The sequence below is a fragment of the Lysinibacillus sp. NPDC058147 genome (assembly GCF_042884205.1).
GTDB lineage: Bacteria > Bacillota > Bacilli > Bacillales_A > Planococcaceae > Lysinibacillus.
Genome location: NZ_JBHVUJ010000001.1, coordinates 605758 through 663428, shown reverse-complemented (window position 1 = coordinate 663428; position 57671 = coordinate 605758). Strand labels below are relative to the sequence as shown.

The window sequence follows — 57671 nt, the reverse complement described above, 5'->3', positions numbered from 1 at the left end:
CATACATAGAAGAGTTTGCAAGATCCATACCTGTAAGCTCAGCAATCATCGTTTGGAATTCAAAAATTGCTTGTAATTCCCCTTGTGAAATTTCTGGTTGATATGGAGTATACGCTGTATAAAACTCTGAACGAGAAATAACATGGTCCACGATAATTGGTTTATAGTGGTTATATACGCCCGCACCTAAAAACGATACGTTAGCATTTGTATCTTTATTTTTCGCAGCAAGTGCCGTTAATTCTTTTAATAAAGCTGATTCAGATTTTGCTTCTTTAATATCATATAGGCCTTTAAAACGTACTTTTTCTGGAATATCCCCAAATAACTCATCAACTGAGGATACGCCAATTACGTCTAACATTTCTTGTTTATCTTGCTCCGTCATTGGTAAATAACGATGTTTCATAAATGTAGGTCCCTCTTTTCAACTTTTATTTTGAACGCTTGTAAAACGGTGTTTCAACTGTTACTACCTTCAAGTGCTTACCACGAATTTCGATTTCCAATTCAGTTCCGATAGTTGCGAATTGACTGTCAATTAATGCGTGACCAACATTACGTTTAGAGGAAGGAAGCTGTGTACCTGTTGTCACTTCACCGATTTCCTTACCATCCTTAAACACTTTGTAGCCATGACGAGGAATTCCTTTATCGATCATTTCAATGCCTACAATTTTACGTGACAGTCCATTTTCTTTTTGTGCCACTAATGCATCATGACCATTAAAATCCTCTTTATTTAATTTCACAGCAAAACCAATACCTGCCTCAAGAGGTGAGATTGTTGCTGATAGCTCTTGCCCGTATAATGGAAGACCTGCTTCAAAACGAAGTGTATCACGGCAGCCTAAGCCTGCAGGAACAACGCCTTTGTCTTTTCCAGCCTCTAAGATTTTACTCCAAAGAGCTTTAATATCTTCTGGAGAACCGTAAAGTTCAAAACCGTCTTCTCCTGTGTAACCGCTTCGAGATACTAATGCCTTATGACCAGCAACTTCAACATCTGCTTGGAAACGGAAGTATTTAATCGTTTTTAAATCAGTATCTGTTAATGTTTGAAGAACTTCTTCTGCTAATGGACCTTGAAGGGCAATTTGTGCATAAGCATTTGATTGATTGTCGATCGTCACATCATATTGATGTTGATTTTCCATCATCCAATCATAATCTTTTTCAATATTCGCCGCATTGACGCACAATAAATAATGATTGTCGGCTAATTTATACGTTAATAAATCATCGACAACTCCACCATCTTCATAGCACATTGCATTATATTGCGCTTGCCCTACTGCAATTTTCGAAATATCATTTGTCAAAAGATTTTGTAAAAAATCTAGAGAATTAGGTCCAGTTACTAAAATTTCACCCATATGTGATACATCAAATAAGCCAGCACGATTACGTACTGCATCATGCTCTTCTTTTATAGAAGAAAATTGCACTGGTAATTCCCATCCACCGAAGTCGATTGTTTTACCACCATACTTTGCATATTCTTCAAATAGAGGTGTACGTTGTAATTCATTCGTCATTATTTTTGCCCCCTTATTGTTAGTTACATTTTTTACTGGTAGTAGTTCGTCTGCTTTTTTTAGTACAATCATGCTTCCCCTGTTGTTCATTCAAATAAGGAATAAGAACTAACAACATTAAGACATAAAAAAAGACAGACGAACCCCTTTTCGGGATTCTCTGTCCTTAAACCTGAAAGTTACACCAGACTGGCTCGCATTATTACAATGCCAATCAGCCGGCTTTCCCCTTTGGTGGCTGTTGTACTACAGCTCTCTCCAGAGTTGCGTCTTGTACGAGTCCTTTTACCTGAGAGATTCATAACATTTTGCTACTTGCTCCTTCGGTGACGTCTATACGTGCTCTCCCCGTACAATCATCCGCCCAAGATATATCTTGGTACTATTTAGTATTCAATGAACATTTAGTTACTTATTTGTCTATATCCTAACATTAATTGCATTGAAAAGGCAAACATTTTTTAAATTATGTTAAAACACGAACATTATTTTTGTTTCAGCTAACTATAGTTCGCCTTTAAGCCTTTTAACTTGGAATACTAAATACTCAAGAATATGACGGATCGTCCGCCCCTCCGTTAACACTTGTATATGTCCTGCTTCACGATAGAACTTTCTTCTGTAATGATACAGCTTCTCTAGTTCCTCTTTCGTTGAACTCTGTACAATCGGTCTGTTCGGATCATGCTGTATTCGTATATATATATCTTCAAATGTCGCATCTAAAAAAAATACGAGCCCACTGCGTCTCATTATTTTTCTATTTTCAGCATTGACTGCAACTCCACCACCAGTTGAAATAATACACGCTTCGTCTCGGAAATTTTTCAAAAATTCTGTTTCTATTTCTCGAAAACGTGCTTCTCCGTATTTTTCAAATATCTGTGGAATTGTCATACCCTGCTGTCTAACAATCTCATGATCCATATCGTAATAAGGCATCTTTAACAAATAGCTTAAACGCCTTCCTAACGCACTTTTCCCGCAGCCCATAAAGCCCACTAAATATATTTTTCGCAATCGAATCACCTTCTTATAACTACGATTCTACACTGTTTGACAAAATTTGTCCTAATAAATTTATCGTAGCTCGAACATTCAGCTTTTCTAAACCATCATATGTTCGAAACTGAATCTCATAAGACGTACAATACGTTAGAACAAAAGTAGTTACAAAAAATAATAATGCAATTGCGATTAAAAAAATAGCCCCTCTGTCATTTTTCAATAACTGGAACATAGAAAATTCGCTCCTTTTTGATACCACTCGGAAGTTCAACAGCAACTGTTAGCATATCTTTTTCATATTGGAACTGGCATTTATTAATACCAATTAGCATTGGTACATGACCACCACTTACTTGATCACGAATAATATTGCTGTAACAATCAATTTGATGAATGGTATCTGCTGCTTGGAAGGTAATTCTCTTTTGATCTTGTCGAATCGTAAATGATGAAATATCATGCAAATACATATTCAAATCATAAACAAAAAGCTCCCACTTTGATTGTTCATTAGAAAGTACCGTTGTTTTCATTTCTACAAACCAAAGCATAATGAACACAACAAGATGCGCAATAAGCACAAAAACAACTAATTGAAACAACGCTTCTAATAATGTATAGCCTCGTTCATTCATCGACTTCACCTGTCAGTTGTATACATTTTTTACGTAATTCTCGCGTATTTTGAAAGCTTACACATATCCCTTGTCCACTCATAGTCCACTGAAAATCTACATTTTCAATTGTTTTATTGCCTTCCGATTGTTGTAAATAACGAAAATGCTTTAAGCCTTCATAGGCAGTTTCCGCTGCGATAACTTCTAACTTCTTGTTATAAAGAGACGTTTTCATCGTGTAGCTAATTGGGATTAATGTCGCGCATAATAACATGACAATGACTATTGATAAAATCGTTTCTACAAATGAATATCCAGATTCATTCAACTCTCGATCTCCCTCGTCCTAACGTAATAACAACCTTTTTAATGCCTTGAGACGTCTTAAAAGAAACAGTTCCTGGGGTTATAACGTTTCCATTGAAGTTGTACATAATCGTGTAAATCGAACTCATCGTAGGCATGAACTCAACCCCTTTCGGAAAAGGTCGTTCATATAATACTGTAAAAATATCTTTTTTAATGATGTATCTCTTTGATGAACTATCAAACTTCATCGAGATATATTCCCTTTGGTGCATACTATTCGTTTGAATATATTGGATATCTAATTGAATTTGTGTAAAAAATCGCTCAAGCTCCCTTGTTTCTTCTGCTTTTAATGAATACTTTACGACAATCGTTGATAAACTCATAACGATAAACAGTACAATTAGCATTTCAACAAACGTATATCCACGCTCGCTTTTTATAACATCCATCAGCTACCCGAACCTGTATCGGAAGAGGTCTTCGCCAATCGTACCTCACCGTCATTAGTTATCACAATCTCTTCTTTATTAGGACAGGTCGTTTCATTCTTCTTCAAATAGCCTTTTGCTACCAAATCTTCGATTGTTGGATAAGCCATAAAATCTACTCGATATGCCTCTACCTGCCCCTGCACCATACTAATATACGCTTTACAGCCCTTCTCATCGACAGTAGCAAAATGTTTCGTAACATTTGGGATTGTTATTAAAATCAATACGGAAATAATTAGTAAAACTACCAACATTTCGATCAAAGTAAAACCATATTGCTGCTTTAGACGTTTCATTATTATCCTCCTATACTAGTTCGATCATTTGATATATTGGTAATAATAAACTTACATATGCGGCAACGATGCACATTGCAATAATAATAAAGAAGGTTGGTTGCACAAAAGCAAGAATCTTATGCAATAGTTGCTCTTGCCTTTCTGTCAATAATTCGCTGTATAGTACCAGCTCTTTTCCCAAATAGCCGCTTTGCTCTCCATGCTCAACAAATATCGAGAAATCCTTTTGCCAAACTGTCATCATATTAACAGCTTGTGTCAGTGTATCACCAAAAACAACACGCTCCTTTATGCATCGTGCCAGATACTGTAGAAACGGTTGAAGACGCTGCTCCTCTAAGATTTGTAGACTCGCCTGTAAAGAAAATCCGCTTTGCAGTAGACTTCCTAAATAAGCAGCGAATTGTCTCGTCAAAGACATTCGTACATAAATCCGAATCAATGGCGTGTTTAAGATAATGTTTAACTGGTGAGCAATTGAACGCCGCTTGAGAAAAAAGCGAAAAATCAAAATACAACATATCCCTGCTATGCCCGCGACAATTAAAGCATCGGGAAAATGCAATAATACTTTTGATAAAGCAATACCTGTCTCCTCTGTGCCGGCAGTTCGACTTGCCACCATCTTTTCTATATTAGGAAAGAATATGGTGCGAAACACTAAAAACAACAGCAACAAAAATATAATGAGTACTATTGGATATAAAAGTAGCTTCATTAATTTTTTCTTCGACGTTTCATTTAAAGCCATTTGCTTCGCCACACCTTTTAACGTCTCAATCATATCCCCATTGTTTTCTGCAACGATAATGGCGACTAAATGTTGCTTTGGAAGTTGCAATGCTTCAAAAATCCCTGAAACACCAACTCCTTGCCTCAACTTTTCATTGATTAGCTTTTGTATTTCTTCATGCGCTTCAATATGATGAGGTAATAGAATAGAAATAGCTTGTGGGAATAAATAACCTTCATGCATTAACACACTTAATCGACTTAAAAAATGAGCTTGTTCTCTTACTCGCCATTTTGTTGCCTTCTTGTAATTTAATCGAATTCTTTCAATAAACTTTTGTATTCGCATAGTTCTGACTCTCTATCAATTCTTTTTGACCTGTAAGTGTTAAATCATGTGGTAGTTCATAGCGAGTTTTTTGCATAATTGCTTTGATGGCCATTTGAAGATGAACATCGCTTAATATTTCAAACAATGCACGGCGTTCCTCCTGGACTATTGGTGATTGGAAAAGTGTTTGAGCAACAATTCCAACCATAGTTTGACGAAGTTCTTCTATTGAAACACCTAAGTCTAAAAATCGATAAAGGCAGTTTACCGAATCCTTGGCGTGAATGGTCGTTACTACTAAATGACCTGTTAAAGAAGCTTCGATTGCGATTTTTGCAGTCTCTTTATCACGTATTTCACCAATCATAATGACGTCTGGTGAGTGGCGTAAAATAGCCTTTAAGCCTGTAGCATATGTAACGCCAGCTCGTTCGTTTACTTGAATCTGTAAAAGGTTTGCTTGGTTATTTTCTACAGGATCTTCCAATGAAATGACATGTCGATTTAGCACTGTCGAGCAGTAATTGATTAGGGAATATAAGGATGTTGACTTACCAGAGCCTGTTGCACCTGTGAAACATAAAAGTCCTTGTTGATGTTTAACTAGTTCCATTAACAAGTCTGCTGCATACTTGGAATAAGATAAGGAAGTAAGTGGGAATGCATGATTTTGTAGAAGCAATCGGATAATTAGACTTTCTTTTAAAAATACCGAGGGAAGTGTAGAAACACGAAAGGCATATTGATCTTTTTCCATAGTTTTTTGGAAGGAGCCGCTTTGGGGTTTGCGACGCTCACTAATATCTAATGCCGATAAAAATTTAAAAAAGGAAATCATTCGTTCCGCAAGATCGTTTGGTAATTCACCGGCTTGGAGTAACTTATCATATTTTCGAAAATAAATACGATATCGTATGCTCTCTGGGACTAACAATAAATCAGAAGCACCGAAATGATAGGCTTTTAGTAAAAGTTGCTCACATTTTTGTTCAACAACTGTTTCAAAATTCTGCATATTCGCACCCCTCTTCTGGTTCATTCGAATATGACCGCTCTATTCGTTATTTCCTAGTATAGATAGAAACATGTCACGAGAAAAGCCCTTTTCTTAAAATAAAAATTTGCTACAAAATTTCCTATCAAACATGTTTTTTGCTATAAAATTGTGGATAACATGCAAATTTCCACTAAATTTGAACATAATCCTATGAAAAAGTTAATATTTATGACTAAAGGAACTGTATCTTTTTCAATAATGCAATATAATAGAAACAACATGATTTTTTTCCTACACTTGGTAGAAGAACTAATATTCAAAAAAAATTACATAGAGGTGAAGTAAATGATCCATCCATTAAAAATTACTAGTACATTAGCCGATGAAACTAGATACTCTATTTATGAGTACATACTTCAAGAGAAGAAAACTGTAACGGTCCAAAATATCGCTGATAAATTCGGCATCCATCCAAACGTTGCACGTTTACACTTAACAAAGCTCTCAGAAATCAATATAATTACAGCTGATTTTGCTAAAACTGGAAAAGGTGGTAGACCCGGTCGTGTTTATAAGGCCTCCGATAAAGGTGTATCATTAACGTTCCCTAGACGTGATGAAGATCGACTATTAAAATGGACAATCCAATTAATTGAAGAATTTGGACCATCTGCATTAGAAAGATGTCAGGAGATTAGCTACCAAGACGGTTATCAGCAAATGAAAAATTATGTAAATGCAGAGTTACAATTAAATAATACCCTTTCCTTCGAACAGAAGCTTCAGCTTTTAACTGACAATGCAGCATTAATTGGCTATATTCCACAAGTCCAACAAACAGAGCATGGTAAAAGTGTGACTTTCTCCATTTTCAATTGTCCATTCCAGGAGCAGCTTACTACGCATTCAGAAATTGTTTGTTCTTTACATGAATCCTATTTAAAGGGACAGGTAGATGCATTATATTCGAGCAATGAGTTAATACAAATCGATAGCATGGTACATAATTGCGATTTATGTAAATATGAAATAAACGTGACAGAAATCGATAGCTAATTTTTAAAAATCAATTGTTTGTCACAAAGAAGAAGAAGTTCCAGTTTACAGATACCTTTCATATCATTTATAATGATTAAGAGATTAATGTGTCGTGGGCAAAAGGAGGGGAAATCTTCATGGATAATATGTATAAAGTTATGGCATTCTGGACAGGTATTTTTGCAGTCATGTTCTACCTTGGTGGTATGAACGAAGTATCGCTATTATTCGTAGGTAATACAGGTTTATTCTTATTATTAGGCTTCTTAAACCTTTCAGAACGCATGTACATGTACATTTTCGGAGCATATTTAACTGTATTCTTTGCTGGCTTCACGTACTATACAACATTCATTCACGTACCTGGTGGCGGTCATTAATACAGAGAAAAATGCGTGTCTCACCAAGTGAGACATGCTTTTTTTATGTAAATTTATTCATCAGATGCATGATCATATATCAAAACATAGTAAAATCCCCTTTGCAATTACATGGTTAGATTTTGGTTTATTTTATCTATCCAACGAATTGTAAGGGGGATTTTTGTATTTTATGAAGTTAATTTAGGCTTTATTAAACACAAATCTCTGTAATATCACCCACAAAGAAGAAATTGTCCAATATAATATTTCCAATGACTGATATCTAACTATTACCTTTATAAGCTAATTTTAAAAACCATTCAAGAAAGGATTTGTCTCCATTTCTGCACCGACCGTTGTATAATTACCATGACCAGGGTAGATAATAGTATCTTCAGGTAAAGTCAATAACTTATCATGAATGGATGCAAGTAATATTTTTGTTGAACCTCCAATTAAATCTGTACGACCAACACCTTGCTCAAAAAGTGTATCTCCAACAACAGCGAAGCCATCATTTTCAAATACATATGATATACTACCCGGTGAATGCCCTGGTGTAAAAATAGCTTTAAAGCAAAAATCGCTTATTTCAAATAGCTGTTCAACTTTAATAATATTTTCTTCAGCTGGGGCACCAACAATATAATCTGGTAATGCTGCGTATTTACTAGAGCCATTTTTTGTTGGATCTCCTAACCAACTCACTTCTTTTTCATGAATCCACACTGGAACATTAAAAGCCTCGCGAACAGCATCCACTGCGCCGATATGGTCGAAATGTGCATGTGTTAAAAAAATACCTAGTGGTTTTAGGTTGTTACTGCGGATAGCCTTGATGATTCGATCTGCTTCTTCTCCAGGATCAAATATTAAGCATTCCTTATTTTTATTCGATACGATATAACAATTCGTTTGGACAGGTCCAAGTGAATAACTTCGTACGTTCATCATTGTTATCACCTCATTTTCAATTATACAACCTTTGCCACAATTTGACGATAAATGTTCATAGTTTAAGCTATTTTAGTTCTCGACAAAAACAGGAAGAACGATTACAATTAAGGAGGAATATTGTTTACGACATTCATTTTCTGATGTCGAAAGGAGTGTCAATTTTCTAATGAACTTATTAATGGTTATTTTTGGTCTAGTTGCAATTTTAGCTGTAGTTGGTACATTCCAAGCATTGAAAGAAAAGAACCTTTTAAGCATCGGTTTCAACTTATTAACTGCTGTAGTATTCGGTTGGTTCGTAATCATGACTGTAATCAATAGCGGATACCCACCAAAATTACACTAAAATTCAGACAGAAAAAAGAGCGGTCTCTATTTCGAGATCGCTCTTTTTCTGTCGTTTTTTTATATTTTTACCGTTCCAAAATGATAATAACGACTTCAATTTAAGCTGTTTATTTGGCTTCCTGAGCGTCTAAAATTTCAGTTTGATATTATACCTAAAAATTTTTCCATACGCCCCTATTGAAATGTAAACACACTATTTGTTTATATATCCATAATATGGATGTGATAAGCTCGTCACTCCTGCTAACGGAAAATGAAGATTGAACATCATGCCTCACCCCTAACAGTGCAAAAAGAGATCTCACGTTAGTGAGATCTCTTTTTTGTTACTTGGCTTCCCCTTGCTTCAAGTTACCTGTCTTTGAATCATAGAAGCGGAGTAAATCACCGTTTATGATGGCATCCGAATTTTCAAGCTCTTTCGTAGCTCGATCAGCGTATGGCTGACATGGCTCACCATCAATTTCTTCGCCAGTTGCTTTGTCATAGCAAGCTTCACCAGCATATACATATTTATCTGTTACAAAACGACCATCGCGGAATACAACGAAGTCTTCATGCTCTGGTGAGAATAGGTCTGCACCAAGTTGCATGTCTTTTGAAGTTTCAACGCCAAGAAGGTGTAAAATTGTTGGACGTAAATCCATTTGTCCAGAAATCTCTGTCATTTCTTTACCATCACCTGATCCTGGAATATGGACGAATAAAGGTACTTCTTGTAGCATTGCATTATCAAATGGTGTAATGCTATCTTTTCCTAAATATTGAGCCATCGCTTTGTTGTGGTTTTCTGAAATACCGTAATGGTCACCATACATTACAATAATAGAGTTATCATATACACCTTGATCTTTTAAACTTTGGAAGAAGTCTTTAAGTGCTTCATCCATATAACGAACTGTTTGGAAATAACGATTTAAAGTACCTGAGTTTGAAGTATATTCAGGAATCATTACATCTTCCGGATCCAAAGTGAATGGATAGTGGTTCGTTAAAGTAATTAATCGAGAATAGAATGGCTGTGGCATATCTTTCATTAATGCTGCAGATTGCTCTACGAACGGGATATCTTTCATTCCCCAGTTAACCGCTTCCCCTTCGCCAATCTTATATGAATCTATGTCATAGTATTTATTAATGTGTAATGATTGATACATCATGTCACGGTTCCAGAATGATTTATTATTCGGATGCATGACATTTGTAAAGTAGCCATTATCACCAAGACGCTCAGCCATTGAGTTATACGTATTTCCACCGTGTGTGAAGAATACTGCACCACGACCTAAGCCGAACAATGAGTTTTCTAAAATAAACTCTGAGTCAGAAGTTTTACCTAATCCAGTTTGGTGATAGAAGTTACTGAAATAATAAGTATCTTTATCTTTTGTTAAAGAGTTTAAGAATGGTGTAATTTCATGACCATCCATTTGGTTATTAATCACAAAGTTTTGTAAAGATTCCATTGAAACAACAATTAAATTACGCCCCTTATATTTACCAAACATTTCAGGGTTGATCGCTGCTTGATTAGAGCGAATATAGTTGTTCACTTCTACTAATTCACTACCATCCGCTAATGCACGTTGGGCAGAAGATTTTGATTGTATATAAATGTCATATAAATGGTAGTTATAAGTACCGATGTTTTTTACAAGTAATTCACGGTCAAAGCTACGTGTTAACAATTGTGGACGCTCTGTTTCAGCTAATCCTAAGTTTAAGAACGACACAGCAATCGCTAATACGAAGTACGCGCGACGGAATTCCACGTTTACTTTTACTGCATCTTTCATCATAGGCAAATATTTATTAGCTAAAATTAGAATAAGTACGTCAACGAAATATAATAAATCCCAAGGGCTAACAATCGCTGCTACTGAAGTTCCTAAATCACCAAAGTTACTTGTTTGGAATAATACCGGTAACGTAATAAAGTCGTTGTAGAAACGATAGAACGCGACATTCCCATATAAGACAATAGACAAAATAACACTGATAGTGATTATATAACGACTTTTAACTTTTGGCGATTTAAAGAATAACGATATACCATAAGCAAATAGCACGAAGCTTAATGGATTAATAAACAAAATAAATTGTTGCATCGCATTTTCGATTTTCATCTCAAAGCTTGTGTTATAAACAATGACCGTTTTTATCCAAGTTGCTACAATTGCTAGTATCATAAATGAATGTTTAGGCCACTTTATTGTTTTCATCCTTAACATCCTCCCTACTTTCTTACAAAAAAAATAATAATTTTTTACAATTTGTTACTGAAACAAAATATATCTTAATCCATTTTTTACAGATAATCAATAGATATATTTTTGGTAAAACTGTGCTTTTCGCTCGTATATGCGCCAGATATTAATATATACGCTTTAGTTTGTAAAAAGTTTCGTAAATCATAAAAACAGTGGAAAACCACTGTTTTTTAAGAATATTACATACATGTTACATTATTTTTACAATACCACAAATAAATTATATTTAAAACATTACTGATTATTTTCTTTCATGCGAAGTTTTGTTGTTTCTTGTCGAATTAGTAATAATGCCATTTGGTAATCTTTAATATCTAGTACATTCGCTTTATACAACTCACGAATTTCATCCTCCATTAACATCAAATCACCAATGGGATCACGTGTGTAAATATAAGTGCCATATGTTTTTAATAATTGGTAAATATCTAACATTTTGTCCATTTTAGTTCGCTCCTCGTTGTGTTACACAGTCAATACGTTTTGTCGGTGTCACAATGATATCTACTGGGCAATCGTGTGCTTCTTTTGGTACGTGTTCATATAGCTGCTCATTAAATAGCAGAGACATGAGCTTACCTTTCTTATAATTTAATATATAGCGATCATAATAACCACCGCCATAGCCTATTCGATAGCCCAACTTATCAAACACAACTCCGGGAACAAGTATGACATCCATTTCATTTGCGTCAACAAACTCACATTTCTCCGGAATTGGCTCACGCAAATGCATATAAACAGTTTCAAGCTGGGTAAACGATCCGATGGCATAAAATGACATTTCTCTTGTTTTCGGATTACATTTAGGTACAGCGACTTTTTTACCAAGTTGCCATAGTTCTTCTATTAAATGAATTGTGTCGACTTCTGGCTTATTGGAAATGGTAATGCCGATTGTAGTTGCTTCTATTATATATGGTTCTTGTAGCACTTTTTTTGCTACAGCAAATGATTGGTCATCGTAAGCTATTTGGCTCATTTTTGCAAGAGCTTCCTTTACCTCGTTCCGTAAAGTTGTTTTATCCATGCTAAGCTACCTCCTAAAATGTAAGAAAGCCAAAACCACTTGTGGTTTTGGCTTAATGAGCGATTACTTAGTTTCACGGTGAAGAGTGTATTTCTTCTCGCGAGAGCAATATTTTTTAAGTTCAAGACGCTCTGGATTGTTACGCTTGTTCTTTTTAGAAATGTAGTTACGTTCGCCGCAATCTGTGCAAGCTAAAGTAATGTTTACGCGCATTATTAACCCTCCCACTCTATATCAAGAATTTAAATTTTGAGCATGATTTATACGACTAACCTATTATAACATAAACTGAAAAAAAATCTACCTTCATTTCATATTAAGTTCGCATATGGTAAAATACCTTATAATTACATACTTAATGAGGTGAAACTATTGGATTTATCCATCATACTTATGATTTTGGGGATTCTCCTAATTATTGTGTCGTTCTTTTTCAAAAATAGTGCGAAAAAAGTCGAACAAGATGTAGAGGAGCTATCCATCTCAATTTTTCAAGAAACAAATAATTTAAAACGTCGTCTAAAAATTGTTGAGGAGGAACTGTTATTAGAGCCAGAGTTTCAGGTTAAATCACAGTCAGCGCAAACAAACACTATTCTAGATCCGAAGGTCCAACAAGTCATGCAAGCGGTTCAACAGGCTGCTCAGTCATCGAAAACAGGACAAGCTACTCCAACAACGAAACCTATACATCAAATTATTATTAGTCAGGTGCTTGAACTGAATAAGCAGGGTCTTTCTGTAGCAGATATAAGTATTCGTTCAAATTTAACTGAAGAGCAAGTCCGCCAAGTGATTGCAAACGGAGGTCGGTAATTCATGAATAAGTCCGCTATCCGTGCATTTGGCGTTGCACTTTTTCTTGTCGGAGCAATGTTAGCTTTAGCTGCTCGTTTTGATTTCAATATCGGTCTTCCAACTAAAGCTTCCACAAATACAGAACATGTAGAGGAGCTACAAAAAAAGCTTGAACAAGCAAATAAAGAAATTGTATCGTTAAAGGAACAAACTAAGCAAGCTCCAAAAGAAAGTAATCAGAAGACAGATGCACCTGAAACAAAAGCTAAAGACAATCATAAACCGGCAGATACACCGACAAATGCTACAACAATGACACTCCAAATTTACAGCGGTATTACACCATATATTGTAGCGCAAAAGCTTGAAGATGGTGGCATCATTGAAAATAGTGTTGAAATGGAACTTTTACTTGCTAACCCTAAATACTCTCGAAGCTTACAAATTGGCTCCTACGATGTCAATTCTTCGATGTCTTTAGAAGAAATTGCAAAATTGATTACAGGAAAAAAACAATAACATTACGATTCCATTGGTAAAGATGGCTGTCATCACAAATCACAACTACTGATTTTCGATGACAGCCTCTTTTGTTTCGTTTATGAAATCTGTTCGATGAAAGCTCTCATCATAATATTGCCCTCTTGTGTCCCAATGGATTCCGGATGAAATTGCAGCCCAAAAAGTGGGTACTCTTTATGTTGAATCGCCATAATTTCATCATCATCACTGGACTTTGCTAAAATATTAAAATCCTCATGTAAGGTGTTTTGCTCAATGACGAGGGAATGATAGCGCATTACTTCTATTTTACCTTCTAACTGAGCAAATAAGCCGGTTTTTTCGTATTGAATCGTAGATAATTTTCCGTGCATTATATTTTTAGCTTGAACGATGCTACCTCCAAATGCTTGCCCTATCGATTGGTGTCCAAGACAAATGCCCAAAATCGGAAATTTCGTATAAAGCTCTTTAACAACATTCACTGTTATCCCTGCATCAATTGGCGTACCTGGGCCAGGAGATAAAATAATGGCTTCTGGTTGCATTTTCTTAATTTCTTCTACTGTGATTTCGTCATTACGTACTACTTTTACATCTTTCCCTAGCATACATATTTGTTGAAACAAATTATAGGTGAATGAATCATAGTTATCGATCAGTAAAATCATTTTTTTACCTCCAATAGCGCGCGAGCTTTATTCAATGTTTCCTCGTATTCAGACAATGGCACTGAATCGTAAACAATTCCAGCCCCTGCCTGAACATGAGCACGATGATCCTTAATGATCATTGTCCGAATAGCTAGAGCTAAATCCATATCTCCCGTTGTAGAAATATAGCCTACTGCACCTGCATAAACACCGCGCTTCACAGGCTCAAGCTCATTGATAAGTTGCATAGCGCGAATTTTCGGCGCACCTGATACTGTACCAGCAGGTAAGCAAGCTCGGAGAACCTCCAAAACATGGACATCATCACGTAAATCGCCGATAACCTCTGATACAATATGCATAACATATTTATAACGCTCAATATTCATATATTTCATTAGCTTCACTGAACCCACTTTGGCAATACGACCAAGATCATTACGACCTAAATCCACTAGCATACGATGTTCCGCGATTTCTTTTTCATCATTTAGTAGCCCTTCCGCAATCGCGTTATCCTGCTCCAGTTTTTTACCTCTAGGCTTCGTTCCTGCAATTGGATTTGTCGTTACCTTTCGATTTTTCACCTTGACTAGACTTTCAGGGGATGTACCTAAAATGATATACGAACCAAAATCCATATAGAACATATATGGTGATGGATTAGAAGTACGCAACTGACGATATACAGCAAAAGGATTACCTGAATATGGTGAAGTGAAACGTTGTGATAAGACCATTTGGAAGATGTCACCCTTACGAATATGCTGCTTAGCTTGATCAACCATTGCTACAAAATTTTCTTGGGCAATCATTGGTCTGAAATCTAACTCTCCAACCGTCATGACGTCAAATTTTGTTCCAGCATAAAGCTGTTCCTCCATCTTAGAGATAGCCAGCTCCATCGCTTCAGGGGAACGCCCTTCACCAAATAAATCAATCGCTGCTAATGTTACCTCTTGCTTTAAATGATCAAAAACAATGAATGTATCATAGAAAAAGATATGAACATCCGGCATTTCTAAATCATCCTGCAAGTATTCACCTATTTTCTCAGTATAAAATGCTGTTTCGTAACCAAAAAAACCGATTGCTCCCCCAAAAAAAGCAAAAGGGTACTGTTCCTTATGAAATGGCATAACTTGCTGTAATTTTACTAATACATTGTCACTCGATGTTTCTGTTTTACCATCTTTGGTAAAAGAATAGCCCTTCTTATCTCCAATCAATTCTGCAATTGGGTTGACGGCAATAAACGAGTAACGCCCACTCTCTTCATGCTTAGCAGACGATTCGAAAAGCATCTTATGTTTTCCTTCAAGTGATTGATAAACGGAAATTGGCGTCATCATATCACCCTGCAATGCCTTCATGGCAAACTTTCTAAGCTCAACTGTCATACTCTTTTCTCTCCTTTTCTCTGCTCTGCTCTTCTACACCAAAATTGATCAATTATGCATCGGGGTAATTGACGCTACTACTCGCTTATAAAACATTGCGCCCGAATTTTGAACTGTGTATACACTGTTCATTCCCGCCAAAACATATAAAAAGGCCTTTCCATCACAAAAGGACGGAAAAGCCGTGGTGCCACCTTCATTGGTCTTTATCAATTATGCTCCTGCATAATGGCATTCAGCTGATGTTTAGACATCCGCTAAAAGAATTAAAAGACCCACTCTATACCCTGTAACGTAGGCAGACGCTAATCCATACTTTATTCTGGATTAGAGCTCCGAAGTCCATTCACTATACATTTGTACTAGTTTCCACCAACCACTAGCTCTCTATAACAAATTATAATAGCTACTACTCTTCATCAAAGCTGATTACATGTATTCATTGTAAAACAAGAATACTAACAATTCAAATTATTTTTTATTACGAAACCATTCATCTTCTGCTGGATTTGCTAGTATAATATTTAGTTCTTCAAAGATTTGACGAATAGCAAACAAAATATCCTGTCGCACATTTAGCATCTCTGCCGTATCGTTGGTTGCCACATAGAAACGCACAAGAACGCGATAAGAGTTTGGATAAAACTCATCTATAAATACATGAATCAATTCTTTTTCTATTTTAGCATGTAAATAAATTTGCTTTTGAATAGCACTTAAAGCACTGCGTAATTTTTCTTCTTCATTTTCAGCAGCTACAAATAAAAATTGCTCACATTTCCGTTTTTCTCGTTTCGATAAGTTATAAATTGGTCGATTTACCAAATATGAGTTCGGCACATAAACAAGCCCTTTATCACCTGTTTGAATTAAAGTACTTCGAAGATTTATATCCTCAATGGTTCCTTCAATTTTTTGGTCCTCTGTTGCGATCCAATCGCCAATTTGAAACGGGTTGTCTAATGCGACTGACATCCCGCCAAAAACATGCGCTAGTGTATCTCGAATACCGAAGGCAATCGCTACACCCGTTAAGCCAATCCCGGTTAAAAAGCCATTCAAGTTAAAATTCCAGAAAGAAGCAATCGTAAACATCGCCAATATCATGATAAGAACTTTTCCTATGCGAAGAAAAAAAGGTAACAGAACATTTTGTTCCTCATCATTATTCAACTGTAGTGGCTGCTTTGTATAAAAATTCAAAACATCGTATACGCCTTTGAAGGCAAAAAAGACCATAATAGACAATACAAAATTTTTAGTTGCGACATGTGTAAATAAGAAGATTTCTAATAATATTGATAAGCTGAGTACAACCACTGCAGACATAAATGCATAGCGAATCGCTTTATTAAATTGTGCGAGTACTGTTGCCTGAAAGTTACGCTGACGATTTTTCAAAAATGTGACTGTACGATTAATAATTTTCTTTATAATAAAATGCTGAAAAAGCCAACCAATTACACATAGTGCAACGGCAATAATAACTTCCATCCACGTTGGGGTTGAAATATTAGGTAATAACCACTTCAATGAATTCAAATTTCATTCTCCTCTAGCTACTATGTATATTCACAGAAAAGGAGCCGATCAACAATGGTGATTAGCTCCTTTTTTATTGAATTGCGTCATCCGCAAAAAAAGCCTTGTTTGCAAACCAAAATTGTTGCTCATTAAAATTATGTTCGTGCATAGCGATCACTGAAAATTCTGCATGATACTTACGCATCATTTCCTCAAGTACAGCCTTCGCTTGCTTTCCAACGAGGTGCTGCCCATCGATTGGAGTTCCTTCTGTAAAAATAATAATATCCGCTTCTGTACAATGTTGATTTTCTTGGAGCAAGCCCTTTACAAAATGGAGGACAGGCAGAACGGCAGCTTCTCCCTTTTCCTTATATTCAATAAAATCCTTAAAATCGGATAAATTTAAATGCCCGTTTTCAAAGCGATAATGTACATGAATTTGACAGTCATATGGAACGATATATAAATCTCGATGGTCACGATGCGCTGTCATAAATAAAGGTAAAATTATGCTTTTACAAAGCTCAGAATATGCCGCCATACCCACTGTTTGCTCAAGACAGATAATAATTGGACCTGTTTCTTTTTTGTATTCATCGAACGGAACATAAAGGATGTTTCCCTTTTTTATTGTTTGACGATTAAGCTTTTGACGCCTAGCTACCCGCGACTTTCGCTCATCATATAAGAGCTGTTCTTTTCCATTGGACAATCGATCTGCTTGTTCAATAGCTGGTATATTTTCGCGAATTTCATGCATGATATCAGCCAATTCAAGTGCAAATGCTGCCATGTTCCGTAATGTTTCACTCTTGTAAAAAAAATCAATAAAAAAATGTTGTTCCTTGTTACTTAATTCCTCAAGATGTAAGTTTTCATATAGAAAACGTAAAAAATCACGTTGTTCTGACGTAAACTCCAGATCAAATTTCTTTATGAGTGATTCTATAGCATCTTCCACAAAGCAGCACCTCCTCAGCACATTTTTTTGGATAATGTCTATAGTATAACCAAAATAAATTTTTGACAATACACAAACACTTGCAGTATTTTGACGCTATTTTGATTAACAATGTTGCTGCCATTTAATTATGTCATGGACACTATATACCTACAAAATTAAGTATTCTATAAACTAAAGTATGGCACTTCGGTAAAACACTCTGCGTAGTATATATATCCTGGAATTTTATTCTAATTTATAGTGTTAAAACACAACTTCAGCAATGTTTTTATGTGTGAAAGCGGAGCGGTGGCAACAGAAGTACTTTTCTACGAAAGTGGAACGATAGCAATAACGCAAGCGAAGGAAGCGGCTGGTTACTCGCCATAGGAAAGCGAGTAGCATGGAACAATCCTCATTTAAAGCAACACCATATTTACAACAATCTCCTTAACCGTTTGTTTTTTTAACACTATGAAAAAAAGAGCCTATTATTGGCTCTTCATTAACTAATTATTTAATTCATAATGCTTACCTTTGACTAAGTAAAATAAGTGTTCAGCAATATTTGTTGCATGGTCAGCTGAGCGCTCTAAATATCGGCAAACAAATGTTAAGTGTGTGATTTGAGAAATATGTGCTGGATTTTCAGCCCCTGCACGTAGCAATAGTGTTATTGTCGCTCCATATAAATCATCAACGTAATCATCTAGTTCAGCAATTTCCTTGGCATGGACGGTATCTTCCTCTGTAAAAGCTTTGATAATACTCTCTAGCATTTCTACAGTCTTATTACACATTGTTTGCAAATTTGTTGTAGGAAAGACCAGTGACTCTTTTCCAATACGAATCGTCTCTTTTGCAATATTTACTGCATAGTCCCCTACTCTTTCCATATCAGATGCGGCTTTGACTAGCACCATAAGACGACGTAGATCAGTAGCTACAGGCTGCTGCTTAGCAATCATTAAAATAACATGATCGTTAATTTCTTCTTCGAGACGATTGATGATTAAATCGTCCTCAAGAATCTTTAAGGATGTCTCTAAATCTTGATTTAATAATGCTTCAAATGATATTTTAAGGGCGTTGATACTACTATTGGCTATCTCAATAAATTGTTCTTGGACTTCTTTTAATTCCTGTTCAAAACGCTCACGTACTACCATCTAATCTCCTCCTTAACCGAAACGACCTGAAATATAATCTTCAGTACGTTGATCTGCTGGTGTTTGGAAGATAACGTCTGTTTTATCGTACTCAATGACCTCTCCACTTAGGAAAAATGCTGTACGATCAGAAATTCGCGCCGCTTGTTGCATATTGTGTGTCACAATAATAATTGAATAATCTTTTTTCAATTCTTGTACAAGTTCCTCTACTTTTAATGTGGAAATCGGATCAAGTGCAGATGTTGGTTCATCCATTAAAATAACATCTGGTTCAATTGCTAAACAGCGAGCAATACAGATTCGTTGTTGCTGACCACCTGATAAACCATATGCATTTTGATTTAAGCGATCCTTTACTTCATCCCAAATTGCAGCACCGCGTAATGATTTTTCAACGATTTCATCAAGAATCTTCTTATTTTTTATACCGTGGATACGTGGACCATATGCAATATTATCGTAAATAGACTTCGGGAATGGGTTTGGCTTTTGGAATACCATCCCTACACGAGTGCGTAATTCCTCAACCGTATAGCTTTTATCTAAAATATTGCGCTCACGATAGACAATTTCCCCTGATGTTCGAACACTAGGCACAAGTTCTACCATTCTATTTAAAGTTTTTAAATAAGTAGATTTCCCACAGCCTGAAGGGCCAATTATAGCTGTTACTTCATTTTCGTAGATGCTTAAATTAATGTCTTTTAAGCCATGATGATCACCGTACCATAAATTTAAATTACGTGTATCATATACTACTTTTTTAGCAACATCAGTCGATAGCGTTGTAGCCGGATGAATCGATTTGACAATTGAATTTTCCTCTTTTATACCCAGTACCATAAGGTCACCTCATTAATAACGTTTTTGGAATTTATTTCGAATAAAGATGGCAATAGAGTTCATCAGTAAAAGCACTGTCATAAGAACTAAAATACCTGCCGCCGCTACATATTGAAATGCCTCTTGCGGACGTTTTGCCCAATCATAAATTTGCATTGGTAAAGCTGTGAATTGGCTCAATAAACCATTAGGTAAAAACTGTAAAATTACTGGAATACCAATAACAACAAGTGGTGCTGTTTCACCTATCGCACGAGACATCGCTAATATACTTCCTGTTAAAATTCCAGGAATGGCTGCAGGTAACACAACATGCAATATCGTTTGCCATTTTGTCGCGCCCATACCGTAAGAAGCTTCGCGTTGTTCATTCGGGACAGCACGAATAGCCTCCTGCGCAGCAACAATGATCACTGGTAAAATTAATAAACTCATTGTTAAACCAGCTGCTAAAACACTTTTCCCTAGTCCTAACATTCGAACAAAAATTGTTAACCCAAGTAAACCAAAAACAATGGAAGGTACACCTGCTAAGTTAGAAATATTCATACGAATAAAGTCGTTTAGTCTATTTTTCTTTGCATATTCCTCTAAATAGATAGCAGTCCCCACACCTATAATAATTGACACTGGAGCAACAACTGCCATTAGCCAAAGTGAACCTATTAAAGCTGCCTTAATACCAGCTTTATCTGCAAAACGCGAAGCAAAATTTGTTAAAAAATCGATTGTTAAATAGTCGACACCTTGTGTAATTATTCGGTAAAGCAAAATAGCTAGTGACACTAATGCAAAGGTCGTTGCTAAGAAGAATAATGACTTCCAAACTTTATTAAACGTAATACGCTTCGTCATTCGTTTCATGACGACCGTGTCATCAATATAGCGCATGCTAGTAAACCTCCCTGAAGCGTTTAGAAATATATTGAGCAAGTAAATTCATCACTAAAGTAAAGATAAATAATGTGAATCCCACTGAATAAATCGAATAATAAATTGTCGTACCATAACCAGCATCGCCAGTTGCAACTTGTACAATATACGCAGTCATCGTTTGAATCGAGTCTGTTACATCTAAATCGAATTTAGGTGTAGATCCGCCTGCAAGTGATACGATCATCGTTTCACCAATTGCCCGGGAAATAGCGAGGACAACCGAAGCGATAATGCCCGATAACGCAGCTGGTAATACTACTTTTATAGCTACTTCAAATTTTGTTGCTCCAAGAGCTAAAGCTCCTTCACGCATACTATTTGGGACAGATGACATCGCATCCTCAGAGAGTGACGTTATCATTGGTAGAATCATAATACCTACAACAATCCCCGGACTAAGTGCATTAAAAAGTTTCAACCCTGGAATAATTTGCTGTAACATTGGTGTTACAAATGTTAATGCGAAGAAGCCATAAACGATTGTTGGTACACCTGCTAACACCTCTAAAATAGGCTTAACCGTACGTCTTATTTTTTCGCTTGCATATTCACTTAAATAGATTGCAGAAGCAATGCCAAATGGTACTGCTACGACAACTGCAATAAGTGTAACTTTCAATGTTCCAGCGATTAAAGGTAATATCCCAAATAACGGTTCCTTTCCTGAAAACGGTAACCACTGTGTACCAAATAGGAAATCCGTAATCGAAACACGTTTAAAGAACTCAAACGTTTCAAAAATAAGGGTGAAAACAATGCCAAATGTCGTCAATATAGAAATAAGTGCCGCTGAAAATAATAGAGTTGGCATTGCTTTTTCCACTATTTTCTTTGTTTTTTTATTGCGCGAATTTGCAATTAATTGCTGCACAGATGATGTCTTGTTTTCTTTTTGAGAAACCATTGGGTGCTCCTTTCAAATAAGAGAGGGAAAGAGCATACATCTCTTTCCCTCTATGCATGTCTACTTATTTTAAGCCTTCTAATGTTTTTAAAGCTTCACTATATTTATCTTCTGGTAGACTGACATAACCTACTGCTTCTGCCATATCTCCTGCGTGCTCAATTGTATATTTGACAAAATCATATGCCGCTTCATTTTCTTTCATAGCACTATTTTTCACATATACAAATAATGGTCGTGAAAGCGGTGCGTATTCACCAGATTCAATTGTTTTATTTGTAGGCTCAATGCCGTTTACTTTGACGATACTTAATTTATCTTTATTTTCTAGGTAGTAAGCGTAGCCAAAGAAGCCGATTGCGTTTTTGTCACCCGCTACACCTTGAACTAGCATGTTATCATCCTCTGATAATGTTGCTGATTTTGCTAGATCAGCGCCGTCTAAAATGACTTCATCAAAATAATCGTACGTCCCTGAGTCAGTACCTGGTGAGTAGTAGACGATTTTTTCATCTGGCCAAGAAGGATCAATATCAGACCATTTTTTAGGTTTACCATCTTCAACCCAAATTTTCTTTAATTGCTCTACCGTTAAATCTTTTGCCCAATCATTTTCAGGATTCACGACAACCGAGAGGCCATCATATGCTACAGGAAGCTCTGTAAAAGCAATTCCTGCTTTCTCTAGTTTTGCTTTCTCTTCATCTTTTACCGGACGAGATGCATTTGAAAAGTCTGTCTCACCTGCGATGAATTTTTCAAAGCCACCACCAGTACCAGAAACACCTACCGATACTTTGACATTCGGTTGAGTACCTGCATACTCTTCAACAACTGCCTCAATAATTGGTGCGACAGTTGATGAACCATCTCCAGAAACAGCTCCTTGAAGTTTTTTGTCAGCAGCATCTTGTCCTGAACTCGCCGGTGCGTTTGTTTCTGTATTGTTACCTTTTTGTGCAGAGTCGCTACCACATGCACCAAGCATTAATGCTGAACCCATTACCGCTGTCATCGTTAAGTACTTCCACTTTTTCATCTCATTTGCCTCCGTCACTAACATTTTTATAGTTGTTTGTCTTACAATCTTTACTATAATGACTAAATGTTGAAGTCGTATAAACAGTTCGTAAAAGAGACGTAAAGGAATGTAATGCTTTGTAAACGATTGTAAAGATGAATTTACAATTGCAATCAATTTCATCAGGCGTAATTGTGCTGTCGATTCGCTTTCGCTACAAATAAATTGCCACAGGACGTGGCGATTCTTAGACTGAGTTCCTCTATTTCAGTAGGTGTATTTCATCGAAAAAACCACATCCGCATTCATCTCACCATCTTAAGAGGTGAATGAAGATAAAACTTGCTTCCTATTGGAAAGATGCTATAATAATCAATTGTGTCAGGAAATAATTTAAGAGGAGTTTGACTTTGTGGTTAAGCATGCAAAAGTACCAAATGCCGATTACTTTAAAACATATTTAACACTCGTTATGGAACATCGGGAATTTACTCTACAGGAAGCCGTTGATTTTATGGTAGAGTCTTATTTCTGTAATAATATAGAGCTTTATGGAATAAAATCGAAACAACAATTTGAAATAGCTATCCAACAATTATCTGTATAGTTAGTCTTGTATATAAAAATTAATAAAACACGGTATGAAATTGTGATCTTTCATACCGTGTTTTTTTCTTGGGTATTCAATAATACTCTGAAACTATAAAAAAACCGCTAGGCATTGAAATGCACTAGCGGTTTCTCCTATTTTTGCTCGTCTTCACCAATTTTGTCATTAGTAACAGCTGGTAAAATTGGTTGTTTTACATCACTATCTGTTACTTTTTCAGCTTTATATTTTGCTTTTAACTCAAAATATTTATCTACAGCTTCTCTAGCAATAACATTATTATTTGATAAATGTGCACCTGTATAAGTCGTTGCCCACGGAATGACAACAGCATAGGCAATTTCAGGATTTTCATAAGGAGCAAAGCCAACATGAGTAACGGTAAGTGTGTCCGTACCATAATACTCTTTTAAAGGTCCATAATATACTACCTGAGCTGTTCCTGTTTTTCCTGCTGCTGTATACGGTGCATTTGCAAATTGACCTCGCGCAGTACCTTGCGAACCCGTATAAACACGACGTAACCCTTGTTTGACATAGTTAATTTCATCTGCTGAATTATCAATCTGATTTAAAATTGTTGGTCCTATTTCCGTCACTAATTGTCCTAGCGATTGCCCATCTTTTGATGGCTCACGTACCTCTTTCACAACATGTGGTTGAATGCGATAGCCGCCATTTGCGATTGTCGAGATATATTGTGTCAATTGTAACGGTGTATACGTATCATACTGCCCAATCGCTAAGTCGAGTGCTTTACCCCCATAGGTTGGACCAGTTGGACCTTGTACGCCACTAAATTCATTTGGTAAATCAATCCCTGTATTTACACCTAACCCGAATTGTGCATAAGAATTACGCATTTTAGGGAATGTATCGTCTTTTAAGCGAAGTGGCATGCCATAGCTATATGGAGTTCCATTAATAAGCAAAGCTGTCTTAAACATATAAACGTTAGAAGATTGCTCCAAGGCTCTTAAACCATCCATTGAAATATAGCCACCATGATTAAAAATAGATTTTTTTACTGGTGTATTTAATAAATGAATCGGTTCATCCCCTAATACAGTACTTGGCTTAATAGCTCCTAATTTATACCCAGTTAGTAATGTTGCTCCCTTAACCGCAGAGCCAGACTCATAAGCTGTTGTAAAGGTACCATATGAATAATCGACGACTTCATTTTTCCCTGTTTCAGGATTTTTCTCAATCTTCTTACCAACCATTGATAAAATATCGCCTGTATTCGGGTCCATCATTACTAAAAAGGCACGATCAAGTAGTCGCGAACCCCCTTGTGATTTTAATTTAAGCAATTCACGCTCGACAATTTTTTCTGTTTCTAATTGTAGCTCACTATCAATTGTAAGTTTTAAATCCTTACCAGGCTCACCCTCATAGGTTGTAACGGTATCGATTACCTGTCCTTTTTTATTCGTAATATTTTTAACAACTGATTTTTGTCCTTGCAGTAAATCTTCATATTGCGCTTCAATATAACTTTCACCAACACGGTCATTTCGTGAATAATCACGAGCTAAATAATAATTCAGCTTTTCTTTTGGAATCCCTTTTGCTGGTACTGTTGTGCGTCCTAAGATAGCCAGTGATGACAATTTCAAACGCTTCCAGTCAGTTGTTGTGTTAACGCCTGGTAACTGAGTTAAACGCTCAGAGACACGTGCAAATTCATCGGCAGATACATTTTCACTCTTAATAATTTGCGGTGATAAATTGTAGCCTGATACCATCTCTCGATAGATTGCTAGTACTTCTAAGTCCTTTTCTTTCAATTGCAATAATTCTTCGTTTGTGATTCGTTCACGAACAAGTTTATCTATCTGTGCATTGATTTGACTTTCCGTTACATTTTCTTGTGCCCTAATTTTCTTTTTTTCTTTCTCTGTTACTTTTGCATAGGCTTCGTCATGATTTTTTATAATCCAAAAATCTTGTTTGTCACGTAATGTAACACGCTTCGTTGGCTGTTCAATCAATTGTGCCAGCTTTTCGGCTATTTCTAACATTTCCTTTGTTGTTGTCGTCGACATTTTCGTATACGTAATAGCATTTTCTGGTTGGTTATCCACTAAAATACGCCCGTATCGATCATACATACGTCCCCTTGGCACACTTGTATTAACAGCTACTTCCTCTTTTTGCTCTAAATCGCGTACATATTCTTCCCCTTTTACGATTTGCATATAGCCAAGTCTAAAAATTAGCATCGAAAATACGATAAATATAGCAAAGAAAAGGACATTCATACGAAATGTTAAATTAGAGTGATGTTTTGCTTTAACACTCGTCGCGCGATTTTTTCCCGGTGCTTTGCGCATATGTATTCCCCTCCTCATCTAATTACAATTTAAATACACACGATATTTAGTATACCATTCGAAGGTACGTCAGGAAAGCATGCACTTGCGAATTTATGCTTGAAAACATCATTTATTTGACGGCACTTTAAGTTGAAAAGTTTCTGTTTTTTGGCGATTGCTAGAAAAATAATTTTCACATTAAATATTAGGAGAGTAAGATACAATGTGAAGCTTCAAAAAGTTTCGGCGATCCCCCTCCCTTTCAGTTGATTTACTGCCAATTTTAGGAGCGTTGGAAAATTTACCTCCACCTTATATTCATAAGATTTTAGAACCTAATAAAAAAACAGCAAAAAAGGCTATGCCTCGGTGACTCATCACCATTGACATAGCCTTCAAATCAATTATGCCTCAGCATAATTGCGTCCGGAATCGGAAAAGTTAAATAATAATTATTATTTTGCAGCTTGGAATTTAGCTTCTACTACATCCCAGTTTACTACGTTCCAGAATGCGCCGATGTAATCTGGACGACGGTTTTGGTAGTTTAAGTAGTAAGCGTGCTCCCAAACGTCTAAACCTAGGACTGGAGTTTTACCTTCCATAACTGGAGAGTCTTGATTTGGAGTAGATGTAACAGCAACTGAGTCACCATCAACGATTAACCAAGCCCAACCTGAACCGAAGCGAGTTGTAGCAGCTTTTGCAAATTCTTCTTTGAATGCATCGAAAGAACCGAATTTAGCATCGATTGCTTTTGCAACTTCGCCAACTGGAGTTTTTGAACCGCCTGGAGCGATTACTTCCCAGAATAATGTATGGTTAGCATGTCCGCCACCGTTGTTACGTACAGCAGTTTGTTTGTCAGCTGGAAGAGCATCAATGTTTGCGATAAGATCGTTAAGATCTTTTCCAGCAAATTCAGTGCCTTCTACTGCTGCGTTTAAGTTTGTTACATAAGTATTGTGGTGTTTAGAATGGTGAATTTCCATTGTTTTTGCATCGATATGTGGTTCTAATGCGTCATAAGCGTAAGTTAATTGTGGTAATTCGTAAGCCATTGTTAAGTTCCTCCCTAAAGTAAAGAAATAATTAATACATTCTTAGATTATCAAAATTGGTCAAACCATTCAACGAAAAATACTTCAAATTGAAGATTTCAGCCTTTTGACTGAAAAGCCAATACGATTACTATACTTCCCTGTTATTTTATTAATTATGCCTCGGCATAATTGCGTCCGGAGGCTTTTAAATTCTTTCAACGGATGTTTGGACACCTGCTGAAGGAATTTAAATAGTTAAACTATAGAAGGAAATTATATCGCTATAAAGAACACGACAATCATAACGATTTGAATAACTGCTTTTGCAAGTGTTGATGTTAAGAAGCCAACAAGTGAGCCAACACCGCTTTTCACAGCCTCTCCAAATGTACGACGCTCTACGATTAATTCTCCAATCACAGCTCCTAAAAATGGACCAACTAATATACCTACAACCGGAATTACGAAGGGACCAATTAATAAACCAATGGTGCTCCCCCACATACCAGCATTTGAACCACCGAATTTTTTAATACCAAAGGCGTTGGCTACAGAATCAGCAACAAATAAAATGACAACAAATATAATCTCACTCGCCCAAAACAACCAGCTTAGCTCTGCAAATGAAAAAAATAATCCATATACTAAAAAACCACCGATTAAAAAAATCACACCTGGAATTATCGGGTACACTAATCCAACAAATGAAATAATAAAGCAGGCAATCACTAAGATCCAGCCAACAACTTCCATAAAAATTCTCTCCTTTATCGTGCATTGCCTTTCATACGGATTCACAAAGCTAAAAGTTTCGTTTATCTTCATTCAACGGATGTATTTGTATCGTAAGTGCAACGTCAGTTACACATGTTTCCTGTAGCGAAAGTGAAGCGACAGCTACAAATGTTTTCCGCGCGAAAAAGCGTAGCGACAGCAGCAATTACGCCAAGGCGAAATTGATTTAATGTCGAATTCCTAAAATAGAGTCAGCTATATTTACAGCATGATCTCCTATACGTTCTAAATTGCTAATGATATCCGTATAGACGATTCCCGCCGCTCCATTACATTCATTTGTATTTAAGCGCGCAATATGCTTTTGTCTTAGCTTATCTTCCATATCATCTATCAAACTTTCGAGCTCAGTTACTTCCTGTGCCAAGCTCAAACTTGCTGTATCCAGAGCCGCTATACTCTTTCGTACAGCTTCAACCGCTAAGCTAAACATACCTATTAAATCTTGTCGTGCTGACTTACTTAAAGTTACCTCGTGATGATCTTTATATTGTAAAAGCTCTAAAATATTTTCAAAATGATCGCCAATCCGTTCAATGTCTCGTACATTTGTTAGAAGTGTATGGTGTCTTACTGAGTCTGCACGAGAAAGTGGTTGCTTAGACACCATCACTAAGTAATTCGTGATTTCCTTGTCTAAATGATTGAGAGCTACTTCTAATTGTAAAACTGTGGGAATATGAGTAGCTTCACCTGTTTTCATATATAAAAATGTTTCTTCTAAACCACGAAGGGCATGCTCCCCCATACGTAACACTTCCTCTTTCGCTTGTCCAAGTGCAATCGCTGGAGAAGAATCAATGAATGAAGGATCTAAATGCTTCGTTGTTACATTAATATTTCCATCGTGCCCAGGAACTAACTTCGTGACAAGTACAGCCAACCCTCCGATAAATGGCAGCTGAATCATCATATTAATAATGTTAAATGAGCCATGCGCTATCGCTATTTGCATTTTTGCTTCTAGATGGAATAACCCGCTTACCCACTGAACGTAATGCATATATGGTGTAAAGAACACCATGAAAATAATCGTACCTATAATATTAAATAGCACATGTGCCGCTGCCGCACGTTTAGCATATATTGAAGCACCAAGTGAAGCCAATACTGCCGTAATAGTCGTGCCTATATTTTCACCAAATAATATAGGTAAAGCACTATCTAAGCCAATTAAATGCTCAGCATACAAGCCCTGTAGCACACCAACAGTCGCTGTTGAGCTTTGGACAAGCAATGTAAAAACTGTCCCAAGAAAAATCCCTACAATGGGCTGGTTGCTTAGATGAATCGTTAATGATTCAAAGTCCGCTAATTGATGAAGTGACTGCATACTCGCACTCATTAACTCTAATCCTAAAAATAATCCCCCAAAGCCAAATAATATTTGTCCAATATACTGATATGTCGATTTCTTAAAGAAAAATAACAGCCCTGCACCAATCGCCAATAACGGATAAAAATAAATGCCGATATTAATACCAATAATAAATGCGGTTATTGTCGTTCCAATATTGGCCCCCATGATGACACCGATTGCTTGACGCAATGTTAAAAACCCTGCACTCACTAGCCCAACCGTAATCACTGTCGTTGCAGAGCTCGACTGGATACAAATCGTCACAATTATGCCTACTAACACTCCCATTAAAGGGTTTGTTGTAAAACGATTCAACCATTCACGCAGTCGATCATCTGCCGATTTTTGGAGCCCATCCCCCATGAATTTAATGGAAAATAAAAAGACTCCTAAACCGCCTAAAAATTGAAACAGTATGTTTTGCCAATCTATTGTCAATTGTATTCGCTCCAATTCCTACGTCTCTACTACTCTATTCCTAATCTTTAAATGATAGTATAAAAAAAGTAAAGAAAACCTTTAACTTCTTTACACAATATTAACATTTCATCATCGTATTCTCAGTTATTATTACTAATTTCATATCTTGTCAAAGTTGAACATGATAGAATAGCGATTGGAGGAGATATGTTTATGAAACACTCACAACTATTTATGGATAGCTTAGTTCATCCCAAAAAACTTGCTGCCTATCGATTATTACCTATTGGAAAAGTCATCCAATATACCTTTCTTCTAATTACTGTTGTTACAGTTTTCTCATTTGGTCGTTTTACGGCTGGTATGTCTGTTGATACATTTGATATGAATAGTTTAACTGGTATAACTGAATACATAGAAGGCGTTAAATGGGTATTGTATCCCGTGACATTCATTATGCTTTTTGTTTTTACAACGATGCTTATTTTTGCACAGATTGCTCTCTATGCCTTGGCAGGTCTACTGATCTTAAAAGTCATGAAACGTCGTGGAGAATACCGTCATATTTGGCGTACTACAACATTTGCTATGACTTGGGCAATTCTAATAAGTATGCTATCAGATTATCTACCAATTAACAGCACAATTATTTCTGTTTTCTCTTTATTTTTAACAGTGACTCTACTAATCGTTGCAATGACAAAGTATCCAAAACAACCAAACACAAAATAATGTGCATGATTCCCCTCTCTTCTAAATATAGTGTAGAAAAGGAGGGGATTTTTTGCGTGCTTTAGTATTAACAGCTTTTATCATTATTTTTGCTTTTGTCGTGAAAGTAGATTTAACAGAAGGTTCATTACATTTTGCTGCCATTTCTCCGAAAAATACAGAAAACGCCCTTTGTGAAAAACAGCAAGAGCCAGATTATATCACTGTACAGACTATTCAAGGCGATACCATTCACAGTTTATTTGCACTTCATCCTGCCAAAGTACCCATGACCTTTCCTGAACGTTTACAACTATTTTATAAATTAAACCCACACTTACAATTACAGGCTCTTGTTCCTGGTGAAAATATTAAGCTTCCACTGTCATTTGAATTTGAAAACAAATGCGGAAAATGAAAAGTTAGCGTTTCTTCCTTGTCCTTATTTTCTTACACTGCTAAAATAAATGTCAGTGACGGTCGAAAGTATGGCCCGAAAAGGAGAGAAAGTTAATGAGTGAAATTTGTCACCGTACGAATACACGTCCCGTGCGTGTCGGTAACTTAACAATTGGTGGTAGTAATGAATTATTCATTCAAAGTATGTGTACAACAAAAACACATGATGTCGAAGCAACAGTAGCAGAAATTCTTCGTCTAGAGGAAGCAGGCTGTCAAATTGTTCGCGTCGCAGTTCCAGATGAACGTGCAGCTGATGCGATTGCAGAAATAAAAAAACGTATCCACATTCCATTAGTAGCTGATATTCACTTTGATTATAAATTAGCATTAAAAGCAATTGAAAATGGTATCGATAAAGTTCGTATTAACCCAGGTAATATTGGGCGTAAAGAAAAAGTAGAGGCTGTTGTTAACGCAGCTAAGGCTAAAGGTATTCCAATCCGTATCGGTGTAAACGCTGGTTCATTAGAACGTCATATTTTAGAAAAATATGGTTACCCTACTGCAGACGGAATGGTAGAATCTGCCCTTCACCATATTAAAATTTTGGAAGACTTGGACTTCCACGATATTATCGTATCCATGAAGGCATCAGACGTAAATCTAGCGATTGAAGCTTATGAAAAAGCGTCTAAAGCCTTTGATTACCCTCTACATTTAGGAATTACTGAATCAGGTACATTATTTGCTGGTACGGTAAAATCAGCTGCTGGCCTTGGTGCAATCCTTTCAAAAGGAATTGGTAATACGTTGCGTATTTCACTATCTGCAGACCCTGTGGAAGAGATAAAAGTAGCACGTGAGCTATTAAAATCATTCGGTCTTGCTTCAAATATGGCAACCCTAATTTCATGCCCAACATGTGGTCGTATCGAAATTGATTTAATTTCAATTGCCAATGAAGTAGAAGAATATATTTCTAAACTTAATGTACCTTTAAAAGTAGCTGTTCTTGGTTGTGCTGTTAACGGTCCTGGTGAAGCACGCGAAGCCGACATCGGTATTGCTGGTGCTCGTGGTGAAGGTTTACTATTTATGAAGGGCAAAACAGTTCGTAAAGTGCCTGAAGAAACAATGGTAGAAGAGCTGAAAAAAGAAATCGATAAATTAGCTGCTGAAATGGCAGAAAAACGCGCGGCTGAAGAAGCAGAAAAAGCGAACGCCTAAGGAGGTGCTAGCATGAAAAAGCCCCGTTTCGGAATTGATATCGATGGAACAGTGACATGTCCTAGTACACTCATTCCACATATCAATAAACAATACAATGTAAATATTACACTTGACGATGTGTGCGAATATGATTTTTTATCAGCATTTCCCCACCCCGTTGATCCTATAGCATTTAATATATGGTTTAAAGAAAATGAACCGTTTATGTACGAAGTATCTGAAGCGGCGAAAGATGCGAAAGATATTTTAAATACGTGGAAAGAAAACTACGAACTTTATTACATCTCTGCTCGTGGTGAGAATGTATCAGATGTTACGGTAAATTGGTTTAAATCACAATCTATTCCGTACGATCATATTGAGCTCATCGGTAGTCACGATAAGATTTCCGTTGCGAAAAAGTATGATGTTGAGGCATTTTTTGAGGATAAGCATGATAATGCGGTTATGCTTGCGGAGGAATTAAAAATACCAGTCGTATTATTTGACACTCCGTATAATCGTCTTGCTATCCCAGACAATGTCGTACGCGTTTATAACTGGCAAGAAGCCAATCAATTTATCACAAACTATTTTAAATAAACAATTAAAGTCGTGTTCAATAAATGAACACGACTCTTCTTTTATACATCAAGTATTCCTCGTAACCATCGCTCCACAAAATTTTCAAAGGTAATGCCATAATTTTCATAAACAGCATGGTACACGAAATAAGTTCCTAATCGCTCAAGTAATTCATCATTAATCTTCATCACAAACCACTCCCTTTTTAAATTTACTAAATTTTCAGATACTTAAACTTCCAATTTCTCGAACATTCTAGTGGAGGTCGCATCGTTGAAAAACCGTCACAATCTGCCGCCTTCATGCCCTTTCTTCACAGTTTTCTTTTCGTTAATATAGTAGTAACAACTTGCAATACTGGAGGGACTACATGTGAGATGGATGACAAAGGTAGCTTGTATAACATGTCTTTGCGCGCCGCTAGCTGGCTGTGGTGATCGATTATCTGAAATTAAAGAAGCGGTTTCAGGTATAAATTCAGCAGCAGAAACTGCAGCCAGTGCAGTTGGTCGTGATGTACATGCTATACGAGCAATTGCCATTAACTATAAAGATACATCTTTTACGGTTAATGACCTGTTTAAAACTATTTTACGTGACGTACGCTGGGATTATGACGCTGAAAAAAGAGAGCTTCATGTGAGAGGCACATGGCAAGCACCACTATTTTCTGAACAGCCATGGGATGATACAATGAAAAAACAACTTGCAGAAACAGGTGTAGTAAAGATTACGTGCACTTTTGAGAATAATAAAATTGATAGCGCTCTCACAAATATAACACTTATTTTTAATGACGAAACGATTCTAGAAATGACTGGTGAGGATGCACTTCATCACCTATATGATACATATTTACAAGAAGAAGCTTCGTAAGCTTTTACAAGGCTGTTTTCTCAAAGATTGTTACTGTTATAAAAAAAAGGCAGATTTAATCTACACGTGTAGATTAAATTCTGTCTTTTTGTTCTTTATTTCGTAATCGAAAAATTAACTAGAGCTCCCCGTTTGTTTAAGTTTATTAATTCACAAATTGCCAAAAAATAATTTCTTAGTATTTTCGGTAAATCACAATTTAACTAGTGTCATTGTCTAGTTGCATCTTATTCTAGGCTGTTATTCTGTGATGCTAGGTGAGGATATGTATTTTTTCTAAATAATACTTCACGATAGCTAAATATTCTCTAGAGTAGTACTTAATACGAAATTCAGATGGTGTTGCAGCTGGTAAGCCGGTAACGTTAAGTCCTAAATCTTCAGCAATGGATTCGGCTCGATAAAGATGGAATCGGTTTGTTACAACTACAACTGTGGAATCTTTGCCTATGTAATCCATCGAATACTGAAAGTTTTCAAGAGTGCGAGTAGAATTGGATTCGGTGATGATTCGTTTTTCATCAATACCTAATTTCATTAATGATTCTTTAATTACAGAAGCTTCCGACACAATTTCGTCCTGCCCCTGACCACCAGAAGCGATTGCAATTGTATTTTGATTTTCTTTTAAGTAAGCAGCTGCGGTCTTGATGCGCTCGAACAGTAGACTAGACGGTTGATCTCCCGATAAACGTGTACCTAAAATAATGAGGTAGTCTGCATTTTCTTTCGCAGTATCTTTGCCTTGAGACACGATAAGTAAGTGTAGGCAGAGGAAAAAAACAAGTACTGCTGCGAGCAATATAGTGATAAGCTTAAATACCTTCTTCATAATAACCTCCATATACACTGTAACGATTTACATTATATAAATTATAGGTAGCAAATTTCAATCGTTGCTATTACTACCCTTTATTTTATTCTTAAATCGTCTGTAGAATAAATAAAAACGACCGTTGATAAGCTCAGAATAGAAAACTGTATTATGTTTATGTCCAAAATATAAATATAACATCTTCGCCTAAAATAATCTCGCCCAGTGGCAGTTCTTTAGAGGGCGAAAGGAGTTTATATTATTTATTTCATCCTCACGATTAATTTCATACAGCACACTGTCCTCACCTTTTAATCTTAATAATCCAATTTGCTTTATAGTAAGACGAACGGAATGGTGTGATGTTCCAATTTTTCTCCACCTAACTTGCACTATTAAGTGAAGAAACAACATCTTTGAGAAAACATCCTAAAGAAATAATTATGCCCTACTAAATGATGTAGGATTCTTCGGCCAATAAGCCTTTTCACAAAAAGAAATCTTACAATTTAGAAATATTGGACTCTCTTATTTGAAACTGACCAAACCAGCAAGTTATAATCAAAGTATCACGTGATGGTTTGGAGGTGTTTTCATTGGGACAGAGAAATTAAAAATTGGCGAGCTTGCAGAAAAAACAGGTATTACCAAAAGAACAATCGATTATTATACAAATATTGGCTTATTAGAAGCCGAACGTTCTGCATCCAATTATCGCTACTATGCCCCTACAATGATTGAACGACTTCATATTATTGAGCAACGCAAACAACAAGGTCTTTCACTCATAGAAATACAACATGAACTAAACACTTCGCATGAAGAAATCGATGTGCAAATGCTACGTGTAAAAATGCAGGATGTAACTTCTCTACTTGAACAAATAAACAAACAAGACAATAAATATATTGAAAAGATTAAAAAAAATGTTTCACCCGAAAGTATTGCACTTATGCAATCTTTATTTTTACTTATTCATAATTAGGAGGTGACGTTCTGTTCATACAGAACGACTATTTGGAGACCATACTCAACTTATCGATTTTTATCATTTTATTAGCTTTAACTGGCTTTTTCGTGGCAACGGAATTTGCTATTGTAAAAGTACGTTCCTCAAGGCTTGACCAATTAATTGCGGAGGGCAATAAGAAAGCCATTTCTGCAAAGTATGTTGTCAATCATTTAGACGAGTACTTATCTGCCTGTCAGCTTGGTATTACTGTAACAGCGCTTGGTATCGGGATGGTCGGTGAAAAAACCTTTGAATTTATGCTACACCCTCTTTTTAACCTTATTGGTATTTCAGATAAATATATGACGATCTTTACAATTGGTAGTGCCTTTGCCATTGCAACATTTTTACATGTTGTTGTCGGAGAGTTGGCACCAAAAACCGCTGCGATTCAAAAGGCTGAAATGATTACACTCCGTTTTGCCAAACCTATTATGTTGTTCTATAAAGTGATGTATCCATTTATCTGGTTCTTGAATGGCTCAGCTCGAGTATTAATTGGTATATTTGGTATGAAGCCAGCTTCAGAGCATGAGTTATCACATACAGAGGAAGAATTACGATTACTGCTATCTGAAAGCTTTGAAAGTGGTGAAATTAATAAAACAGAGCTAAAGTTTGTAAATAATGTCTTTGAATTTGATGAACGTATTGCTCGTGAAATTATGGTTCCTCGAACAGAGATTATTGGAATTGAAAAAAATGAATCTTTTACAAATATGATTCATTTTATCGCCGCAGAAAAATATACTCGTTATCCCGTTTATGATGGTGATCGTGATAATATTTTAGGCTTTATCAACGTTAAGGAATTATTTACACAAAGTTTGCTGGAGCAACTTACAGACGACTCATTAATCCTTGAAGATTTCATTAATCCTGTTATAAGAGTAATTGAAACAATTCCTATTCAAGAATTACTTGTGCGTATGCAAAAAGAGCGAATTCATATGGCCATTTTAATGGATGAATACGGCGGGACATCGGGCCTTGTAACAGTCGAGGATATTTTAGAAGAAATTGTAGGTGAGATTCGCGATGAGTTCGATGATGATGAAATTGCAGAAATCCGAAAAGTAAATGACAATCACTATATATTAAATGCAAAGATGCTCATTGAAGATGTTGAAAAACTATTAAATGTGACACTTGAAGCAGAAGAAGTCGAAACATTGGGCGGTTGGTTTTTAACTGTAAATAATGGCATTAAAGCAACTAAAAATATTGAGCTAGCCCCATATTTATTTAGTATTTATGAGCAGCAAGGACATCGAATTCATTATATCGAAGTCCGTCCCCTTCGCAATATTTTACCTACTGTTTTAGAAGCATAATCTGATTGATACAGTTTTCTTAATAGTTTATAACAATTATAGCTTCACTAGCATCATTCAAATAGGACCATTCTAATTATTCCAAATACTTTAGTCTTATTCCATTATTAGGCATATCCATATATAATAGATATATGGATATGATTCTATTTTCAGGGGGCATTACATATGAAATTGTTTAAACTATATCATTCGGGCGGTATCCATATTATTACCGACGTCAAAAAACACAAAACTAACATTGAATTAAAAACAATTACAGGTGAAGTATTATATATTATCGTCGTAACAGATGAAAACTACACAGTGTACGATGATCGTTTTGCTGGCGCTTCAAAGCAATTAAATTCTGTGGAAGCATTTGATATCGACGGAAACTTCCGTAGCTTAGATTTTGATAATATGCGTTCACTCTTCAAAGAGGCATTTACGAAGCTATTACAAGAGATTGCAGAATGTGTGAATGAAAATGATGAGCTAGTAGATATTGATACACTACGTCATAAAGTAAGCGCTCAAATAAAAGGTATCCACTTCCGTGTTATTTCTGACACGAAAAAATACGAGATTTAATTATCTAACAGACTGTCCTATGTATAGATTGATGGACAGTCTGTTTTTTTATGCTTCAATTATTATGACTATTTTCTCAAAGATTGTTGCTTCTGATTTGGCTATCTTCTTCAACTAAAGCCGCCGTTAGTTCAAGAAGAACTGCTATAGTGGTAATGTTGCACCAATCAACTCGTCTTCCTGATTAAGATAATCCAAAACATTCTGTATATCCTCTATATTATAACTTTTAACAACTATCATATTCTTTATGTGGAGTCCTGTTGGATATAAGTTTGGTTGTTGTAAAAAATTCCCTAATCGTTCTGGAGTATACAGAATACACCATCTTTCACTTCCATCACTCATTTTCAAACTTATTTCTATCCAACTTGTTTCAGTAACGTCATTTGATACTTCATCATCAAACTTCCAGCTTATTAACTCTATGACGTCCTCCCTATTCACACTAAAAAGGTATAGTGGAAACCATCTTACTCGTCCATTGTCGCATTTAATACGAACCATTTCTTTATCATTATTTATATCAACCAGTTGGTATTTATTCCCTCTAGTTAATACTTCGGGATATGCACCATGTTTTCGACAAATCAAATTCTTGTTTTTCATAAAACCTCCAAATTTAGCGGAAATGGAATGTAAACTTTACAAGTAATACTACCACGTTATTCAACTAACTGTCTGTGAGTTGAATAAACAACAGCTATTATTAATTACGTTACCCACAGTTATCCGCAAAACCGAAAACATCTCTTAACACTTTCATGTATAATAGTATTTAACTATCTGAAAGAAAGGGTGTTTTGGATGAATCGTGAACAATTAATCACACTCATTTCAGAAAAACTGAAATTAATCCGTACCGAAAAAGATTTAACTCAGGATCAAATGAGTGATTTACTGGGACTCTCAAAAAAAACACTTGTTCAAATTGAAAAAGGTCGTATCTGTACTGGCTGGACTACAACGGTTGCGGTTTGTGCATTATGCAGAGAAAGCTCAATTTTGCAACATGAGCTTGGCGGAGATCCACTTGAGGTTGTTGACTTAATCGCAAATAACGGAACATTACAACCAAAGGAAAAAACAATGGGTGGATACATATGGTGGAAAAATCTTAGTGAGTATAATGGTTATCACCTGCAACAAAACGTCATTAGTCAGCATTTTCGAATTTTAGATACATCCAACTACCGACTACTATCAACATTCGACGAGTCGATAGCACAACAAGCATGGGAAAAGCTTCAAGAATAATCACATACTGTACTCGCGCATAACGTAGAAGCATTACATCCACACACTTCTAATGCGCGAGTAGTTAATTACTACAATTGTGGCATCCTTTCTCCATTCTCACTTTTATTGCTTACTCTCACATCTCCTAGCTTTTTTCACAAAGCCTTACACCTCGTGCCCTAAATCACCTTCATCCCCCAGGTTAATCTTCTGTTTCATCGTTACTCTTTGCTACAAAAATATTGCTGAAAGAAGTTAAAAATGCCATCACTATATTCTTCATAATCTTATTGAAGTGGCTGTTGCAGATATTCTCTCCTTTCGCTATTTCAACACTATAGACAAATGAATAAGGAAATGGAACCACTTCGACATATGATAAAATGTAGATAGAAACCGATAGAATGAAGTGATAACTTTTCATTCAAACTTTTAGTTAAAAGTTGCATTAGTCGAAATTTGTAAAACTATTCTCTATACTTAATAATAGCTTCTTTAAAACTGGAAAGGATGCTCTTTTATGAATCGAATACTAGCAATTAGTGATATACATGGGGAATTAGAACTTTTAGAAGAATTATTATTAAAAGTTAATTATGATACTATGCAAGATCAACTATTTTTACTTGGCGATTATATTGATCGAGGACCGGCATCTTGCGGCGTTTTAAACTTAGTGGGAGAATTGCAATCAAAAGGTGCACGTGTTTTACTAGGAAATCATGAAGCCATTATGCTAAAAGCATGTCGCTCTGGTCATCCTAAGCCATGGAATCATTGGGTGGGACTTTGTGGTGGTGATGCAACACTTGAAAGCTATGGGTATCAGTTAGACGATTTTAAAGAGGCCATCGAAAATGATACATTACCTAGCTTTATTCAGACCTTACCAAAGCTCGAAGAACATTTACAGCTTATCGAAACCTTTGATACTTACATCGAATTAGAGGATGCCATTTTTGTACACGGCGGTGTTGTTCCCGGCGTAGCTTTAGCAGAGACAGATCCCATACAATTTTTGTGGATTCGTGAAGAATTTCATGTAGGTTATCAAGGCGAGAAAACCGTAATCTTTGGTCACACACCTACCTATAGACTTCACCAAAATCCGACAGATTACAGTGTCTATTTTGGTGAAAATAATATTATTGGGATTGATGGTGGGGCTGTTTTTGGAGGTAAGTTACACGCATTAGAATGGCCAAGTCGTCAAATAATCTCTGTGGAAAAGGAAAAGCCAACAAGTGTAGAATAACCTGTTGGCTTTTCCTGCTGATGAAGTTAAACTTTAATACAATTTAAAAATAACACCTACTAAAGAATACACAATAACCGTTGTAAATAAAATCGTCATATGGATAAGTGAGAAAACAAACATTTTTGTCGCCCACTTTATTTGATCTTTATTACTGTGATAACCGTAAATACTCATAACAAGCCATGCAATGCTTAGCAATAGAGCAACAAGCATAATCCCAACACTTAATGTGCCAAATAAGAAGCTTGATAAGATTAATAAGATTAAATAAAAGTTCGTTTGATAATAAGTACGTCGCATCCCTTTTACAACCGGAAGCATTGGAACGCCGGCCGCTTCGTAATCAGCATGCTTACGAATGGCAATTGCATAGAAATGGGGCATTTGCCAAATAACCATAACTAAAAATAGGCCAAGTATCGCAGGATGTGTAATATCAGAAGAAACAGCGGCCCAACCAATATAAGCTGGAATCGCCCCACCTATACTCCCAATTTCCGTATTATAAATCGTATGTCGTTTTGTCCACATTGTATAAGGTACTACATATAAAAATACCCCTAAAAGACCAAATCCTGCAGCTAATGGAGAAGCAAGTGCCAACACAGCTGCCCCGATAATGAGCATAGCAAAAGCTAATGTTAACGCTGATTTAGCTGACATTTCACCAGTTACCGTTGGTCGACTTTGCGTACGTGGCATTATAGCGTCGATGTCGCGGTCATACACATTATTAAATGCTCCGGCAGCACCAATAACAAGTGCTGAGCCAATCGTTGCGAAAATAATTTCAGGTATATTCTCTACAAAAGTCATTTTATTTTTGTACATACCTAGTGTTAAACCAGCCCACATCGGAATTAAATTAGACTTAATGATTCCTGTTTTTACTGTCTGAGCTAAAATAGAAGAGCGTGAGGACTTCTCCAAAGACTTCTTGGAAGATTGTATTTTATGCTCCGTTTTTAGATTTTGTTCCATTCATCTTAATTCCTTTTCTCTCTTAATTTCTATACGCTTTACCATTAGAAAGCGACAAATTTTGCATGCAATCAATTATGCCTCGGCATAATTGCGTCCGGAATCGGCTTTGTGCTTAGGCCTGCAAATGTATTTTGTGCGAAAGCGTAGTGCAACGTAGCGACAGCAACAACATGATGTTGGTCACTCAGTCGTTGCCACAGGACGTGGCGTTCTTAGACTGAGTACTTATATTTCAGCGGTTGTTGGCACATCCTTTGCCAAGTAACTTACACCAGGGATGGTTGACTTCGATAACTGCCGTTGCAGTTTAGCTACAAAAACATTCACTGAATGAAGTTAGATATCAAATTATTATTCTACCTCTTTTAGATAGAGTCTGTCTCAATGTTCACATAAAGTACATGATTTTCTTACTCTTTATATTCACCTAATGAAAATAGAGATACACGTTCATTCACAACATCTTCTATGATACCACCGACTGACGTGAATTTGAACCTAATTGGCTTGATTCTTTGCATATTACTATTCAAGTAAAACAATCTACTCTATACTAAGGTGTATGTTTTAACTATATAAAGGAGTGTCTACCACGTGAAATACGGATTTATCGGCCTTGGAAATATGACAACGGCCATTATTAAAGGAATGTGTAAAAGCGGAGATTTTGATCCCACTTTTATTTATGGCTATAATCGTACCAAAGCAAAAACAACAAAATTAGCAACCTCTTACGGTATTCAAGCCGCAAGCTCTATTGAAGATATTATGTCAAATTGTGACGTCATTATCCTCGGTGTTAAACCCCAAATGTTACCAGATGTTTTACCAGAGGTGAAAAAGCATTTACAAGACAACCATGTTATTGTTTCCATTGCGGCAGGTAAAAACATTTCATATTTTCAAGGTTATCTATCTGAAGTTACCCCTATTATTCGTGTAATGCCAAATATTAATGCGCTTATCGGTGCCTCTACAAGTTGCTATATGGCGAGTGAAGAAGTATCAGATGTGCAGCTACAGCATGTCATTTCACTATTTGAAACAGTTGGCACAATAATTGAGGTGCCTGAACACTTATTTTCCATATTTACGACGATCGGTGGTGCTTCTCCAGCGTTCACCTATATGTATATAGACGCTTTAGCACGTGCTGCTGTACGTGAAGGGATGCCAAAAAACATGGCGCTCGATATTGCGGCAAATGCAGTACTCGGCAGTGCAAAAATGATTATCCAATCACAGGAACATCCTTGGGCACTTGTAGATCAGGTATGCTCACCGGGAGGGACAACTATTCAAGGTGTATCCTCATTACAAAGTAATCATTTTGAAACAACGATTCACGATGCAGTAACTGCCGTGACTGACAAAGATCGAAGCTTATCAAAATAGAGCTTGATTGATCTACTAAAGAATAAAAATAAAACCGAGACATCCTAGGTGTCTCGGTTTTTCATTTCATTGAATATTATCTTGTAATTCCTGTGCTAAAAATGCAGTTAGATCACGGAGATTTTCAGGTGTCACACCATGACCGTCTGGGTACTGTTTAAATGTTACAGTAGCACCGAATTGCTCAAATTTTTCTTTACTTTCAGCACCCCATTGCGAAGGGATAACATAATCATAATCACCATGAGATATAAATGCATGTAAATGATTCACTGGGCGAATTGCATATTCCTCTGTCACGAATTTAGGCGTGTAGCCACTTAACGCTACTATTCCTGTAATTAAATTCCCCATTGCAAAAGCAAGTGACTGTGCTAAAACTGCCCCTTGACTGAATCCAAGCACGTACACCTTATGTGGATCAATTTGATATTCATCAATTGCCTCTAACACAAATCGCTGTAGTGCAACTAACACTTTATCAAAAATTTCACGGTCTGGATTACCGACATCCTGGATCGTGAAAAAAGCATAGCCAGGCTTTTGCGTAATAGGTCCGCGTAAGCTAATAACATGGCATTGCTCTTTAAATTCCTTCACTAATTGCGGTAAATCATCTTCATTGCTACCCATTCCATGTAATAAAAAAATCGCTGGATATTTTTTATTTGGGTCCATATTCGTTGGTTGTGTATGTTTAAATGTAAATGGTGTATTCATATAAAATTCCTTTCAGGTGAACTTAGTGTCACCTTATTATACTGCAAAAGATAACGGGACTAAAACTGGATTGCTTCGTAATCATAAATAGCTTTCATTATTAATAATCTATACCGTTCCACCTGGGTGCATTCTTAAGCGTACGATTAGCCGCTTGGAACACGATGTTTTTATGTACGATTAGGTGGGAAGTTAACTACCCGCTAAAGCCCGGTTGGTGAATACTAATAATCAGTAGGGATTAAGCCCTACTGATTAAAGTGTCACTTTATTAATAATCCCATCAGTGTGATAGGCAATATAGCCATTAATTATGCGAATCGTTTCTTGTGGATCAGCGTTAAATAGCACTTTTGATTGCTCTGGTGTTGAGACAAGTACCGTTAATAAATCCGTGCGCATTGAATGTCCCGCAGAGCTATAAGCATAATCGTAGACAATATCTTCCTCTGTCACATTGTCAGTCACATACTGCTTATGAAACAATTCTTTGGCGGAATCCATTTGTTCCGAAACCTGCTGACGAATACGCATTTGATGCATCAATAACTCTTCCTCAAGTGCAGTGGTCTTTAACCACTCTTTCTTTTCGAGCATCTTCAAAAATTCTTTTTCCCAAACTTGCTCGTTTTCAGTAAAATACAGCATATTCATCATTAACCTGTCCCAAAAATCAATTTGAGACTGTGCTGATTTACGCTGCATCTCTATTACTTCTTTAAAGTGCTCCTCAACCTTCGTAATATTCATATTGCGCACTAAATGATTACATACATTTTCAATAAACTTATTTGCCACTTCTTGTGCCATCAAAAAACCCGCCCTTTATATCTACAAATCTTTTCTCCACTATCATATCACGATTGTAGAATATAAAGAAATGGGTAACGTTTAGCAATATGGGCTTCCACAGATTTACATAGCCTAACAAAAAAAACACCCTCGTATTAGATAAAACAAGGATGTTGTATGAACACTTTATACTTCAGAAGCGGTAATTGAATCTAAAATATACTTTGCCTCATTGTGAAGCGTTTGGTAGTTCTCCTGTAATATATTTGGAGGTATCGGTTTACTGAATAAGAAACCCTGTACTGTATCACATTTGCTTTTTATTAGATATGATAACTGTTCTATCTCTTCTATTCCTTCTGCAACTACCTTTAACTGCAGATGCTTTGCCATAGAGAGAATCATGTCAACTAATGCCTTATCTGTAGAGTTCGACTGTATTTTCTGAACGAAAGATCGATCAATTTTTAAGCAATCTATAGGAAAATCCTTTAAATAAGATAATGACGAATAGCCTGTCCCAAAATCATCTACTGCGATTGTAAGCCCAAGTGCCTTCAATTTTTGTAAAATTGTCGTCATATGATCAATATTGATGGTCATACTTTCTGTTATTTCTAGCTGCAAATATTTTGGCTCTAATTGTGTTTTCTCAAGAACATTATGAATAATTTCAACTAAATTTTGCTGAAAAAGTTGACCTAATGACAGATTGACCGCTACTTTTATGGGTGGCAATCCAGCTGCTTCCCAACTCTTTACTTGTTCACATGCTGTTTCTAGAACCCATTGTCCTATAGGAACTATTAATCCCGATTCCTCAGCAATTGGAATAAAGACTCCTGGCGAAATCCAACCCTTTTTCGGATGCTGCCATCTGACTAAAGCCTCTACTGACTTAATTTGCCCAGTATGTAAATCTAGTTGCGGTTGATATTCTAAAAAAAGCTCTTGATTCGCTAATGCATCATGTAAATCATTTTCTAATATAAGTCGTTCAGTCGTTTCATTTGATATTGAAGACTCATAAAATCGTATACGTGTTGGAGTTTTCTGTGCTTCATGCATGGCATAAAGTGCAAATCTAATAAGTTCCTCTTCCTTACTAGAATGTGTTGGAAATAAAGCAATACCAATATTTAATTGACTATTGAGAGAAAAATGTTGTATTTGGAATGATTCTTCCATGACAAATTGAAGCTGTTGACATAACTGAGTCAATTGATGAGAACTCTTCACCACATCAATATAAACAACAAAATGATCTTCTCTCAGTATGCATAGTAGATATTTCTCTGGTAAAACATTTTTCAATCTTTGCGCGATTAAACTTATCATTTGGTCTGCATATGTACTACCTAAAGACGCTCTAATAGTAGAAATTCTTTCTATACCGATAGCAAGAATCGCCTTTTGTGATTTAGATATGTATAAATCTTTTTTTAATGTTTCCATTAAAAAACGTTCATTTGGTAAATTTGTAATCTCATTATGGTAAGCCATATAATGCATTTTTTCACGAGATTTTTCTAAATGATCTTGTGTATCAATTAACTGCTTAAAAGGTTTTTCGATAGATGAAAAATAAATAGCTCTAAATAAAAGATAAAATGCACCTAACTCAAAAATATGACCTATAAAGTTTTTAATATCATAAACATCTTGGTAAGTTGTAAAAAGATAATCGCTTATTATTAAATAAATCGAACTACCTACTAATAAAAATATAATTTTTGGTGCTTTTTTATAATTTTTAAACAATAGACCTATAATCACCAAATGAAATGCTACAGCTGTATATTGTAGCGTATTTTTTAATAAAGTAGGGCCTTCACCTTCTATTATAAGAGGAGGCAAAATACGCGTTGGGGCATAGAGAACGCCAAAACAACCAATAATAATTACAAATGGCAAACTATAAATAAACCAACGATAAATTAATTTGATTTCCTTCTCTTTAATAAAAAAAATAGAAAGAATACCAATCGATAATAGTAATCGACCAAGCATATAAAACCAAGTTGCCGCATACGGTGTACTTTCAGTAATAAAGAAAGGCATTCCTTTATAGGTGATTGTATGCGCCATATCTATGAAACTAATTGTTAAAAATAACGCCCCAACATAGAGGACTCTATTAGATAAAATGTACGGTGAAATTAACCACGTCTGAATCGAAATAGACATCGTTACTACAATAATGAGAATTTCCATCATTAAATGAATCGTAGCATAATTGTTCTCACCAAATATTCCATAATATTTGCCACTTCCTAATCCGAATACGATTAAGAAAATCATTGATACTAGGATAAATGGAATGAAGTGCCTCACAAATGAAAATTCCTCATTAAATTTCCACATTTTACTCCCCACCTTTGATCTCGAAATTTTCACAGATGTGTTGATTAACTATATTTACAGCCAAATTGGAAGCTGATTTCACTCAACTAGTAGTTCTAAAAAAAGTTTTATCTTAGACAGATCACGATATTTTCTTCCTATTCCACTATTTCACAAAAATTTTGGAATAATTATACTATAAGATTACCATGAAATATCGACTTTTCAATCAAAACTCAAAACCGAATAGAAATAGGGATAAATAACAAAGAAATAGGCTTATTATCATAAAATATTGATTAAATGAGTACCTTCATTTGGATATCCAATGAAACTAGAGGCAACTTGCGAAAGCTACAGAAGTTGGTCAGGAGGCATTATCATTGGCATTCCTCAGGTCAAATTTCTGCACAAAAAAAGATGCCTCAACTTATCGAGACATCTAATAATTGTTATGAAAATACATAGCTATCCATATTATCTATTGTATTTTGTATAGCCTCTTTTAATGATCGCTGATGCTCGCCACAAACGTCTAGTGCCTCCTCTAATGTAATCGCAGCATTTGCCATAAAAGGTGCCATCTGCAAATCCTTTGCTAATTGAATAAGAACAAGTGCTTTATTCCATTTCCAACGCGCATTTTTTGGATCTAAGTTAATAGCTTGCTCTAAGTAGCCAAGTGCATCAAATGGCATCCATCCAAAGCGATGCATCGTTTGACCTGTAATTCCCCAATATAACGCCTTGTTCGGGTTTTCTTTTACTGCTTGTCGAAAACAATGGACACTCTCATTGTAATGATGTGCAAACAAAAACAGTTCACCTTGTGTAAAATATGATTGTGCCTTTTCACTAGAAGTACCTGTTGTCGCTACATCCTCAAGTTCTTTAATACGCTTTGAAAATTCTGTTTCATCTTTTATCGCACGAATTTCGACGACGGTATCCGATTCCGGATAACTTTCATCCGCTCGTTCTGCATGTTGAGTTTCAACAACCAGTCCAATCTTTGGATAGTCCCCAAAATCATACTCTTCTAATAATTTAATATATTTATCAGCTATCGCTTTCTCGTTTTCATTTTTAACTTGCTTAGCCGCCTCATAACACTTCATTAGCTCACCATTATAAAAATAATCATCCATTGTCATGCAATATTCCTCCAATGTACAACTCTTCAGTATATTTAGTATACAATACAAAAATCAAAAAAGACTGATCAAAAATAACTTTTTGATACAGTCTCAGCTTTACTTATTTTTTTAATACTTCTTTATTTAAAAATGTACGCAACTTTTCATCTGATAACGCACCTACAAAACGATTAACCTCTTTACCACCTTCAAAGCGTATAAAAGTTGGTGTCGCCTCAATATTGTATTTATCCCATAGCTCTTGGTATTCATAAACATTTACTTGGGCAATATCAACACCAAGCTCCTTAGCAATAGGCATTAGCTTAGGAGTAAAAGCTTTACAGTGCACACAAACTGGACTGAAGAAATAAGCATTTACATCTTCACCAGCTTTTATTTTTTTCTCAAGCTCATCAGGTAACATAATGTTTTGGTAATTTTCGTCATCCAATTGATCGATTGTTTCTTGTTTCAGTTCTTTGTCGCCATAAGGATTATTTGCACTTGCTAATTTACTTTTGTTCGATACATTCGTTAGCACAATAATTGCCACAAATAACAAGACAATAACTGAGCCAATAATTAGTAGTTTTTTCACTAGAATGTATTCCTCCTTTTTCTCACCAAAAAACCCTAGTTTTAGTGTATTCGGGATTGATTATAAATTGTTTTTAAATCCTAGTAAACTAATTAGTCTTTGAAAATAAGTTTTTCCATAATTCAAACATAATTTGGCCCAAGTTTGGGAAGATACATATATAATGCTCAATACGAATGTGGGGTGGTTAATATGAAACACACTATCCGAAATGTTTTTCAAATTTATAAACGTGATATCCATAATATCTTAACAAACTGGGTAGTTGCTGTCATTATTGGTGGGCTTATTTTTTTACCTTCGCTTTATGCATGGCTTAATATTTACGCTTCTATGGATCCTTATGCTCATACAGAAAACATGAAAATTGCTATTGTCAATGAAGACACCGGAGCGAATGTTAGAGGTGAGGATATTAATGTCGGTAATGAGGTAGTAAATACATTAGGTACCAATCAAAACTTTACTTGGGATTTTACCTCTCATGAACAAGCCATTGATAATTTAAAAAACGGTAACTATTTTGCGGTTATTGTTGTCCCTAGTGATTTTTCTCAAAAACTAACCTCCATCCTGTCAAATATGCCTACTAAAGCGCATATCGACTATTATGTAAATGAAAAAATAAATCCAATCGCACCCAAAATTACAAGTAAGGGTGCAAGTGGCCTAACTCAACAAGTATCTAGTGAATTTATCTCAACTGTTAATGGAACTCTTTTTTCTATTTTTAATACGATCGGTGTTGAAATGGAAAGAGAAATTCCAGACTTTAGGAAGTTTGAAAATTATATTTTTACAATCGAACATCATCTCCCAGATATTGAAACCTATTTAGCGCAAACTGCCAAAGGTGGGAAAGAAGCTGAAACATTACTAAACCACACAATTACTCAAGTTCCTGAGGTTGAAAAATTAACAAATGATGGCCTTACAACTATCCATCAAGGTTTAACATTGATTAATGAAGCTGATACACTGTTCAACCAGCTTTCCCCTATCATTAAAAAAGATTTAGAAGCTGTACAAAATATTGCTCAACGATTTACAGATATAATGGGGAAGCTACAAAATGCTAATGTGGATACAGCTACCATTGCACAAATAAAGGAGACGATTAAAAACCAGCTGGATGCATCTCGTGAAAAAGTAAATACTAGCATTCAAACACTTGAAGCACTTCAAAAATTAACACAAGCTGATGCTTCGACTCGTAAGCAACTTGAAAACAAAGTACAAAACATCCTGACGGCACTACAGCAAAGCAATTCTGATGATGTTAAGACTTTACTAGCTAATAATAAAATTATTGAACAACTTGAAGCTGTTCGTGGAGATTTAAAGGCAAATCCTAGTTTAACCGATTATTCTTTAAGCTCTCTAACAGCGCTAAATCAGCTAAGCACTTTACTAACAGACGTATCAACTAAAGTACAGCAGTTAAATAACATTGATGTCGAAACGATAAAAAAAGATCTGGCCGATGTTCAAAATGTCGCACAAAATGCTTCAAATAATCTTCAACAATTCCTTACTCATTATAACGATAAGCTAGAGCCACAAATTCGTACGACCTTGACTTCTGCCAAAAATACGTTAACAAATGCATCAACTATGCTAACGAATGTAAAAGGTTTTCTACCTCAAGCAACAGATCGTTTAACAAATGCTAAAAATATGTTAGCAACAGCTAATAAGACAATTGGTACAGTACAATCAGATTTTCCTGCTTTAAGTACAAAAATTAAAGCTCTTGCGGACAAGCTACGAAAATTAGAAAGTGAAGCTGATATTTCTGAAATCGTTCAATTATTGAAAAACGACGTTAATGCTGAACGGGATTTCTTTGAGGAGCCTATTAAGCTTGAGGAACATAGAATGTTTCCAATTGCTAATTATGGAACAGCTATGACACCGTTTTACACTGTGCTTTCCATTTGGGTTGGTTGTTTATTATTAATTTCTCTTTTATCCGTAGATATTCACGACAATAATCAATATAGTATTCGCCAAATATACTTTGGACGTTTATTAACATTTGCAACTTTTTCATTTATTCAAACGCTCATTATTACAATAGGAGATACCATTCTTTTAGATGGGTCCATTAGTGCTCCTTATTTCTTTATTCCATTTGGGCTATTTATTAGCTTAGTGTTCATTACGGTTGTCTATACGCTAGTATCCGTATTTGGAAATGTTGGAAAAGCGTTAGCCATTGTCATGTTAGTGCTGCAAATTGCTGGTTCGGGTGGCACATACCCTGTAGAATTACTCCCTAAGTTTTTTCAAATAATAAATCCATTTCTTCCATTTACTTATGCAATTGGAATGATGCGAGAGGCAGTTGGTGGTATTATTTGGTCAAAGGTATGGATTGATCTTGCCTTTTTATCTTTCTTCTGGCTCCTTTTCATTCTATTTGGTGTCTTCTTAAAAAAATTACTGAGTGAGAAAATGGAACTTTTTATGAACAAAACACGCGGATTAGATATATTTCACTAATTTTCACTCGTGCCTCCTGTAAATGTTTAAATGAACGATGTTATAATGGAAGTATTGTAAACATGTAGGAGACGCTTGTGTTGAAAAAACTTCTATCTATTTTTGTTTTGTCGTTATTAGTGTTAAGTGCTTGTGGTACTGATAAACAGGTTGTTGAAAAAAATCAGAACAGAGCACAAAAAGAAGCTTCACATGAAGAACATGCTTCCGGAGATATTCAGGAGGAAACTTCATCTGCTGATGTGTTACCATCGTTTTTAAATAATAAATCAGAAGATATCCGCTTAGTATATCAAATTGCTGGACAGTCTACAGAAATCTTGGAGTGGATCCCATGCTATTGTGGATGTGGTGAATCAGCTGGACATAAAAGCAATTTAAACTGCTTTATTCAGGAGAAGCGAGAGGATGGAACAATTGTCTGGGATGATCACGGTACCCGTTGTCTCGTTTGCCTAGAAATTGCTGTACAGTCTGCAAAAATGCATAAAGACGGTATGAGCCTGAAAGAAATTCGTCAAACAATTGATGCGACTTATAAAGAAGGCTACGCAAAACCAACACCGACTGATATGCCTGCTTAATAAAAAAACTCATCATTATTGAACTGCACCCCAATTGTTAGACACATCTAACAATTGGAGGTGCAGTTTTTCTATGGCTAAATATACTGTAGAAGATAAATTACAAGCAGTTGAGCGTTATTTAAATGGAAATGAAAGTGCTAAATCTTTGGGGACTGACCATACAGCAATCCTTAAATGGGTTAAACAATATGAATACAACGGTGTGGGAGCTTTTATTCAGCCATATACAAATTACACACTAACGTTTAAAATGGATGTACTAAATTTTATGATTGAAAACGGTACATCCTTAAACGAGACGGCAGCGATTTTTAAGATACCTGCCCCTTCGACAATTAGTGTTTGGCGAAAGCAATATGAAACACAAGGATTAGGTGCCCTTCAATCAAAGAAAAAGGGGCGTCCGTCCATGAAAAAAGAATTCAATAAACAGCCAAAGCAAACACCAGTTGAAGGCTCTACCGAAGCACTTGAAGCACGTATTAAACAACTAGAAATGGAAAATGAGTATTTAAAAAAGTTGAATGCCTTAGTTCAAAACAAGGAAAAATCACCAAACAGGACAAAGCACAAGTAATCTATGAGTTAAGGCATAAATATTCGGTGAGAGCACTTGTAAAACTCGCTGGCATTCCACGAAGTACGTACTATGATTTAGTAAAACGTATGAATCGACCAGATTTAGATGCCGATTTAAAAAAGGAAATTAAGGCGATTTATGAAGAACATGAAGGGCGTTACGGCTATCGCCGTATTCGTGACGAGCTAGCGAATCGTGGGCAAAAAGTGAATCATAAAAAAGTGCAACGTATCATGAAAGAGTTAGGTTTAAAATGTTTAGTACGTATGAAAAAGTATAAATCCTATAAAGGAAACGTTGGCAAAATTGCGCCAAATATTTTAGACCGCAATTTTAAAGCAGATGCCCCAAATGAAAAATGGGTAACAGACATTACGGAATTTAAATTGTTCGGTGAGAAACTTTATTTATCGCCAGTTTTAGATTTATTTAACGGGGAAATTATCACGTATACAATTGGCTCTAGACCAACCTATTCACTTGTTTCAGACATGTTGGACAAAGCACTCGAACGTTTAGCTGAGCACCACCAGTTACTCATACATTCCGATCAAGGCTGGCATTATCAAATGAATAAATATCGTCGCGCCTTAGAATCAAGAGGGATTGTTCAAAGTATGTCTCGTAAAGGAAACTGTTACGACAACTCTGTCATGGAAAATTTCTTTGGAATTATGAAATCTGAATTCCTTTACATGAGGGAATTTGAAAGTATAGAGCATTTTAAAATAGAATTAGAAAAATATATCAATTACTATAATACGAAACGGATCAAGGCAAAATTAAAAACGAGTCCGGTGCAATACCGAACTCGTTTTACCCAAGCTGCCTAATGAAATAACCGTGTCTAACTTTTAGGGGTCACTTCATATGATGAGTTTTTTTTATTTAACGAGTTGTAACACCGTTTTAAAATGTGGATGATCTGCATGTTGAAGTAACTCGTATAAAATCATTTCCACGCTTGTAGGTAAAATTCCCAGTGCCTTCATTTTCTCAAGCCCGATCTCTTTATTGGCCTTCGTACGAGAGGACACTGCATCTGCAACAACTTCAACTTCAAATCCTTGTTCTTTAAGCTGTCGGGCTGTTTGATAAACACAAATATGTGTTTCGATACCTGTCACGATAAATTGAGAACGCCCACTTGCCTTCAATGCATCGACAAACTCTTGTTCTTGGCAAGCACTAAAAGCCATTTTAGCAATAGGATGTTGATTTTGAATATGCTGAGCAATATTTAACGCAGTCCCACCTAAACGGCTAGGATTTTGTTCGAGCCATAAAATAGGTACCTCCAATGCTTGCATAGCTTGTACCAGCTTGGCCACGTTTTCGATCACCGCTTCACTTTCATCAACAATTGTCGCTAACTTCCCTTGTACATCAACGACAACTAAACATGCTTCTTCTATTGTAAACATTTAAAACACCCCTTATATCCGTTTTCACAATTCATTATACCGAAAGTTACTTGTTTATGTGGTAGGTTCGAAAAATTTCGTCCATCTAACTTAATCAGTGCCAGAAAAGCAATCAATATTAGCTGATTTTTCTGTTCCTTTCTCTCTACTAACTTTCCCTTCTCGATGTATTAATCCATCCCCTTTTAAGAGCATAGACTACATCCGAGGAAAGCGTCCTTCTGGAGTGGAATGCACAAGTGAGATAGGAGAAAATTCATTTAAACAAACACGAACATTTTATAACCCCACTGTTTAAGCAATGTGTAAATCACGAAATATCAACTCATTTATGCACATCTATTTTCCAGTTCGTTCGTATTCAAACTAAAAACGCAATTATAAATTTTACCTCAATTGTGTACATTTTGTTGCGAGCCTGTCATTATTCTCCTTGAATAGTGAGAATTTTATTTTTTCTCTTGAAAATTGAGTTATAATCCAGTAAAGTGCTTTTAACAGTCAGTATTCCGCTTAATCTATTATCTATAAATGAAAAAAGTTAGCTAGATGACTATGAACTGATTGTAAAAGCCCGATAGATTCAATAACCAATTAGTAGGGACTAAAAACCCTATAATTAAGGTTTAACCTTATAAAACCAAACAAGGAGTGTACCACTTTGACACAACGTGCATACAATTTTAACGCAGGCCCATCTGCCCTACCAGTAGAAGTATTAGAAAAAGCCCAACAACAATTAGTAAACTTCCATGACTCAGGCATGTCAATTATGGAAATGAGCCACCGTAGTGCCATTTTCGATGAAGTACATAATGAAGCAATTGCTCTATTGAAAAAGCTTTATGCTATCCCAGAAAACTATGAAGTCCTTTTCCTACAAGGTGGAGCTAGTCTTCAATTTACAATGATTCCTATGAACTTCCTACAAGCAGATCAAAAAGCAAGCTATGTATTATCAGGTTCATGGTCTGAAAAAGCATTCAAAGAAGCTAAATTATTTGGTACTCCCGTAGAAGCTGCTAGTACAAAAGAAAATAAATATCGTAATATCCCAGCTTTAGCAGATATTAAGTTCAATGAAGAGGATGCATATTTGCATATCACTTCAAATAATACGATTTACGGTACACAATGGAAGGAATTCCCTGAAACAGGTAATGTACCGTTAGTTGCAGATATGTCTAGTGATATACTTTCTAAACCAGTCGATGTAAGTAAATTTGGTCTTATTTATGCAGGTGCTCAAAAAAACCTTGGTCCTTCTGGTGTAACAGTAGTCATTATTCGCAAAGATTTATTAGAGAAAGCGAATGTAAATATTCCTACAATGCTTAAATATTCAACGCATGCTGACAGCAACTCTTTATACAATACCCCACCAACTTTTGGTATCTATATGTTAGGTGAAGTATTAAAATGGGTAGAATCAAAAGGCGGCGTTGCTGAAATTGCCAAGCATAACGAGTTAAAAGCAAAAGTAATTTATGATGCTATTGACAATAGCAACGGATTCTATACAGGTCATGCAACACCTGAAAGCCGTTCTTTAATGAACATCACTTTCCGTGTGGCTGATGAAGAGCTTGAAAAACAATTCCTTGTTGAAGCAAAAGCAGCAGGATTTGTGGGACTTAATGGACACCGTTCTGTAGGCGGCTGCCGTGCTTCTACTTACAACGCTGTACCATTAGATGCATGTGAAGCATTACGTGACTTTATGGTCGAATTCCAACAAAAGCATCAATAAAAAAAATCGACGAATGATTTACTTAATGTAATCATTCGTCTTTTTATTATTTGCGGAAAGAAAACAAACATCCATGAAGCAGCAAATACCTTCTATTCAATATTTAAGGAAATAAATCTTTTTAAATGCCTAGCGGACATATTACCAATCTCTTTTCACTCAAAAATCATAGATTATTAGAGTAATGCGAATAATAGTCGGAGAAGACCTTTAAATTAAAGCTACTCGTTAAACAGCATAATTACTATGAAAGGGGTAGCTCCAAGTTAAACCTCACTTGGAACTACCCCTTTCTTCAAATATTGTCATTTCAGATCTTACAAAGTTTCAGGCTTACACTCTGGACATTTACCATAGATCTCAAATTTATGATTTTCAATTTCATAGTCTGGCAGCTTTTCTCCAAGCATTTCCATAGGGCAGAGATTTAGCTCCTTAACATTTCCACAATCCATACAAATAAAATGATGGTGATGATGTTGAGACTCACAGTGCATACGGAAATTCCGCTCTCCAGATAACTCAGTTTCCTCCAGTATTCCTAGCTTCACAAACGTTGCAAGGTTGCGATATATCGTATCGAAACTCATACCTGGAAAATCTTTTTTCAAAACATCTAATAAATCTCGAGCAGTTAAATATTTATCTGTTGCTGCAAACATATCTAATATTAACTCCCGCTTATCTGTTTTTTTAAAGCCGTTTTCTTTTAAAATTTCCCACGCTCTAGAAACATTCACTGCGCTACCTCCTCCTGTTTTGTAGCCATTTTAAATACTATTTTCTTCACTAGTATAACAAGTAACAAAATTAAGATTGAAGTAACGACAATTGTACCACCGGGTGCTAAATCTAAATAAAAAGCACTGACTAAACCGATTAACACAGCCGTTTCACCGAAGACAATTGCATAGATAATTGTTTGCTTAAAGCCCTTTGCAAGTCGCATTGCAGCAGCAACTGGTAACGTCATAAGTGATGATACAAGTAAAATACCAACGATGCGCATACTTGCAGCAATAACAAGCGCTGTAACGATCATAAATAAGAGATGAATCCAACGTGCAGGCAGACCGCTAGCTTTTGCATATTCCTCATCGAAAGATAAAACAAAAAGTTCTTTAAAAAATATAAACAAAAAGATAATGACAACAGCAGCAATTCCTACTACTACCCATAAATCCTGACGAGATACAGCTGACACCGAACCAAATAAATAGCTCATTAAATCCGTGCTAAAGCCACTTGCAAGCGAAATAAATATAGCACTAATACCAATCCCACCTGACATAATAATTGGAATAGCAAGCTCTTCATAGTGCTTATATAAACGTCTAAGACGTTCAATTAAAATCGAACCGCTTACAGAGGCTAGTATGCCTAAGTAAATTGGATTTAGCATTGCCAACGCTGTAACAGATTGACTGATATATAAGCTTCCCGCTATACCTGCAAGTGTTACATGCGACAAAGCATCTGCAATAAGCGAAAGCCTGCGAACGACTATAAAAACACCTAATAGTGGTGCTAGTATGCCAATTAATAGCCCAGAGAAAAAGGCGTTTTGTAAAAATTCATAGTTAAAAATTGCTTCAATCATTTTGCCTTCTCCTTCTAGTGAATCTTTCTCACAGAATGACCATACCAAGCATCAAGCGCATCGTGAGAAATTGTATCAAATTCATTTTTGTAACCGTGGAAGTGTATGGTTTGATTTAAACATGCCACATGACTGATTCGGTTCGATACTGTATCAACATCGTGTGTAACAAGAATCATTGTAATTCCCTGTTCCCGATTCAATTTTGCCAGCATATCATAAAATGACTGCACATTCTCATGATCAATGCCGACAGTTGGTTCATCTAATATTAATAGCCTCGGTTCACTAACTAACGCTCTTGCAATAAAGACACGTTGCTGTTGCCCACCAGATAGCTCACCAATATTACGATTAATAAATGCGTCCATTCCAACAGCTTTTAATGCTTCTAATACTTTTTCCTTTGCATCTCGTCCAGGTCTTTTAAATAATCCTAATTTTTTGGATAATCCACTTTTCACTACTTCCTGGACGGTTGCTGGAAACCCGGAATTGAAGGCATTAGATTTTTGTGACACATATCCTATCCATTCACGATGCTTAAAAGTTGTACTCGGTTCACCAAATAATTTTATTTCTCCAGACATTGGTTTTAGTAACCCTAAAATAATTTTTAATAATGTAGATTTCCCGGAACCGTTCGGACCGAGTAGTGCTAAAAAATCTCCCTCTTCTACACGGAAAGAGATATTTTTTAATACTTGAGTATAGTCATATTGAAATGACACATTTTCAATGTCAATTAATGATTTTTTCATGTATGTTCTCTTCTTTCTAATTCAAAATCATTACGATTTACAAGTTGTAAGTATAAATGAAAGTACAGTTTTTGTAAAGAAAATAAGATTGCTATTCTACTATTTTATTTTCAAATTGTTATAAACATTGATTCTGACACATTAATGTGAAGCTTTTTCATTGCTGCCACGACGTTCACAAGAATGATTTTGTTTCAAGAAACTAAACAATTTTAAAAGGAGGATTAGCTTTGAGTATTCAATTTTTACAGCAATTAACACAAAGTAGTGATAAGGAAGTTGTTGCGATTGCACGTGCTGAAGGATTTGAAATTACTACTTCTGAAGTAAGAAAACTCCGGCCTTATTTGGAGCAATTCTCATTTACATGGCTCTTTTTAGGTATTCCAAAAGATATTCTTGTAGAGGTTGAAGCTGTTTTAGGTAGAAAGCGTTCCAGACAATTGATTGCATTGTTTACGAAATAAAAGAAAAGCCCAAAAATCAGTCTTATGCTAGCTGATTTCGGGCTTTTTAATCTAACCTCTTAGAGCATCGATTAACTCTGGTTTAAACTCGCCATTACGAAGCATTTCAATTTCATGTTTATAAGGAGCCGATTTTGATTTGGCATCACTATTTAATGAAACATATGGTGTTTCTAGGATTTTAGGAATCTCCATTAATTGTGGATGATGCACAATATTTTTTAATGCATCAAAGCCAATATGACCGAAGCCAATATTTTCATGACGGTCTTTTCCTGCACCACGGACATTTTTTGAGTCATTGATATGCAAGACTTTGATACGATCAACACCTATTAGTTTATCAAATTCATTTAAGACGCCATCAAAATCTTCTACAATGTTATAACCTGCGTCATGAGTATGGCATGTATCAAAGCAAACTGAAAGACGTTCA

At 35.9% G+C, this 57671-nt stretch carries 64 protein-coding genes, 1 riboswitch and 1 other annotated feature (2 of these 66 only partly in view); of the genes, 22 read left to right on the top strand and 42 right to left on the bottom strand.

Annotation, left to right across the window (positions count from 1 at the left end):
• The 10 genes from gcvPA to comGA form a co-directional block, all read right to left on the bottom strand.
• Nucleotides 1-409: the beginning of an aminomethyl-transferring glycine dehydrogenase subunit GcvPA gene (gene gcvPA, locus ACFVT8_RS03255; protein ID WP_387081977.1), read on the bottom strand. 938 nt of this gene lie to the left of the window's left edge; the window shows 409 of its 1347 coding nt (coding positions 1-409); the start codon lies at nt 407-409; its stop codon lies off the left edge, out of view.
• Between the two features lie 25 nt (nt 410-434).
• A complete protein-coding gene (gcvT, locus tag ACFVT8_RS03250; protein WP_387081978.1) occupies nt 435-1538 on the bottom strand; it encodes a glycine cleavage system aminomethyltransferase GcvT in 1104 nt (367 codons plus the stop codon).
• A gap of 267 nt (nt 1539-1805) precedes the next feature.
• A riboswitch (glycine riboswitch) is annotated at nt 1806-1898 on the bottom strand.
• A gap of 144 nt (nt 1899-2042) precedes the next feature.
• Entirely contained in the window at nt 2043-2558 is a 516-nt protein-coding gene (locus ACFVT8_RS03245; protein ID WP_387081979.1) for a shikimate kinase, read from the bottom strand.
• 19 nt (nt 2559-2577) lie between these two features.
• Nucleotides 2578-2778: a hypothetical protein gene (locus ACFVT8_RS03240; RefSeq protein ID WP_387081980.1), complete on the bottom strand. Its 201-nt coding sequence runs from the start codon at nt 2776-2778 to the stop codon at nt 2578-2580.
• Nucleotides 2756-3181 carry a competence type IV pilus minor pilin ComGF gene (gene comGF, locus ACFVT8_RS03235; protein ID WP_387081981.1) on the bottom strand — a complete coding sequence of 142 codons (426 nt, stop codon included), beginning with the start codon at nt 3179-3181 and terminating at the stop codon, nt 2756-2758. The genes ACFVT8_RS03240 and comGF overlap by 23 nt, the downstream gene beginning before the upstream one ends.
• Nucleotides 3174-3491, bottom strand: a complete 318-nt coding sequence (locus ACFVT8_RS03230) for a hypothetical protein (protein ID WP_387081982.1) — start codon at nt 3489-3491, stop codon at nt 3174-3176. Before ACFVT8_RS03230 ends, comGF begins: the two co-directional genes overlap by 8 nt.
• Entirely contained in the window at nt 3484-3924 is a 441-nt protein-coding gene (gene comGD, locus ACFVT8_RS03225; RefSeq protein ID WP_387081983.1) for a competence type IV pilus minor pilin ComGD, read from the bottom strand. The genes ACFVT8_RS03230 and comGD overlap by 8 nt, the downstream gene beginning before the upstream one ends.
• Complete coding sequence (comGC, locus tag ACFVT8_RS03220) at nt 3924-4262, bottom strand: competence type IV pilus major pilin ComGC (RefSeq protein WP_387081984.1); 339 nt, start codon at nt 4260-4262, stop codon at nt 3924-3926. The genes comGD and comGC overlap by 1 nt, the downstream gene beginning before the upstream one ends.
• Before the next feature lie 10 nt (nt 4263-4272).
• Entirely contained in the window at nt 4273-5346 is a 1074-nt protein-coding gene (gene comGB, locus ACFVT8_RS03215; protein ID WP_387081985.1) for a competence type IV pilus assembly protein ComGB, read from the bottom strand.
• Nucleotides 5324-6343, bottom strand: coding sequence for a competence type IV pilus ATPase ComGA (gene comGA / locus ACFVT8_RS03210; protein WP_387081986.1), 1020 nt, complete (start codon nt 6341-6343; stop codon nt 5324-5326). Before comGA ends, comGB begins: the two co-directional genes overlap by 23 nt.
• Before the next feature lie 327 nt (nt 6344-6670).
• On the opposite strand from comGA, the gene ACFVT8_RS03205 reads away from it, so the two are divergent.
• Together ACFVT8_RS03205 and ACFVT8_RS03200 are read left to right on the top strand one after the other, a co-directional pair.
• Complete coding sequence (locus tag ACFVT8_RS03205) at nt 6671-7381, top strand: helix-turn-helix transcriptional regulator (RefSeq protein WP_387081987.1); 711 nt, start codon at nt 6671-6673, stop codon at nt 7379-7381.
• A gap of 119 nt (nt 7382-7500) precedes the next feature.
• The gene (locus tag ACFVT8_RS03200) at nt 7501-7743 is read left to right on the top strand and encodes a DUF2626 family protein (RefSeq protein ID WP_024361272.1); all 243 of its coding nucleotides are present in this window, start codon (nt 7501-7503) and stop codon (nt 7741-7743) included.
• A gap of 291 nt (nt 7744-8034) precedes the next feature.
• Here the strand turns inward: ACFVT8_RS03200 and ACFVT8_RS03195 are convergent, their stop codons facing one another.
• A complete protein-coding gene (locus ACFVT8_RS03195) occupies nt 8035-8679 on the bottom strand; it encodes an MBL fold metallo-hydrolase (protein WP_387081988.1) in 645 nt (214 codons plus the stop codon).
• A 169-nt stretch (nt 8680-8848) separates the two neighbouring features.
• Here ACFVT8_RS03195 and ACFVT8_RS03190 point away from each other — a divergent pair, with 169 nt between their 5' ends.
• Nucleotides 8849-9028, top strand: coding sequence for a DUF2759 domain-containing protein (locus ACFVT8_RS03190; RefSeq protein WP_387081989.1), 180 nt, complete (start codon nt 8849-8851; stop codon nt 9026-9028).
• 328 nt (nt 9029-9356) lie between these two features.
• Here ACFVT8_RS03190 and ACFVT8_RS03185 read toward each other — a convergent pair whose 3' ends face one another.
• From ACFVT8_RS03185 to rpmG, 4 genes are all read right to left on the bottom strand, one after another.
• Nucleotides 9357-11252 carry an LTA synthase family protein gene (locus ACFVT8_RS03185; RefSeq protein ID WP_387081990.1) on the bottom strand — a complete coding sequence of 632 codons (1896 nt, stop codon included), beginning with the start codon at nt 11250-11252 and terminating at the stop codon, nt 9357-9359.
• A gap of 282 nt (nt 11253-11534) precedes the next feature.
• Entirely contained in the window at nt 11535-11744 is a 210-nt protein-coding gene (locus ACFVT8_RS03180; RefSeq protein WP_387081991.1) for a YqgQ family protein, read from the bottom strand.
• 1 nt (nt 11745) lies between these two features.
• Entirely contained in the window at nt 11746-12330 is a 585-nt protein-coding gene (locus tag ACFVT8_RS03175; protein WP_387081992.1) for a 5-formyltetrahydrofolate cyclo-ligase, read from the bottom strand.
• 63 nt (nt 12331-12393) lie between these two features.
• Nucleotides 12394-12543 (bottom strand): 50S ribosomal protein L33, encoded by a 150-nt coding sequence (rpmG, locus tag ACFVT8_RS03170; protein ID WP_008408521.1) that lies wholly within the window; start codon nt 12541-12543, stop codon nt 12394-12396.
• Nucleotides 12544-12693: 150 nt separating this feature from the next.
• Here rpmG and ACFVT8_RS03165 point away from each other — a divergent pair, with 150 nt between their 5' ends.
• Both ACFVT8_RS03165 and ACFVT8_RS03160 read left to right on the top strand, forming a co-directional pair.
• Complete coding sequence (locus ACFVT8_RS03165) at nt 12694-13146, top strand: hypothetical protein (protein ID WP_387081993.1); 453 nt, start codon at nt 12694-12696, stop codon at nt 13144-13146.
• 3 nt (nt 13147-13149) lie between these two features.
• A complete protein-coding gene (locus tag ACFVT8_RS03160) occupies nt 13150-13647 on the top strand; it encodes a hypothetical protein (RefSeq protein ID WP_387081994.1) in 498 nt (165 codons plus the stop codon).
• An 80-nt stretch (nt 13648-13727) separates the two neighbouring features.
• Here the strand turns inward: ACFVT8_RS03160 and ACFVT8_RS03155 are convergent, their stop codons facing one another.
• The 9 genes from ACFVT8_RS03155 to ACFVT8_RS03115 all read right to left on the bottom strand — a co-directional run bounded on the left by ACFVT8_RS03155 (nt 13728) and on the right by ACFVT8_RS03115 (nt 23046).
• Nucleotides 13728-14300 (bottom strand): anthranilate synthase component II, encoded by a 573-nt coding sequence (locus ACFVT8_RS03155; protein WP_387081995.1) that lies wholly within the window; start codon nt 14298-14300, stop codon nt 13728-13730.
• Complete coding sequence (gene trpE / locus ACFVT8_RS03150; protein WP_387081996.1) at nt 14297-15682, bottom strand: anthranilate synthase component I; 1386 nt, start codon at nt 15680-15682, stop codon at nt 14297-14299. The genes ACFVT8_RS03155 and trpE overlap by 4 nt, the downstream gene beginning before the upstream one ends.
• Nucleotides 15683-15848: 166 nt before the next feature.
• Nucleotides 15849-16114: a binding site (T-box leader), on the bottom strand.
• Between the two features lie 39 nt (nt 16115-16153).
• Nucleotides 16154-17224 carry a mechanosensitive ion channel family protein gene (locus ACFVT8_RS03145; protein ID WP_387081997.1) on the bottom strand — a complete coding sequence of 357 codons (1071 nt, stop codon included), beginning with the start codon at nt 17222-17224 and terminating at the stop codon, nt 16154-16156.
• Between the two features lie 73 nt (nt 17225-17297).
• Nucleotides 17298-18170 (bottom strand): vWA domain-containing protein, encoded by an 873-nt coding sequence (locus ACFVT8_RS03140; RefSeq protein WP_387081998.1) that lies wholly within the window; start codon nt 18168-18170, stop codon nt 17298-17300.
• A gap of 491 nt (nt 18171-18661) precedes the next feature.
• On the bottom strand, nt 18662-19321 hold the full coding sequence (phoU, locus tag ACFVT8_RS03135; RefSeq protein ID WP_387081999.1) for a phosphate signaling complex protein PhoU: 660 nt from the start codon (nt 19319-19321) through the stop codon (nt 18662-18664).
• 12 nt (nt 19322-19333) lie between these two features.
• On the bottom strand, nt 19334-20167 hold the full coding sequence (gene pstB, locus ACFVT8_RS03130; RefSeq protein WP_387082000.1) for a phosphate ABC transporter ATP-binding protein PstB: 834 nt from the start codon (nt 20165-20167) through the stop codon (nt 19334-19336).
• Between the two features lie 12 nt (nt 20168-20179).
• On the bottom strand, nt 20180-21058 hold the full coding sequence (pstA, locus tag ACFVT8_RS03125) for a phosphate ABC transporter permease PstA (RefSeq protein WP_337989453.1): 879 nt from the start codon (nt 21056-21058) through the stop codon (nt 20180-20182).
• Between the two features lies 1 nt (nt 21059).
• Nucleotides 21060-22007: a phosphate ABC transporter permease subunit PstC gene (gene pstC / locus ACFVT8_RS03120; protein ID WP_049663908.1), complete on the bottom strand. Its 948-nt coding sequence runs from the start codon at nt 22005-22007 to the stop codon at nt 21060-21062.
• Between the two features lie 64 nt (nt 22008-22071).
• Entirely contained in the window at nt 22072-23046 is a 975-nt protein-coding gene (locus ACFVT8_RS03115; protein ID WP_387082001.1) for a PstS family phosphate ABC transporter substrate-binding protein, read from the bottom strand.
• A gap of 394 nt (nt 23047-23440) precedes the next feature.
• On the opposite strand from ACFVT8_RS03115, the gene ACFVT8_RS03110 reads away from it, so the two are divergent.
• Complete coding sequence (locus ACFVT8_RS03110) at nt 23441-23635, top strand: hypothetical protein (RefSeq protein ID WP_387082002.1); 195 nt, start codon at nt 23441-23443, stop codon at nt 23633-23635.
• Nucleotides 23636-23772: 137 nt separating this feature from the next.
• Here ACFVT8_RS03110 and ACFVT8_RS03105 read toward each other — a convergent pair whose 3' ends face one another.
• The 4 genes from ACFVT8_RS03105 to ACFVT8_RS03090 all read right to left on the bottom strand — a co-directional run bounded on the left by ACFVT8_RS03105 (nt 23773) and on the right by ACFVT8_RS03090 (nt 29595).
• A complete protein-coding gene (locus ACFVT8_RS03105; protein ID WP_387082003.1) occupies nt 23773-25977 on the bottom strand; it encodes a peptidoglycan D,D-transpeptidase FtsI family protein in 2205 nt (734 codons plus the stop codon).
• A gap of 437 nt (nt 25978-26414) precedes the next feature.
• A complete protein-coding gene (locus ACFVT8_RS03100; protein ID WP_387082004.1) occupies nt 26415-27020 on the bottom strand; it encodes a superoxide dismutase in 606 nt (201 codons plus the stop codon).
• Between the two features lie 255 nt (nt 27021-27275).
• Nucleotides 27276-27755 carry a DUF456 domain-containing protein gene (locus tag ACFVT8_RS03095; protein ID WP_370081597.1) on the bottom strand — a complete coding sequence of 160 codons (480 nt, stop codon included), beginning with the start codon at nt 27753-27755 and terminating at the stop codon, nt 27276-27278.
• Between the two features lie 208 nt (nt 27756-27963).
• The gene (locus ACFVT8_RS03090) at nt 27964-29595 is read right to left on the bottom strand and encodes a Na/Pi cotransporter family protein (protein ID WP_387082005.1); all 1632 of its coding nucleotides are present in this window, start codon (nt 29593-29595) and stop codon (nt 27964-27966) included.
• Nucleotides 29596-29790: 195 nt separating this feature from the next.
• On the opposite strand from ACFVT8_RS03090, the gene ACFVT8_RS03085 reads away from it, so the two are divergent.
• The 4 genes from ACFVT8_RS03085 to ACFVT8_RS03070 all read left to right on the top strand — a co-directional run bounded on the left by ACFVT8_RS03085 (nt 29791) and on the right by ACFVT8_RS03070 (nt 32502).
• Complete coding sequence (locus tag ACFVT8_RS03085) at nt 29791-30309, top strand: DUF1189 family protein (RefSeq protein ID WP_387082006.1); 519 nt, start codon at nt 29791-29793, stop codon at nt 30307-30309.
• A gap of 52 nt (nt 30310-30361) precedes the next feature.
• The gene (locus ACFVT8_RS03080; protein ID WP_387082007.1) at nt 30362-30706 is read left to right on the top strand and encodes a hypothetical protein; all 345 of its coding nucleotides are present in this window, start codon (nt 30362-30364) and stop codon (nt 30704-30706) included.
• A 95-nt stretch (nt 30707-30801) separates the two neighbouring features.
• A complete protein-coding gene (gene ispG, locus ACFVT8_RS03075; RefSeq protein ID WP_387082008.1) occupies nt 30802-31917 on the top strand; it encodes a flavodoxin-dependent (E)-4-hydroxy-3-methylbut-2-enyl-diphosphate synthase in 1116 nt (371 codons plus the stop codon).
• A 12-nt stretch (nt 31918-31929) separates the two neighbouring features.
• Nucleotides 31930-32502 (top strand): 5' nucleotidase, NT5C type, encoded by a 573-nt coding sequence (locus tag ACFVT8_RS03070; RefSeq protein WP_387082009.1) that lies wholly within the window; start codon nt 31930-31932, stop codon nt 32500-32502.
• A gap of 41 nt (nt 32503-32543) precedes the next feature.
• Here the strand turns inward: ACFVT8_RS03070 and ACFVT8_RS03065 are convergent, their stop codons facing one another.
• Nucleotides 32544-32672, bottom strand: coding sequence for a hypothetical protein (locus tag ACFVT8_RS03065; protein ID WP_256469430.1), 129 nt, complete (start codon nt 32670-32672; stop codon nt 32544-32546).
• Nucleotides 32673-32865: 193 nt separating this feature from the next.
• Here ACFVT8_RS03065 and ACFVT8_RS03060 point away from each other — a divergent pair, with 193 nt between their 5' ends.
• Entirely contained in the window at nt 32866-33360 is a 495-nt protein-coding gene (locus ACFVT8_RS03060; protein ID WP_387082545.1) for a hypothetical protein, read from the top strand.
• A 253-nt stretch (nt 33361-33613) separates the two neighbouring features.
• Here ACFVT8_RS03060 and ACFVT8_RS03055 read toward each other — a convergent pair whose 3' ends face one another.
• Entirely contained in the window at nt 33614-34192 is a 579-nt protein-coding gene (locus ACFVT8_RS03055) for a YdcF family protein (protein WP_387082010.1), read from the bottom strand.
• Nucleotides 34193-34769: 577 nt separating this feature from the next.
• On the opposite strand from ACFVT8_RS03055, the gene ACFVT8_RS03050 reads away from it, so the two are divergent.
• The 3 genes from ACFVT8_RS03050 to ACFVT8_RS03040 all read left to right on the top strand — a co-directional run bounded on the left by ACFVT8_RS03050 (nt 34770) and on the right by ACFVT8_RS03040 (nt 37093).
• Nucleotides 34770-35159, top strand: coding sequence for a MerR family transcriptional regulator (locus tag ACFVT8_RS03050; protein ID WP_387224230.1), 390 nt, complete (start codon nt 34770-34772; stop codon nt 35157-35159).
• Between the two features lie 32 nt (nt 35160-35191).
• Nucleotides 35192-36520 (top strand): hemolysin family protein, encoded by a 1329-nt coding sequence (locus ACFVT8_RS03045; protein ID WP_387082011.1) that lies wholly within the window; start codon nt 35192-35194, stop codon nt 36518-36520.
• Between the two features lie 168 nt (nt 36521-36688).
• Nucleotides 36689-37093 (top strand): hypothetical protein, encoded by a 405-nt coding sequence (locus ACFVT8_RS03040; RefSeq protein ID WP_387082012.1) that lies wholly within the window; start codon nt 36689-36691, stop codon nt 37091-37093.
• Nucleotides 37094-37237: 144 nt separating this feature from the next.
• Here the strand turns inward: ACFVT8_RS03040 and ACFVT8_RS03035 are convergent, their stop codons facing one another.
• A complete protein-coding gene (locus ACFVT8_RS03035; protein ID WP_387082013.1) occupies nt 37238-37702 on the bottom strand; it encodes a hypothetical protein in 465 nt (154 codons plus the stop codon).
• Between the two features lie 198 nt (nt 37703-37900).
• Between ACFVT8_RS03035 and ACFVT8_RS03030 the strand changes: the two genes are divergently transcribed.
• Complete coding sequence (locus tag ACFVT8_RS03030) at nt 37901-38350, top strand: helix-turn-helix transcriptional regulator (protein ID WP_387082014.1); 450 nt, start codon at nt 37901-37903, stop codon at nt 38348-38350.
• Nucleotides 38351-38852: 502 nt separating this feature from the next.
• A complete protein-coding gene (locus ACFVT8_RS03025) occupies nt 38853-39587 on the top strand; it encodes a metallophosphoesterase (RefSeq protein WP_387082015.1) in 735 nt (244 codons plus the stop codon).
• A gap of 33 nt (nt 39588-39620) precedes the next feature.
• Here the strand turns inward: ACFVT8_RS03025 and cyoE are convergent, their stop codons facing one another.
• Nucleotides 39621-40571 (bottom strand): heme o synthase, encoded by a 951-nt coding sequence (cyoE, locus tag ACFVT8_RS03020; protein WP_387082016.1) that lies wholly within the window; start codon nt 40569-40571, stop codon nt 39621-39623.
• Between the two features lie 597 nt (nt 40572-41168).
• On the opposite strand from cyoE, the gene proC reads away from it, so the two are divergent.
• On the top strand, nt 41169-41969 hold the full coding sequence (gene proC / locus ACFVT8_RS03015; protein ID WP_387082017.1) for a pyrroline-5-carboxylate reductase: 801 nt from the start codon (nt 41169-41171) through the stop codon (nt 41967-41969).
• Nucleotides 41970-42035: 66 nt separating this feature from the next.
• On the opposite strand, the gene ACFVT8_RS03010 is transcribed toward proC, so the two are convergent.
• The 5 genes from ACFVT8_RS03010 to ACFVT8_RS02990 form a co-directional block, all read right to left on the bottom strand.
• A complete protein-coding gene (locus ACFVT8_RS03010) occupies nt 42036-42689 on the bottom strand; it encodes an alpha/beta hydrolase (protein ID WP_387082018.1) in 654 nt (217 codons plus the stop codon).
• A gap of 255 nt (nt 42690-42944) precedes the next feature.
• Nucleotides 42945-43499, bottom strand: a complete 555-nt coding sequence (locus ACFVT8_RS03005; protein ID WP_387082019.1) for a hypothetical protein — start codon at nt 43497-43499, stop codon at nt 42945-42947.
• Nucleotides 43500-43667: 168 nt separating this feature from the next.
• Entirely contained in the window at nt 43668-45845 is a 2178-nt protein-coding gene (locus ACFVT8_RS03000; RefSeq protein ID WP_387082020.1) for a bifunctional diguanylate cyclase/phosphodiesterase, read from the bottom strand.
• 431 nt (nt 45846-46276) lie between these two features.
• A complete protein-coding gene (locus ACFVT8_RS02995) occupies nt 46277-46978 on the bottom strand; it encodes a tetratricopeptide repeat protein (protein WP_387082021.1) in 702 nt (233 codons plus the stop codon).
• A gap of 103 nt (nt 46979-47081) precedes the next feature.
• The gene (locus ACFVT8_RS02990) at nt 47082-47561 is read right to left on the bottom strand and encodes a thioredoxin family protein (protein WP_387082022.1); all 480 of its coding nucleotides are present in this window, start codon (nt 47559-47561) and stop codon (nt 47082-47084) included.
• Between the two features lie 192 nt (nt 47562-47753).
• Between ACFVT8_RS02990 and ACFVT8_RS02985 the strand changes: the two genes are divergently transcribed.
• From ACFVT8_RS02985 to ACFVT8_RS02975, 3 genes are all read left to right on the top strand, one after another.
• On the top strand, nt 47754-50066 hold the full coding sequence (locus tag ACFVT8_RS02985; RefSeq protein ID WP_387082023.1) for a YhgE/Pip family protein: 2313 nt from the start codon (nt 47754-47756) through the stop codon (nt 50064-50066).
• 80 nt (nt 50067-50146) lie between these two features.
• Entirely contained in the window at nt 50147-50650 is a 504-nt protein-coding gene (locus ACFVT8_RS02980) for a PCYCGC motif-containing (lipo)protein (RefSeq protein WP_387082024.1), read from the top strand.
• A gap of 73 nt (nt 50651-50723) precedes the next feature.
• Nucleotides 50724-52066 (top strand): IS3 family transposase gene (locus tag ACFVT8_RS02975; protein WP_387082025.1). Its coding sequence is split into 2 segments (ribosomal slippage): nt 50724-51165 and nt 51165-52066, totalling 1344 coding nucleotides; the frame shifts between segments, so codons are not numbered across the junction.
• 51 nt (nt 52067-52117) lie between these two features.
• On the opposite strand, the gene ACFVT8_RS02970 is transcribed toward ACFVT8_RS02975, so the two are convergent.
• Entirely contained in the window at nt 52118-52657 is a 540-nt protein-coding gene (locus ACFVT8_RS02970; protein WP_387082026.1) for a hydrolase, read from the bottom strand.
• Between the two features lie 661 nt (nt 52658-53318).
• On the opposite strand from ACFVT8_RS02970, the gene serC reads away from it, so the two are divergent.
• Entirely contained in the window at nt 53319-54407 is a 1089-nt protein-coding gene (gene serC / locus ACFVT8_RS02965) for a 3-phosphoserine/phosphohydroxythreonine transaminase (RefSeq protein ID WP_387082027.1), read from the top strand.
• Nucleotides 54408-54724: 317 nt separating this feature from the next.
• Here serC and ACFVT8_RS02960 read toward each other — a convergent pair whose 3' ends face one another.
• The 3 genes from ACFVT8_RS02960 to ACFVT8_RS02950 are packed head-to-tail and all read right to left on the bottom strand — an operon-like array spanning nt 54725 to nt 56768.
• On the bottom strand, nt 54725-55147 hold the full coding sequence (locus ACFVT8_RS02960) for a Fur family transcriptional regulator (protein ID WP_387082028.1): 423 nt from the start codon (nt 55145-55147) through the stop codon (nt 54725-54727).
• Nucleotides 55144-56007 carry a metal ABC transporter permease gene (locus tag ACFVT8_RS02955; protein ID WP_387082029.1) on the bottom strand — a complete coding sequence of 288 codons (864 nt, stop codon included), beginning with the start codon at nt 56005-56007 and terminating at the stop codon, nt 55144-55146. Before ACFVT8_RS02955 ends, ACFVT8_RS02960 begins: the two co-directional genes overlap by 4 nt.
• Nucleotides 56008-56021: 14 nt before the next feature.
• Nucleotides 56022-56768, bottom strand: coding sequence for a metal ABC transporter ATP-binding protein (locus ACFVT8_RS02950; RefSeq protein ID WP_387082030.1), 747 nt, complete (start codon nt 56766-56768; stop codon nt 56022-56024).
• A 230-nt stretch (nt 56769-56998) separates the two neighbouring features.
• On the opposite strand from ACFVT8_RS02950, the gene ACFVT8_RS02945 reads away from it, so the two are divergent.
• Nucleotides 56999-57235 (top strand): Nif11 family protein, encoded by a 237-nt coding sequence (locus ACFVT8_RS02945; RefSeq protein WP_053484617.1) that lies wholly within the window; start codon nt 56999-57001, stop codon nt 57233-57235.
• Between the two features lie 51 nt (nt 57236-57286).
• On the opposite strand, the gene ACFVT8_RS02940 is transcribed toward ACFVT8_RS02945, so the two are convergent.
• Nucleotides 57287-57671, bottom strand: the final stretch of a protein-coding gene (locus tag ACFVT8_RS02940; RefSeq protein WP_387082031.1) for a deoxyribonuclease IV. It continues 509 nt past the right edge of the window; 385 of the gene's 894 nt are visible here — the last part of the coding sequence; the start codon falls outside the window, past its right edge — the gene reads right to left on this strand; the stop codon is at nt 57287-57289.

Bases quoted from the DNA above. Each gene is read 5' to 3' on its own strand.
- gcvT (WP_387081978.1), bottom strand. From the start codon at position 1,538: ATGACGAATGAATTACAACGTACACCTCTATTTGAAGAATATGCAAAG.
- ACFVT8_RS03240 (WP_387081980.1), bottom strand. From the start codon at position 2,778: ATGTTCCAGTTATTGAAAAATGACAGAGGGGCTATTTTTTTAATCGCA.
- comGF (WP_387081981.1), bottom strand. From the start codon at position 3,181: ATGAATGAACGAGGCTATACATTATTAGAAGCGTTGTTTCAATTAGTT.
- comGD (WP_387081983.1), bottom strand. From the start codon at position 3,924: ATGGATGTTATAAAAAGCGAGCGTGGATATACGTTTGTTGAAATGCTA.
- comGC (WP_387081984.1), bottom strand. From the start codon at position 4,262: ATGAAACGTCTAAAGCAGCAATATGGTTTTACTTTGATCGAAATGTTG.
- comGB (WP_387081985.1), bottom strand. From the start codon at position 5,346: ATGCGAATACAAAAGTTTATTGAAAGAATTCGATTAAATTACAAGAAG.
- comGA (WP_387081986.1), bottom strand. From the start codon at position 6,343: ATGCAGAATTTTGAAACAGTTGTTGAACAAAAATGTGAGCAACTTTTA.
- ACFVT8_RS03205 (WP_387081987.1), top strand. From the start codon at position 6,671: ATGATCCATCCATTAAAAATTACTAGTACATTAGCCGATGAAACTAGA.
- ACFVT8_RS03200 (WP_024361272.1), top strand. From the start codon at position 7,501: ATGGATAATATGTATAAAGTTATGGCATTCTGGACAGGTATTTTTGCA.
- ACFVT8_RS03195 (WP_387081988.1), bottom strand. From the start codon at position 8,679: ATGATGAACGTACGAAGTTATTCACTTGGACCTGTCCAAACGAATTGT.
- ACFVT8_RS03190 (WP_387081989.1), top strand. From the start codon at position 8,849: ATGAACTTATTAATGGTTATTTTTGGTCTAGTTGCAATTTTAGCTGTA.
- ACFVT8_RS03185 (WP_387081990.1), bottom strand. From the start codon at position 11,252: ATGAAAACAATAAAGTGGCCTAAACATTCATTTATGATACTAGCAATT.
- ACFVT8_RS03180 (WP_387081991.1), bottom strand. From the start codon at position 11,744: ATGGACAAAATGTTAGATATTTACCAATTATTAAAAACATATGGCACT.
- ACFVT8_RS03175 (WP_387081992.1), bottom strand. From the start codon at position 12,330: ATGGATAAAACAACTTTACGGAACGAGGTAAAGGAAGCTCTTGCAAAA.
- rpmG (WP_008408521.1), bottom strand. From the start codon at position 12,543: ATGCGCGTAAACATTACTTTAGCTTGCACAGATTGCGGCGAACGTAAC.
- ACFVT8_RS03160 (WP_387081994.1), top strand. From the start codon at position 13,150: ATGAATAAGTCCGCTATCCGTGCATTTGGCGTTGCACTTTTTCTTGTC.
- ACFVT8_RS03155 (WP_387081995.1), bottom strand. From the start codon at position 14,300: ATGATTTTACTGATCGATAACTATGATTCATTCACCTATAATTTGTTT.
- trpE (WP_387081996.1), bottom strand. From the start codon at position 15,682: ATGACAGTTGAGCTTAGAAAGTTTGCCATGAAGGCATTGCAGGGTGAT.
- phoU (WP_387081999.1), bottom strand. From the start codon at position 19,321: ATGGTAGTACGTGAGCGTTTTGAACAGGAATTAAAAGAAGTCCAAGAA.
- pstB (WP_387082000.1), bottom strand. From the start codon at position 20,167: ATGGTACTGGGTATAAAAGAGGAAAATTCAATTGTCAAATCGATTCAT.
- pstA (WP_337989453.1), bottom strand. From the start codon at position 21,058: ATGCGCTATATTGATGACACGGTCGTCATGAAACGAATGACGAAGCGT.
- pstC (WP_049663908.1), bottom strand. From the start codon at position 22,007: ATGGTTTCTCAAAAAGAAAACAAGACATCATCTGTGCAGCAATTAATT.
- ACFVT8_RS03115 (WP_387082001.1), bottom strand. From the start codon at position 23,046: ATGAAAAAGTGGAAGTACTTAACGATGACAGCGGTAATGGGTTCAGCA.
- ACFVT8_RS03105 (WP_387082003.1), bottom strand. From the start codon at position 25,977: ATGCGCAAAGCACCGGGAAAAAATCGCGCGACGAGTGTTAAAGCAAAA.
- ACFVT8_RS03100 (WP_387082004.1), bottom strand. From the start codon at position 27,020: ATGGCTTACGAATTACCACAATTAACTTACGCTTATGACGCATTAGAA.
- ACFVT8_RS03095 (WP_370081597.1), bottom strand. From the start codon at position 27,755: ATGGAAGTTGTTGGCTGGATCTTAGTGATTGCCTGCTTTATTATTTCA.
- ACFVT8_RS03085 (WP_387082006.1), top strand. From the start codon at position 29,791: ATGAAACACTCACAACTATTTATGGATAGCTTAGTTCATCCCAAAAAA.
- ispG (WP_387082008.1), top strand. From the start codon at position 30,802: ATGAGTGAAATTTGTCACCGTACGAATACACGTCCCGTGCGTGTCGGT.
- ACFVT8_RS03070 (WP_387082009.1), top strand. From the start codon at position 31,930: ATGAAAAAGCCCCGTTTCGGAATTGATATCGATGGAACAGTGACATGT.
- ACFVT8_RS03065 (WP_256469430.1), bottom strand. From the start codon at position 32,672: ATGAAGATTAATGATGAATTACTTGAGCGATTAGGAACTTATTTCGTG.
- ACFVT8_RS03060 (WP_387082545.1), top strand. From the start codon at position 32,866: ATGACAAAGGTAGCTTGTATAACATGTCTTTGCGCGCCGCTAGCTGGC.
- ACFVT8_RS03055 (WP_387082010.1), bottom strand. From the start codon at position 34,192: ATGAAGAAGGTATTTAAGCTTATCACTATATTGCTCGCAGCAGTACTT.
- ACFVT8_RS03040 (WP_387082012.1), top strand. From the start codon at position 36,689: ATGAAATTGTTTAAACTATATCATTCGGGCGGTATCCATATTATTACC.
- ACFVT8_RS03035 (WP_387082013.1), bottom strand. From the start codon at position 37,702: ATGAAAAACAAGAATTTGATTTGTCGAAAACATGGTGCATATCCCGAA.
- ACFVT8_RS03030 (WP_387082014.1), top strand. From the start codon at position 37,901: ATGAATCGTGAACAATTAATCACACTCATTTCAGAAAAACTGAAATTA.
- ACFVT8_RS03025 (WP_387082015.1), top strand. From the start codon at position 38,853: ATGAATCGAATACTAGCAATTAGTGATATACATGGGGAATTAGAACTT.
- cyoE (WP_387082016.1), bottom strand. From the start codon at position 40,571: ATGGAACAAAATCTAAAAACGGAGCATAAAATACAATCTTCCAAGAAG.
- ACFVT8_RS03010 (WP_387082018.1), bottom strand. From the start codon at position 42,689: ATGAATACACCATTTACATTTAAACATACACAACCAACGAATATGGAC.
- ACFVT8_RS03005 (WP_387082019.1), bottom strand. From the start codon at position 43,499: ATGGCACAAGAAGTGGCAAATAAGTTTATTGAAAATGTATGTAATCAT.
- ACFVT8_RS03000 (WP_387082020.1), bottom strand. From the start codon at position 45,845: ATGTGGAAATTTAATGAGGAATTTTCATTTGTGAGGCACTTCATTCCA.
- ACFVT8_RS02995 (WP_387082021.1), bottom strand. From the start codon at position 46,978: ATGACAATGGATGATTATTTTTATAATGGTGAGCTAATGAAGTGTTAT.
- ACFVT8_RS02985 (WP_387082023.1), top strand. From the start codon at position 47,754: ATGAAACACACTATCCGAAATGTTTTTCAAATTTATAAACGTGATATC.
- ACFVT8_RS02970 (WP_387082026.1), bottom strand. From the start codon at position 52,657: ATGTTTACAATAGAAGAAGCATGTTTAGTTGTCGTTGATGTACAAGGG.
- ACFVT8_RS02955 (WP_387082029.1), bottom strand. From the start codon at position 56,007: ATGATTGAAGCAATTTTTAACTATGAATTTTTACAAAACGCCTTTTTC.
- ACFVT8_RS02950 (WP_387082030.1), bottom strand. From the start codon at position 56,768: ATGAAAAAATCATTAATTGACATTGAAAATGTGTCATTTCAATATGAC.